At 58.1% G+C, this 56805-nt stretch carries 56 protein-coding genes (2 of these 56 running past the window's edge); 28 read left to right on the top strand and 28 right to left on the bottom strand.

Annotated features, from left to right (window positions below):
• From tnpA to BLU75_RS26460, 3 genes are all read right to left on the bottom strand, one after another.
• A protein-coding gene (gene tnpA / locus BLU75_RS26470; protein ID WP_003173944.1) for an IS66-like element accessory protein TnpA crosses the window boundary here: on the bottom strand, nt 1-116 show its 5' end (the start). Its footprint begins 217 nt before the window's first position; only the first 116 of its 333 coding nucleotides appear in the window; the start codon lies at nt 114-116; its stop codon lies beyond the left edge, outside the window.
• 74 nt (nt 117-190) lie between these two features.
• Complete coding sequence (locus BLU75_RS26465) at nt 191-934, bottom strand: low temperature requirement protein A (RefSeq protein WP_090221596.1); 744 nt, start codon at nt 932-934, stop codon at nt 191-193.
• A gap of 47 nt (nt 935-981) precedes the next feature.
• Entirely contained in the window at nt 982-2040 is a 1059-nt protein-coding gene (locus BLU75_RS26460) for an AraC family transcriptional regulator (RefSeq protein ID WP_231982595.1), read from the bottom strand.
• Nucleotides 2041-2516: 476 nt separating this feature from the next.
• On the opposite strand from BLU75_RS26460, the gene BLU75_RS26455 reads away from it, so the two are divergent.
• From BLU75_RS26455 to BLU75_RS26430, 6 genes are all read left to right on the top strand, one after another.
• Entirely contained in the window at nt 2517-3134 is a 618-nt protein-coding gene (locus BLU75_RS26455) for a hypothetical protein (protein ID WP_084379797.1), read from the top strand.
• Nucleotides 3135-3278: 144 nt separating this feature from the next.
• The gene (locus BLU75_RS26450; protein ID WP_084379796.1) at nt 3279-3737 is read left to right on the top strand and encodes a (2Fe-2S)-binding protein; all 459 of its coding nucleotides are present in this window, start codon (nt 3279-3281) and stop codon (nt 3735-3737) included.
• 17 nt (nt 3738-3754) lie between these two features.
• Nucleotides 3755-5932, top strand: a complete 2178-nt coding sequence (locus BLU75_RS26445) for a xanthine dehydrogenase family protein molybdopterin-binding subunit (protein WP_084379795.1) — start codon at nt 3755-3757, stop codon at nt 5930-5932.
• 2 nt (nt 5933-5934) lie between these two features.
• On the top strand, nt 5935-6918 hold the full coding sequence (locus BLU75_RS26440) for an XdhC family protein (protein ID WP_084379794.1): 984 nt from the start codon (nt 5935-5937) through the stop codon (nt 6916-6918).
• Complete coding sequence (locus BLU75_RS26435; protein ID WP_084379793.1) at nt 6908-7888, top strand: GTP 3',8-cyclase MoaA; 981 nt, start codon at nt 6908-6910, stop codon at nt 7886-7888. Before BLU75_RS26440 ends, BLU75_RS26435 begins: the two co-directional genes overlap by 11 nt.
• A 6-nt stretch (nt 7889-7894) precedes the next feature.
• A complete protein-coding gene (locus tag BLU75_RS26430) occupies nt 7895-8287 on the top strand; it encodes an NTP transferase domain-containing protein (protein ID WP_111770004.1) in 393 nt (130 codons plus the stop codon).
• A 187-nt stretch (nt 8288-8474) separates the two neighbouring features.
• Here the strand turns inward: BLU75_RS26430 and BLU75_RS26425 are convergent, their stop codons facing one another.
• Together BLU75_RS26425 and BLU75_RS26420 are read right to left on the bottom strand one after the other, a co-directional pair.
• On the bottom strand, nt 8475-9476 hold the full coding sequence (locus BLU75_RS26425; protein ID WP_084379791.1) for an aldo/keto reductase: 1002 nt from the start codon (nt 9474-9476) through the stop codon (nt 8475-8477).
• Nucleotides 9477-9555: 79 nt separating this feature from the next.
• Nucleotides 9556-10386, bottom strand: coding sequence for an oxidoreductase (locus BLU75_RS26420; protein WP_084379790.1), 831 nt, complete (start codon nt 10384-10386; stop codon nt 9556-9558).
• A gap of 130 nt (nt 10387-10516) precedes the next feature.
• Here BLU75_RS26420 and BLU75_RS26415 point away from each other — a divergent pair, with 130 nt between their 5' ends.
• The 4 genes from BLU75_RS26415 (at nt 10517) to BLU75_RS26400 (ending at nt 17320) form a co-directional block, all read left to right on the top strand.
• Nucleotides 10517-11422 (top strand): LysR family transcriptional regulator, encoded by a 906-nt coding sequence (locus tag BLU75_RS26415; protein ID WP_084379789.1) that lies wholly within the window; start codon nt 10517-10519, stop codon nt 11420-11422.
• Between the two features lie 481 nt (nt 11423-11903).
• Nucleotides 11904-12854: an abortive infection family protein gene (locus BLU75_RS26410; protein WP_231982594.1), complete on the top strand. Its 951-nt coding sequence runs from the start codon at nt 11904-11906 to the stop codon at nt 12852-12854.
• Between the two features lie 29 nt (nt 12855-12883).
• On the top strand, nt 12884-14596 hold the full coding sequence (locus tag BLU75_RS26405; RefSeq protein WP_084379788.1) for a hypothetical protein: 1713 nt from the start codon (nt 12884-12886) through the stop codon (nt 14594-14596).
• Nucleotides 14597-14704: 108 nt separating this feature from the next.
• The gene (locus tag BLU75_RS26400) at nt 14705-17320 is read left to right on the top strand and encodes an AAA family ATPase (protein ID WP_084379787.1); all 2616 of its coding nucleotides are present in this window, start codon (nt 14705-14707) and stop codon (nt 17318-17320) included.
• Between the two features lie 485 nt (nt 17321-17805).
• On the opposite strand, the gene BLU75_RS26395 is transcribed toward BLU75_RS26400, so the two are convergent.
• The 8 genes from BLU75_RS26395 to ehuR all read right to left on the bottom strand — a co-directional run bounded on the left by BLU75_RS26395 (nt 17806) and on the right by ehuR (nt 27042).
• Entirely contained in the window at nt 17806-19191 is a 1386-nt protein-coding gene (locus BLU75_RS26395; protein WP_090221595.1) for an aspartate aminotransferase family protein, read from the bottom strand.
• Nucleotides 19192-19202: 11 nt separating this feature from the next.
• Entirely contained in the window at nt 19203-20675 is a 1473-nt protein-coding gene (locus tag BLU75_RS26390) for an NAD-dependent succinate-semialdehyde dehydrogenase (protein ID WP_084379786.1), read from the bottom strand.
• A 133-nt stretch (nt 20676-20808) separates the two neighbouring features.
• Nucleotides 20809-21288 (bottom strand): Lrp/AsnC family transcriptional regulator, encoded by a 480-nt coding sequence (locus BLU75_RS26385; protein ID WP_084379785.1) that lies wholly within the window; start codon nt 21286-21288, stop codon nt 20809-20811.
• A 29-nt stretch (nt 21289-21317) separates the two neighbouring features.
• Nucleotides 21318-22319, bottom strand: a complete 1002-nt coding sequence (doeB, locus tag BLU75_RS26380; RefSeq protein WP_084379784.1) for a N(2)-acetyl-L-2,4-diaminobutanoate deacetylase DoeB — start codon at nt 22317-22319, stop codon at nt 21318-21320.
• Between the two features lie 3 nt (nt 22320-22322).
• Entirely contained in the window at nt 22323-23513 is a 1191-nt protein-coding gene (gene doeA, locus BLU75_RS26375; RefSeq protein ID WP_084379783.1) for an ectoine hydrolase DoeA, read from the bottom strand.
• Between the two features lie 39 nt (nt 23514-23552).
• Nucleotides 23553-24545, bottom strand: coding sequence for a cyclodeaminase (locus tag BLU75_RS26370; RefSeq protein WP_084379782.1), 993 nt, complete (start codon nt 24543-24545; stop codon nt 23553-23555).
• A gap of 33 nt (nt 24546-24578) precedes the next feature.
• A complete protein-coding gene (gene eutB, locus BLU75_RS26365) occupies nt 24579-25550 on the bottom strand; it encodes a hydroxyectoine utilization dehydratase EutB (RefSeq protein ID WP_090221594.1) in 972 nt (323 codons plus the stop codon).
• Nucleotides 25551-25647: 97 nt separating this feature from the next.
• Nucleotides 25648-27042, bottom strand: coding sequence for a MocR-like ectoine utilization transcription factor EhuR (gene ehuR, locus BLU75_RS26360; protein ID WP_084379780.1), 1395 nt, complete (start codon nt 27040-27042; stop codon nt 25648-25650).
• A 341-nt stretch (nt 27043-27383) separates the two neighbouring features.
• On the opposite strand from ehuR, the gene ehuB reads away from it, so the two are divergent.
• The 9 genes from ehuB to BLU75_RS26315 all read left to right on the top strand — a co-directional run bounded on the left by ehuB (nt 27384) and on the right by BLU75_RS26315 (nt 36719).
• The gene (gene ehuB, locus BLU75_RS26355; RefSeq protein WP_231982695.1) at nt 27384-28181 is read left to right on the top strand and encodes an ectoine/hydroxyectoine ABC transporter substrate-binding protein EhuB; all 798 of its coding nucleotides are present in this window, start codon (nt 27384-27386) and stop codon (nt 28179-28181) included.
• A 68-nt stretch (nt 28182-28249) separates the two neighbouring features.
• A complete protein-coding gene (ehuC, locus tag BLU75_RS26350; RefSeq protein WP_084379778.1) occupies nt 28250-28909 on the top strand; it encodes an ectoine/hydroxyectoine ABC transporter permease subunit EhuC in 660 nt (219 codons plus the stop codon).
• Nucleotides 28906-29562 (top strand): ectoine/hydroxyectoine ABC transporter permease subunit EhuD, encoded by a 657-nt coding sequence (ehuD, locus tag BLU75_RS26345; RefSeq protein WP_084379777.1) that lies wholly within the window; start codon nt 28906-28908, stop codon nt 29560-29562. Before ehuC ends, ehuD begins: the two co-directional genes overlap by 4 nt.
• An 83-nt stretch (nt 29563-29645) precedes the next feature.
• A complete protein-coding gene (gene ehuA, locus BLU75_RS26340) occupies nt 29646-30440 on the top strand; it encodes an ectoine/hydroxyectoine ABC transporter ATP-binding protein EhuA (RefSeq protein ID WP_084379799.1) in 795 nt (264 codons plus the stop codon).
• A 155-nt stretch (nt 30441-30595) separates the two neighbouring features.
• A complete protein-coding gene (gene ycaC / locus BLU75_RS26335; protein ID WP_084379776.1) occupies nt 30596-31228 on the top strand; it encodes an isochorismate family cysteine hydrolase YcaC in 633 nt (210 codons plus the stop codon).
• A 314-nt stretch (nt 31229-31542) separates the two neighbouring features.
• Nucleotides 31543-31785, top strand: a complete 243-nt coding sequence (locus BLU75_RS26330; RefSeq protein ID WP_084379775.1) for an exodeoxyribonuclease VII small subunit — start codon at nt 31543-31545, stop codon at nt 31783-31785.
• Entirely contained in the window at nt 31782-32669 is an 888-nt protein-coding gene (ispA, locus tag BLU75_RS26325) for a (2E,6E)-farnesyl diphosphate synthase (protein ID WP_084379774.1), read from the top strand. The genes BLU75_RS26330 and ispA overlap by 4 nt, the downstream gene beginning before the upstream one ends.
• Before the next feature lie 110 nt (nt 32670-32779).
• Nucleotides 32780-34678: a 1-deoxy-D-xylulose-5-phosphate synthase gene (dxs, locus tag BLU75_RS26320; RefSeq protein ID WP_084379773.1), complete on the top strand. Its 1899-nt coding sequence runs from the start codon at nt 32780-32782 to the stop codon at nt 34676-34678.
• Between the two features lie 154 nt (nt 34679-34832).
• The gene (locus tag BLU75_RS26315; RefSeq protein ID WP_084379772.1) at nt 34833-36719 is read left to right on the top strand and encodes a TonB-dependent receptor domain-containing protein; all 1887 of its coding nucleotides are present in this window, start codon (nt 34833-34835) and stop codon (nt 36717-36719) included.
• 159 nt (nt 36720-36878) lie between these two features.
• On the opposite strand, the gene BLU75_RS26310 is transcribed toward BLU75_RS26315, so the two are convergent.
• From BLU75_RS26310 to nrdR, 11 genes are all read right to left on the bottom strand, one after another.
• On the bottom strand, nt 36879-37679 hold the full coding sequence (locus BLU75_RS26310) for a cobalamin-binding protein (protein ID WP_167413912.1): 801 nt from the start codon (nt 37677-37679) through the stop codon (nt 36879-36881).
• The gene (locus BLU75_RS26305; RefSeq protein WP_084379770.1) at nt 37676-38095 is read right to left on the bottom strand and encodes an MFS transporter; all 420 of its coding nucleotides are present in this window, start codon (nt 38093-38095) and stop codon (nt 37676-37678) included. The genes BLU75_RS26310 and BLU75_RS26305 overlap by 4 nt, the downstream gene beginning before the upstream one ends.
• Complete coding sequence (ribA, locus tag BLU75_RS26300) at nt 38092-38709, bottom strand: GTP cyclohydrolase II (protein WP_084379769.1); 618 nt, start codon at nt 38707-38709, stop codon at nt 38092-38094. The genes BLU75_RS26305 and ribA overlap by 4 nt, the downstream gene beginning before the upstream one ends.
• Before the next feature lie 129 nt (nt 38710-38838).
• Complete coding sequence (locus BLU75_RS26295) at nt 38839-39567, bottom strand: substrate-binding periplasmic protein (protein ID WP_084379768.1); 729 nt, start codon at nt 39565-39567, stop codon at nt 38839-38841.
• Nucleotides 39568-39605: 38 nt separating this feature from the next.
• Nucleotides 39606-40571, bottom strand: a complete 966-nt coding sequence (gene thiL, locus BLU75_RS26290) for a thiamine-phosphate kinase (protein ID WP_084379767.1) — start codon at nt 40569-40571, stop codon at nt 39606-39608.
• Nucleotides 40572-40589: 18 nt separating this feature from the next.
• Complete coding sequence (gene nusB / locus BLU75_RS26285) at nt 40590-41090, bottom strand: transcription antitermination factor NusB (RefSeq protein WP_084379766.1); 501 nt, start codon at nt 41088-41090, stop codon at nt 40590-40592.
• Nucleotides 41087-41563, bottom strand: a complete 477-nt coding sequence (gene ribH, locus BLU75_RS26280) for a 6,7-dimethyl-8-ribityllumazine synthase (protein WP_003194576.1) — start codon at nt 41561-41563, stop codon at nt 41087-41089. The genes nusB and ribH overlap by 4 nt, the downstream gene beginning before the upstream one ends.
• A gap of 90 nt (nt 41564-41653) precedes the next feature.
• Nucleotides 41654-42745: a bifunctional 3,4-dihydroxy-2-butanone-4-phosphate synthase/GTP cyclohydrolase II gene (gene ribBA / locus BLU75_RS26275; RefSeq protein ID WP_084379765.1), complete on the bottom strand. Its 1092-nt coding sequence runs from the start codon at nt 42743-42745 to the stop codon at nt 41654-41656.
• Between the two features lie 15 nt (nt 42746-42760).
• Nucleotides 42761-43435, bottom strand: a complete 675-nt coding sequence (locus BLU75_RS26270) for a riboflavin synthase (RefSeq protein WP_084379764.1) — start codon at nt 43433-43435, stop codon at nt 42761-42763.
• A gap of 34 nt (nt 43436-43469) precedes the next feature.
• A complete protein-coding gene (ribD, locus tag BLU75_RS26265; protein ID WP_084379763.1) occupies nt 43470-44606 on the bottom strand; it encodes a bifunctional diaminohydroxyphosphoribosylaminopyrimidine deaminase/5-amino-6-(5-phosphoribosylamino)uracil reductase RibD in 1137 nt (378 codons plus the stop codon).
• On the bottom strand, nt 44603-45067 hold the full coding sequence (gene nrdR / locus BLU75_RS26260; protein WP_165447488.1) for a transcriptional regulator NrdR: 465 nt from the start codon (nt 45065-45067) through the stop codon (nt 44603-44605). Before nrdR ends, ribD begins: the two co-directional genes overlap by 4 nt.
• Before the next feature lie 138 nt (nt 45068-45205).
• Between nrdR and BLU75_RS26255 the strand changes: the two genes are divergently transcribed.
• The 3 genes from BLU75_RS26255 to trxA are packed head-to-tail and all read left to right on the top strand — an operon-like array spanning nt 45206 to nt 47243.
• Complete coding sequence (locus BLU75_RS26255; RefSeq protein WP_084379762.1) at nt 45206-45661, top strand: YbaY family lipoprotein; 456 nt, start codon at nt 45206-45208, stop codon at nt 45659-45661.
• The gene (locus BLU75_RS26250; RefSeq protein ID WP_084379761.1) at nt 45658-46338 is read left to right on the top strand and encodes a class I SAM-dependent methyltransferase; all 681 of its coding nucleotides are present in this window, start codon (nt 45658-45660) and stop codon (nt 46336-46338) included. Before BLU75_RS26255 ends, BLU75_RS26250 begins: the two co-directional genes overlap by 4 nt.
• A gap of 32 nt (nt 46339-46370) precedes the next feature.
• Nucleotides 46371-47243, top strand: a complete 873-nt coding sequence (gene trxA, locus BLU75_RS26245; protein ID WP_084379760.1) for a thioredoxin — start codon at nt 46371-46373, stop codon at nt 47241-47243.
• Between the two features lie 148 nt (nt 47244-47391).
• On the opposite strand, the gene BLU75_RS26240 is transcribed toward trxA, so the two are convergent.
• Nucleotides 47392-47748, bottom strand: a complete 357-nt coding sequence (locus BLU75_RS26240) for a hypothetical protein (RefSeq protein ID WP_084379759.1) — start codon at nt 47746-47748, stop codon at nt 47392-47394.
• Nucleotides 47749-47883: 135 nt separating this feature from the next.
• Between BLU75_RS26240 and BLU75_RS26235 the strand changes: the two genes are divergently transcribed.
• From BLU75_RS26235 to BLU75_RS26215, 5 genes are all read left to right on the top strand, one after another.
• On the top strand, nt 47884-48501 hold the full coding sequence (locus tag BLU75_RS26235) for a DUF2796 domain-containing protein (RefSeq protein WP_084379758.1): 618 nt from the start codon (nt 47884-47886) through the stop codon (nt 48499-48501).
• A 6-nt stretch (nt 48502-48507) separates the two neighbouring features.
• Nucleotides 48508-49218 carry an ABC transporter ATP-binding protein gene (locus BLU75_RS26230; RefSeq protein ID WP_084379757.1) on the top strand — a complete coding sequence of 237 codons (711 nt, stop codon included), beginning with the start codon at nt 48508-48510 and terminating at the stop codon, nt 49216-49218.
• A gap of 1 nt (nt 49219) precedes the next feature.
• Nucleotides 49220-50485: an ABC transporter permease gene (locus BLU75_RS26225; protein WP_084379756.1), complete on the top strand. Its 1266-nt coding sequence runs from the start codon at nt 49220-49222 to the stop codon at nt 50483-50485.
• Between the two features lie 11 nt (nt 50486-50496).
• Entirely contained in the window at nt 50497-51015 is a 519-nt protein-coding gene (locus BLU75_RS26220; RefSeq protein WP_084379755.1) for a DUF3299 domain-containing protein, read from the top strand.
• Between the two features lie 116 nt (nt 51016-51131).
• Entirely contained in the window at nt 51132-51830 is a 699-nt protein-coding gene (locus BLU75_RS26215; protein ID WP_084379754.1) for an OmpW/AlkL family protein, read from the top strand.
• Nucleotides 51831-52062: 232 nt separating this feature from the next.
• Here BLU75_RS26215 and BLU75_RS26210 read toward each other — a convergent pair whose 3' ends face one another.
• Complete coding sequence (locus BLU75_RS26210) at nt 52063-53070, bottom strand: alpha-xenorhabdolysin family binary toxin subunit B (RefSeq protein ID WP_084379753.1); 1008 nt, start codon at nt 53068-53070, stop codon at nt 52063-52065.
• Between the two features lie 43 nt (nt 53071-53113).
• Nucleotides 53114-54160 (bottom strand): alpha-xenorhabdolysin family binary toxin subunit A, encoded by a 1047-nt coding sequence (locus BLU75_RS26205; protein WP_090221593.1) that lies wholly within the window; start codon nt 54158-54160, stop codon nt 53114-53116.
• A 414-nt stretch (nt 54161-54574) separates the two neighbouring features.
• Between BLU75_RS26205 and BLU75_RS26200 the strand changes: the two genes are divergently transcribed.
• Nucleotides 54575-55684 carry a hypothetical protein gene (locus tag BLU75_RS26200; RefSeq protein WP_084379751.1) on the top strand — a complete coding sequence of 370 codons (1110 nt, stop codon included), beginning with the start codon at nt 54575-54577 and terminating at the stop codon, nt 55682-55684.
• 129 nt (nt 55685-55813) lie between these two features.
• Here the strand turns inward: BLU75_RS26200 and BLU75_RS26195 are convergent, their stop codons facing one another.
• A protein-coding gene (locus tag BLU75_RS26195; RefSeq protein ID WP_084379750.1) for a hypothetical protein crosses the window boundary here: on the bottom strand, nt 55814-56805 show its 3' portion. 142 nt of this gene lie beyond the right edge of the window; only the last 992 of its 1134 coding nucleotides appear in the window; its start codon lies off the right edge, out of view; the stop codon is at nt 55814-55816.

The raw sequence follows: 56805 nt of genomic DNA, 5'->3' as shown, positions 1-56805 counted from the left end.
TTTGCATTGAGGTTGTGGGTCAAGGCGACATTGGCAATTGAAGTGTCAGGATGGGCGCACTCAGTAATGACCTGGGCCTTGAAGGACTTGGAATAGGAACGGCGTTCTTGTGGCATGGGCGTCCGCTTAAAAAGGCTAAAAATGGTGTCCACTTAAATTTAGGTGGACACCATCGCCTTAACCGATGGCATCAGGAAGATGTGTTGCTCGGACGGTTACTTTCCAACGTCCAGCCCACATGCTCCATCTCGGCAGATAGGGCTGCCACTGTCCCCACCAATCCTTCGCCCAGCGCAATAATTGCGAACAGACTGTAGCGTTCTGAAATGTGCTCTGCGTGCCAGGGCGTACCACCGTCCCTGCGTTCCGCGAATATCGGACCGGCAAATTCGACTAGAAACCACAAAAAAAACAGCGTGATAGTGACGTCGATTGAAAGAGGAAAAAAGAAAAGTGCAATCCAGCCGAGTTGCGCAACCGCGATCGAGACAGCATAAGTGATGCAAGCGCGGCGTCTTGAAGGGTCCTGCTTCGCCGCGCGCAACCACTGAAATATCATCGCAACGCGCATGATCACGTAGCCCAGCACCATGACTGAGGCGTCCAAATGCTGGCCCTGCTCTAACGAAGAGAACAGTCGAGGTAAACCGATCGCAAGTACCAGCACACCAGCCATTTGCACCATAGTCGCGATGCGGAAAATCCAATCATCAGTATCGTAGGCTGATGCAAACCACGAGAAATTGGTCCATGCCCAACAGATGCAAAAGCTCGCGAACCCGAATCCGATTAATGCGGTGGAGTAGTGGCCCGCGGCTAAAGCATGTGCAAGCTGGGTAGCCGCGAACGCAAAGCAGGTCGCAAAGGTCAGGTCGAACAACAATTCGAGAGACGAAGCAACACGGTGTGTTTCCTGCGGATCGCGACCGGACATACGTCGTAGGTGATGTTGAAGAGCCTTAGTAACAGACGCCGATGTGCTCATACGTGATCCCTCGTTGGCAAGCGCCATGTATCAAAGGTGGTTTCAAAATTTATGTTCTCAGCGACCCACATAAGTGTTTTCGTTTCCCGCGTATAACGCCACCAATAGGTTGGTATGAGAAATCCTTTACTCAGCCCCACCCGTCTCAAGACGCATTCGACGAATATCACGTGAAGGGGGGGGGCACCAAACAGTCGCTTATATTCACGGCTGAATTGGGAGGCGCTTTCGTAACCGACAAGATTACTGGCTTCGCCAGCGTCGAAAGCTTGGTTTAGCATCAATTGCCGAGCCTCTTGCAAGCGCATTTGCTTTTGGAACTGCAGAGGACTCATACCTGTGATGTCGCGAAAGTGCTGTCGAAACGTCGACGGCGTCATGTGCGCGTGTGCGGCCAGGTCATCTAGATTCAAGGCTTGTTTAAAATTCTTCCTAAGCCAGGAGAGCGTTTGGGCCATTCGCTGGCGCGGAGTGCCATCGGCAATGATGTGGCGAAGTTGGGTTCCTTGGGGGCCAGCTAACAAACGGACGACGATTTCTTGCTGAATCAGTGGTGCAAGTTGGCTTACCAATTGCGGCTCGTCCAGTAGCCGTACTAATCGCAAAAACGCATCGAGTAAAGCAGGCTCCAGCTTGTGGACAGAGATCGGCTCATAGGCGGTCTCGGGCGAAGATGGCAGCTCCATCTCATATGCCACTTGCGCAACCTGGCGAATGTCCAGCTTCAGCATCATACCCAGCAGTGGTTCGCTGCGAGATGCCCGCGTGACATGGGCGGTCACTGGCATGTCGAAGGTCGATAGCATCAATTGGCCTGGCCCGTAATTATGCAACTTGTCGCCGACCATGATGTGCTTGTAGCCCTGGGTAATGAGACCTATCCCTAGGTTATAGATGCAAGGCATCGGCTCGCTAACGCCATGACGGCGATGCATCGTCAGTGCGGGAAGCGCTGTAGTGAAATCGCCGTCAGTGTTGGCAAAGCGTTGAATCGCGGCCGACAACTCTGCTGCTTGAGGGACATATGCGTTTTTAGATCCCTGATCGCCCTGCATTTGGTGATTTCCTGAGATATCCAAACGGCAAATGGTAGCAGCAGGCGCAACTGGAAGTTGCAGCCCGCTGAAATTTCCATCTTTTTAGGTAAAAAAATCTAAGAATCAGGCAAGAGCGGCACGGTTGTAGTGCAGCCCACAAGATGCAAGCCATGCCGCGACCAGAGCTGCCTGGACGTCCAGCGTCGCTAGATCATTCACCTCCCTCGTCCAAATTTGCTGAATCTGTTTAATCGGGCAAGTAATCATAACTTTTGTGCAAACGGTCGAGACCTTGCTCACCTAATCTGAAGCATCTGTTTGGACAACAAAGTGGTGACTGCGCGATCAGAAATCGCGGCGTGGGTTATCCATTGCTGTCTCAGATCAATCGCAAGCGGCGCAAAGATGCCGCCTGAATAACCAGGCATGTTCTGGAGAAAGCATCCACCAAGCCGTCTGTCCAACACCGTGAGTTCGCCTGAAGGGCCTTTACAATGAAAATAGGACTGATCGCATTACTACTGGCATTGCCCATTTCGGGCACGGCACTGGCTGACAGCGCAGGCAGTTCCATGCCTCCGGCAGGTAGTGTCAGTAAAGCCGAGGGGTTAAAGGCTTGGCAGCGGATTGAAGCCGTGGTGACTCACCCGCGCTGCGCCAACTGTCACGTTGGTCCCAACAATATTCCGATGTGGACCATCTCCGGTGAAAACAAGACCCGCCCGCACGGCATGAATATCCACGCCGGAGACTCGCGTATAGGCGCTGAAACAGTGTCTTGCGTGGCTTGTCACGCAAGTTCGGATACACCAAACGTAGCCCCCCATATGCCGCCACACGTAGGGCTTCCGTGGCAGCTCGCCCCAGTAGCTTTTGAGTGGTTCGAAAAGACCGGCGCCGAAATTTGCACGCAGTTGCGCGACCCCAAGCGTAATGGGGGCCGTGATGCCGCTGGCCTAGTTGAGCACCTGCATCATGATGCCAAGATAAAAGGTTTTATTCCCTGGGCCTGGGTTCCCGGACCAGGGCGCTCTACACCGCCTGGTAGTTTCGATACGCACGTGCAGGACATGACCGTGTGGGGTGCTGCTGGTCAGCCTTGTCCCGAATGATGGCCTTATTGATGTTCTGCCAAACGTTTTTTGGCGAGCGGTCTGCGAGCGCTTGGCGTTCGTCCTTTAAACAGCCTTCGGGTAAACGCTTCGCAAGGTTGGCCTGGCGCCAGCCAATAGATCATCTACGGGTCGGAGGATTTCATGATCACGCTTAATATCAATAACAAGGACCTGCGTGTCGACGTTGCCCCCGATACGCCTTTGCTGTGGGTGCTACGCGATAGTTTGCAGCTTACTGGTACCAAGTTCGGCTGCGGCATGTCGCTGTGTGGGGCCTGCACTGTTCACCTTAATGGCCAGCCCGTGCGCTCTTGCGTCACCCCTGTGTCGGCTGCAGTCGAGGCCAAGATCGTCACTATCGAAGGTGTCGGCGAAACCCCTACAGGTAAGGTGGTCCAGGAAGCCTGGCAACGGCTTGACGTAGTGCAGTGCGGTTACTGCCAGTCAGGTCAGATCATGAGTGCGGTGGCGTTGCTACAAGCCAATCGTTCGCCTTCAGATACCGACATTGATCGAACAATGGGTGGCAACGTCTGTCGCTGCGCAACCTATGTACGCATTCGCGCGGCCATCCATGATGCTGCCAAGTCCCTGGCTTGAGCACCGAGGTAATAAATATGATCCGGTCTATCGAGAACGAAAGTCGCCGCCGTTTCCTCCAGGGTACGGCAGGCCTAACTTTGGCCGTCTATTTGCCTTGGTCGCTGGCTGAGGGCACCGCGCGCGCAGGTAAGGAGGGAACGTTCGAGCCCAACGCATTCCTGCGCATCGGCGAAGACAATGTCGTCACCGTTATCTCTAAACACTTGGAGATGGGACAAGGTGCTTACACTGGTCTGGCCACTCTGGTCGCAGAGGAGTTGGATGCGGACTGGGCGCAAGTTCGTGTTGAAAGCGCCCCAGCAGAGTCGCGCTACAACAATTCGCTACTGGGTATTCAGGGCACCGGTGGCAGTAGCTCCATCGCCAACTCCTGGGAACAGCTGCGCAAGGCCGGCGCTACTGCTCGTGCCATGCTGGTGTCGGCGGCCGCTTGGCTGTGGAAGGTGCCGGCGCAGGAAATCGAAGTGGTAGATGGCGTACTGCGACATGCTGCGTCAGGTAAGCAGGCGACATTCGGTCAACTGGCCAAGCTAGCCTCCGAGCAGCCGGTGCCGGCCGAAGTCAAGCTCAAGGATCCTAGTGCATTCAAACTGATCGGCCGGCAGCAGTTGGCGCGTAAAGACTCGGCTGACAAGGTCAATGGCAAGGCGATCTACACCCAGGACATTCACTTGCCCGGGATGCTTACGGCTGTGGTTGCTCATCCGCCGCGCATTGGCGCCAAGGTGAAATCCTTTGATGCCAAGGCGGCGCTGGCCATGCCCGGAGTGGTGCATGTGGTGCAGATCCCCAGCGGCGTGGCTGTTGTGGCGAAAGATACCTGGAGCGCAAAGAAGGGGCGTGACGCAGTAACGATCCAGTGGGACGAGAGCAGCGCCTTCAAGCAGAGTACGGAGCAGTTGTTCCAACGCTACCGCGAGTTAGCCAAAACTGAGGGCACGGTTGTCCGCAACGACGGTGATGTCAAAACCGGTCTTGCGAGTGCCACACGTACGCTGGAAGCGGAGTACGACTTTCCCTTTCTTGCCCATTCGGCCATGGAACCGATGAACTGCGTGGTCGCTTTGACTAAGTACGGTTGCGAAACCTGGCATGGCGCGCAGATGCAGTCACAAGTCCAGTCCGTATTGGCAGACCTGTTCGGTCTGGAGCCGGAGCAGGTTCGGGTCCACACGCTATACGCTGGCGGCAGTTTCGGCCGGCGGGCGAGTAAAGATGCTGATTACGTTCTGGAAAATGCCCATATCGTCAAAGCTATCGGTGGAAAAGCCCCGGTAAAACTGGTGTGGTTGCGCGAAGACGACATGCAGGCCGGCCACTACAGACCTATGTACCATCATCGCCTGACTGCGGGGCTGGATGACCAAGGCAAACTGGTCGCCTGGCAGCACCGATTGGTTGGTCAATCCGTGTTCGCGGGATCACCATTTGCTGCCTTCATCAAGGATGGTATCGATTCCACCTCAGTGGAGGGAGGGTCGACGCTTCCTTACCGAATCCCCAATCTGCGCGTTGATCTGCATACCCCTAGCGATATCCCGGTACCCATACAGTGGTGGCGGGTAGTGGGGCACTCCCATAACGCCTTTTCCACTGAGTGTTTCTTCGACGAGCTAGCGCAGATGGCTGGGCAGGATCCGGTGGCCTGGCGGCTTGCAATGCTTGAAGGGCATTCACGTCATATAGAAACCCTTAAGTTGGTGGCGCAGAAGGCGGGGTGGGACAAGCCGTTGGCAGCAGGCAAGCAGGGTGAGCGCCGAGGTCGCGGAGTGGCTCTACACGAAGCCTTTGGTTCGGTGGTAGCACAAGTGGCCGAAGTCACGGTGCAAAGCGATGGTCAATTCAAAGTGGACCGTGTGGTCTGCTCGGTGGAGTGCGGCATTGCAGTCAATCCGGATGTAATCCGTGCTCAGGTCGAGGGTTCGATTGGTTTTGCTCTCTCAGCCGCCATGCACGAAGCAATCACCTTGACCGACGGAAAGATTGATCAATCCAACTTCCACAACAACGAGCCGTTGCGCATCTATAACATGCCTAAGGTAGAGGTACATATTGTGCCTTCGGCAAACCCACCAACTGGTATCGGTGAGCCGCCTGTAGCGCCACTCGCTCCGGCGTTGGTGAACGCACTGGCAGCGGCAACCGGCAAGCGTATCCGACGCCTGCCTATCAGCAATCAATTGTCGGTTTGACCATGCAACACTTGGATTTGCAGGTCATTGAGCAAGCACTGACCTGGTCCCGGAATGGGGAAACTGTTTGGCTGTGCACAGTGCTCGCCACGTTCGGATCATCGCCGCGGGGGCCCGGCTCCTGGCTGGCTGCCCGCAGCGACGGACGCCATGTCGGTTCGCTGTCCGGTGGCTGCGTCGAGGAGAACTTCCTCGAACGCCTGCAGGACGGCCAATTCGAGGACCGTATTCAGATCGTGCGTTACGGCGATGCGCAGGACGGGCCACAAGATTCGCGAATCACGCTGCCTTGCGGTGGCATATTGAAAGTGCTGATCGAGCGTCTGCCGGCCAACTCGACGACACTGGATCAGCTGGAGATCATGCAATCGACATTGCGTGGGCAGCGCCATTTACTGCGATGCGTCAACCTGAGCAGCGGTGAAGCCCGCTTCGAGGTCGATGATGGCCTAGGTCCTCGGGTGGTCGAGTTGACTGAGCGTGAAATCGTACAACTGCGGATCGGTCCGGCTGCACGCCTGATCATCGCAGGCATGTCGCCGGTATCGGTGGCATGCGCAGAATTTGCCCGCACACTTGGTTTCGAAGTCGTCCTCTGCGACCCCAGGGAGGAAGTCTTTGAGGGTGTTGAGCTACCAGGTATAGAGGTTAAACCTATTTTGCCGTCGTTGTTCATCAGTGCTGGCGGATGTCATGCAGCCACCGCCGTTGTCGCCCTTACTCATGATCCGCGTATCGACGACTTGGCAATGATGGAGGCTGTATGCACTTCGGCCTTTTACATCGGCGTCATGGGTTCGTTGCAAACCTCTAAACTGCGCGCGGAGCGTCTGCGCCGTATCGGGGGATTAAGCGACGAGCAAATTGCTCGACTGCACATGCCGATAGGTCTGTCCTTGGGCAGCAAGACGCCTGCTGAGATCGCTCTGGCAGTGATGGCAGATATTATCCGAGTCCAGCGTGGGCGGTCGCGCGATGCCCTCTGAATCGATCGTTGATGCGCAGGGACGTCGTCTGGGCAACTTACGCGTTAGCCTGACCAGTGCATGCAACTACGCTTGCATCTATTGCGTGGCTGATGGCAAACGTCTGCAGGCTCGCGACGACAGCTTGCCGCTAGACAAGTTATTACTGGCAGTGGAATACCTGAAAACGGTAAACCCACTAGAGCGTCTAAGGATTACCGGTGGCGAGCCTCTGATCAGCCCTCTGTTCGATGGTTTCATGAAGGCAGTACGACGGCTCGGCTTCGAAGATGTATCGCTGACCAGCAACGGGCAATTGCTGTCGCGCAAGCTCCCACTATTACTGGAGGCCGGCGTCAAGCGTATCAACATTTCACTCGACACCTTGGATGCTGAGGCTTTCCAGCGCATCGCCCGCGGCGGGGATTTAGCCACGGTTCTCGAAGGTATTGACCGGGCCTTGGCGGCCGGTTTGCAGGTGAAAATCAACATGGTGCCGCTTCGTGGGCACAATCATGATCAGATCCTGCCCCTGCTTGAATACTGTCTGGCGCGGGGGATGGAATTGCGCTTCATCGAATTGATGCGCATGGGGCACCTGGCGCGTGATGATGAAACTTTCCGCCAGCAGTTTTATGGTTTGGCCGAGATTCTTGAGCTTATCGGTCAGCATCATTCGTTCGGTGCAGCACCGAGTGCACACAGCTCTACGGCATTGCGATTCGATATAGCGGGACGAGGTTACTTCGGCGTGATCGCCAACGCTAGCGCACCCTTCTGCGGCAGCTGTAACCGCGTGCGCCTGAGTGCCAGCGGGTGGCTGCATGGGTGTCTTTCCTCCAGCCAAAGCCACTATTTGGGCGATATCCTCGAACTTCCGCGCGACCTCGCGTTGACGCGTATTCGCGAATTGTCGAGACGTGCCCTAATAGACAAACAAACGACTCATTTCACGGGTGACGTCATGATCATGAAAGTCATCGGTGGGTAAAACGTCATGATTCCTGAAACCGAACCACCACCTCGAATAAGGGTGATACGTCATATCGCTCCTGCACGGGAAATAGGTCCTGTCTTGGCAGGCAGCATACGGGCGATCGAGCATGCGGAGGCGGCGTCAACTGCGATCTTTCTCGATGACATGCCCTGGATCAGCGGCGACAGTCTGCACCATCTACTGGGTGTGATCTCGCCTGAGCGCGTCGTCGTGCCGACCTTCGGAGGTGTGCGAGGGGCTCGCTTCGCATTCAAGAGCCAGTTCTGGCGGACGTTAAATTTGCTGATAGAGGGCGGTGATGAAAAAAAAGCACCGCAGGCGCATCCACACTCAATAGATCTTCCAGAATTAAATGATACCGATAACCAGCGATACACCAGCAACGAGTGCTGAAGCCGCGGCCCAATCCGTTTTCGTAGCCTTGGATGCGCCTGTCCCGAAGGCGATCTGAGCGATACGCACCAAGCAGCATTCATCTCTGAGGCTTTTTTGTGAGCTCCTTTGGAAAGAGATGAACTTTTAGCGCCCCTCAGGGCGCTTTTTTTGTCCGGTCGCTGAAGTCGAGTTTCTGAAGCCCGTGTCAGGAGAATCCAGTCACTACATGGGGTACATATGGGGATTCGAGGCGCTTGACTTCCTCTTCGCTCAATAACAACTCCAGCGCAGCGATTGCGTCGTCAAGTTGGGGCGCCTTAGAAGCGCCAACGATAGGTGCTGAGACGCCACGCTTGGCTAACACCCATGCCAACGCAACCTGCGCCATAGGCACACCTCGTTCCCCAGCAATCTGCTCTACAACGTCAATCACCCGGCCGTCTTCGACTTCAGTAGCCTGGTAAAACGACTGCCCTGAGACATCGGTTTTGGTGCGCTCAGTCTGTTGGCCGTATGGCCTGGTCAGCCTGCCGCGTGCCATTGGGCTCCATGGCATCAACCCCACGCCCTGATCGAGGCAGAGTGGGATCATTTCCCGCTCCTCTTCTCGATACACCAGGTTCAGATAGTTCTGCATGGACACAAACTTGCTCCATCCGTTTGCCACGGCGACCTGCTGTGCTTTAGCGAACTGCCATGCATACATGGATGAGGCGCCGATGTACCTGGCTTTGCCTGCTTTGACTATGTCATGCAGGGCTTCCATCGTTTCCTCGATAGGCGTGTCGTAGTCCCAACGATGGATCTGGTACAGGTCGATGTAGTCAGTGCCCAAGCGAGTCAGGCTCGCATCAACGCTGTCCATGATGGCTTTACGAGAAAGACCTTTCTCGTTTGGCTTTGCTGAGCCTTCCCATCCCCGCATATTTGCCGGGAAAAATACCTTCGTGGCGATCACGGTCTCTTCTCGACGTGTGAACTCCTTCAGTAGCTTCCCAACGATGATTTCCGACGTTCCCGCGGAGTAGCTGTTCGCCGTATCAAAAAAGTTGATCCCCTGCTCCACTGCGTGCTTGATGATAGGCCGGCTTGCTTCCTCGCCCAATGTCCAGGGGTGCATGCCAGCATCAGGATCACCGAATGTCATGCAGCCAAGACACAGCCTGGAAACATCCAGACCCGTACTGCCAAGTTTCACGTACTTCATAAACTCTCCCGCAGATCGTTAATTGGGTAGTCAAGATACGCAAAAACCGAGCAAGCCCGGTTTCCATGTCATTGCATGTTTAGACTTTAAAATCGGTCGAGATAGACAGCTCTTTCCATTCAGCCAATTCAGCGTCCACAAAACGATTCTTCTCGCCAACCACGGCCACCGTGTCACTGCCCATCGCTAAACGCTGAGGAGGGTTCGGTGCATTGACCAGCGCGAACATTGCCTCGGCAAACTTCAGAGGATCACCGGGCTGCGCATGATTAGCGCCCTCAGCAAACTCTCGCATCTTACCGACAGTATCGTCGTAGTCAGACAGCTCCAGCTCAGTCTTGATCAACGACTGCTCATCAAGAAAGTCGGTGCGGAAGAAACCAGGTTCGACGACCGTCACCCGGATTCCCAGCGGTGCTAATTCCTGATGCAGCGCTTCGGAGATGCCTTCCACGGCAAACTTGGTAGAGCAGTAAACTCCCCAACCAATAAATGCCTGATATCCGCCAACGGAGGAAATGTTGACGATGTGGCCGCTACGCTGACGACGAAGGTGCGGCAGTACTGCGCGCGTAACATTCAGCACGCCGAAGACGTTTGTGGCGAACAGGCGCTCCGTCTCTTTTGCACTGGTCTCCTCAACGGCGCCCAAGACACCAAAACCAGCGTTATTGACGACTACATCAATCTGGCCAAATCGCTTGATACCCTCTGCAACGGCCTGATGTGCTTCTTCTTCGCTGGTTACGTCCAGCCGCACAGCAAGCAGATTCGGGTGATCGCCCAAGCGATCAGTGATGTCTTGAGGCTTTCGGGCGGTCGCGATGACTGCATCGCCGGCCCGCAGGGCTTGTTCTGCGATGAGTGTGCCAAAACCTCGGGAGGCTCCTGTGATGAACCAAGTACGCATATCAACTCCTCCTGCCAGCGACCCCTGCGGCATTGCCGGGCCGTACTGATAAGTTGACGCAACTTTAAATGTGCATTAGTGATGTGTTAATACCAATAATTTTGCATTCCCTTGTGAATACGGCTCATATATGAAAACCCCTTCGCCTGCTGATTTGTCGGTCTTTTTGAGCATCGCTCAGCATCTGAACTTGAGTAGAGCGGCAGTAGATCTTGGCCTCACACCCTCAGCCTTGAGCCATTCCTTGCGCATATTGGAGAACCGCCTCGGCGTGCGCCTATTCAATCGTACGACTCGCAGCGTGGCCCTGACTGAGGCAGGGGAGCGGTTATATCTCCGTTTGCGACCCGCGTTCCGAGATATCGAAGATGCCCTTGAAGATCTCAACAGCTTTCGTGACAAGCCCTCTGGTAGTTTGCGTATCACAGCGGGCCGCCAGGCTTGTGAACTGGTTCTGCTGCCAATCATCAGCCAGTTTCTTCAGCTCTATCCGGATATCAGGCTAGAGCTCGTCGAAAGCGATGCTTTTGTAGACGTAGTAGCGGGAGGGTTTGACGCTGGGGTGCGTTTCGGTAATCGCCTAGAAGCGGACATGGTATCTCTGGCTATTGGGCCGAACATGCGATCTGTCGTCGTAGGAGCACCTTCGCTTTTCGAACGCCACGCTGTGCCTCAGAAACCCGAGGATCTACATGGCATCCCCTGCATTCGCCACCGATTTCCCAGTGGCTCGATTTATCACTGGGAATTCGAGCGTGGGGCAATTGCTCAAGAAATTGAAGTGAGCGGCCCACTTACCCTGGGCGATGTCAGCCTAATGCTCGGGCCAGCCATAGAAGGGCTGGGATTGGCTTATGTCTTCGAAGACATGGTGACGGGATATTTGGCGGATGGACGTTTGAAACAAGTCTTGGCGGATTGGTGCCCCTACTATCCGGGATTGCACTTGTACTATCCAGGCCGGAGGCATCCTCCTACTGCGCTAAAAGCATTCATCGAATTCGCTCGTTCCGCCCGCCAGATGAGAGCGCCATAGTGCTTCCCCGATGGATGCCGGCACAATAAGTTTGGGAACCAGTTAACACGCTGCATTGACCACGGCCGAGAAGCCGCTGGCGAAACAGGCAAACCGGTATACCGGGTCTACTTGCTAGCTGGCCTCTGTCGCCAACAATATCTGACTACTGGTTTAAAAGGGTGTCTGACGTCGCCTAGCTCGTGAAAGGCTCCTCATAAGCGATTGGTGCCATTTCGGCTGGCAGCTTTCGGCGCAGAGCGTGTAAAAAAGCTTAGCCAAAATTTAAGTCCGCGAATCTACGTTAGATCTGAAATTTATCGGCACCTCAACAGATATAAATTTCGTATAGAAACGCGATATTCATTCCAGTTTTGAGTGCCTATCGAGCAAAAAACCGTTTTTACACAGCCTCGGCCAAAAGCAGACGCTTTCCGCTTACTGCCTGTTAAGCTGGAAAAGGATCCGGCGATGAATAGGTGATGGCCATACGACAGCCGTCATGACTATGATGCCACCCTCTGAACGGCTTCAAGGTGTCGTAGTGATAGGGAATATTTTCAACGTCTTTTCGCGACGAAGGGAAAATCAGAATACGCCGAAAAAGCAGCTCACTCAGCAGTTCCGGCAAAGGACGTTCATGCTCATTCGGGATGTAGGGCCGGGCATGGTCGAAACCCTAGAGTTTCTTCACGACCGGCTTTCCTACCTTCTCGGGAACCAAAAGCTCTCTGTAAAAAACAATCTTTCCTACGCTGATGACGCGTTCGAGTTTTTACATACCTGCAGTGATCCCCACTTCCTTGATGCAATTGAATATCTTATTCACTGCGATGGGTGGCGCTACTTACGCGGTCAGCATGAACTCGTAATTGATCGATTGAACGAGTTTTTAAACGTTGATGATCTTCCCTACTTCGTCACCAAACCGGTATGGGAAACCCGGGAAGAAATTTATCGAGGCGCCCCTACTCAGTTCACTGGAATACGTGAGCAGGCGAAGGTCATTCCGAAGGAAAGCCAAGCTATCCACGACACGGCTATCGAGCCCGCTCTGAAGCTACTGCGTCAACCTGCATTCCTCAATGCGAACTCCGAATTCATGGCAGCTCTGGAAGACTTTCGGCACGGAAAATTCGGCGACTGCGTCACCAAGTGCAACAGCAGCTACGAGAGCGTCATGAAGGTGATCTGCGGTCAGAAGGGCTTCGGGTATGCCCAAGGAGACACAACCTCCAAGCTCATACGGACCATCATGCAGAAAACCGAGATGGATACCTTCTGGGAGCAGCCACTGATGACTGTCGGCACGCTTCGCAACAAACTGAGCAGCTCGCATGGTGCGGGCGAGGTGCAGAAAGTAGTGCCAGAGCACGTGGCGAAGTACACGCTTAATATGACGGCCTCTGCGATCATCTTTTTGCACGATCAGGCCTACCGGGCCAACCTATGAAATCTTCAATTAGGCTTGTGGGAGTGGAAATGCGTCGTTTCGATACCAAACCTCTGATTGCGTTGGCGGCGGCTCCAGAGGATCAGGATGATCCTTGGTACAAAGATGCCGAGCAGGCTGTGCAGTACATGAAAGCAAACTCGGAATCAGACGAGATTGTGATTTACGCTAGCGCCCCTTTCTTTCTAATCGTCGGAGCACTCGCTCCAACCGATAATGTCACTCCCCCCGATGGGGAAGCGCTTCAAAACCTCTCACTGTCTACCGATGTTACTTGGCGCATCCAGAAGTCCTGGTGTTCCGATGAAGGACATCGCGTCTACATTGAGGCCCCCTTTCCAGAGGAAAGCGGGTCTGCTTTAGCAGAGGGTGAACCTCTGGTCATTCGGCGTCGTCTTGAGGGGGTTCATACCGGGTCAACTCCGATCGAAATTAGTCAAAAACTTATACATTGCCTCGACATTCATTACGTGGATGAGCGAAAAGCGTATTGCCGCCTAAATGACAATGGCGACATCGAAGATGTCATCAGAATTCTGAAGCTTCAAATTCCCGACCAGATGGAGGGACGGGAAGTGGTCACGATCCTTCGTAAGGACCTGGACAATTACATGGCCCTAGCGGAAATGGCGCTGGTCATGAAATTTGATTTTACCCGTTACGTAGCGGGTAGCTTCAACGGCTGGCAAGGCGCCGATCGATACAACCGAGACGAGCCAGATCTGTTCTACCATGGAGGATCGACCAGCAAGGCAAGCTTCGCGCATGGAGCCATGGTGGTCAGGCCAATAGCCAGCGTCGAAGAACAAGAAGAGGCGTGGCGCAAAGACCTCGATGGTGATCCGGATCGTGAGTATGCGGTCTTCAAAATCTACGACCGTAAGCATGACCGCCAGGTCGAGACCTCTTGCAGCCCCGAGCACATCGTCAGCTATTTTGAGGAGAGCGATCTTCCCTGGCAGATATCTCCCGCTTTTTTCAGGTCAGAGGTTCTTAATCGCTTCAAGGGCGACCCTGAGAAGTACACGCTCGAGGACCGAAGCATTTCTTGCAGAGGAGCTTGGCACCTTAAATCTTACGACATCAATGAGGCCGGTCAGGTTCATGCGTACATCTGGGACCTATCGAAGCTCCCTTACGATGAACAACTTTATTGGAAGGCCTTCAACGAATGGCCTAAGGCTCCCATCTCCGAGCGCGCGCATCGAACGGACATCGAAGGCAGCTGGTACACCGAATATCATCCACTGGATTCACTCAAGCGTAAGATCCGAACGCTCGACAAAAGAAAACCTGCCTGGTGGAACCCTCGAGGTGAGGAGCTGATCGATAGCGTGCTTGCTCCAGCCACAGACTCGCCTAAGGAATGGGGTGATGAAATCATGGCTCTCGATCAATGTCTGGTAGAAGGATTTCTCGACAAGCCACTGCGCAAGGTGGCTGAAGCAAAAGGCCGAGCCCTGGAGCCAACATGGCGCTCGCTCAAGTTGTTGTACGAAATTCTCGTTGGAAGCTCAATCAACGCAGAGGACGCTAAGCAGATCTTGGCGCCGATGAGAAAGCTCCATGAGCTTCGTAATGAGATCCGGGGACATGCTACCAACGAAAAGAAAGCTGTCGCTATCCGGGAAGCTCGTACCACCCATGGAAATTTCCGTACGCACTTCTTCCACCTGGCCGAAGGCTGTGATCATGCCCTTGTCGCAGTGTTGAGAGCTCTCGAAATTGATATCGACGAGTGATCAACGGTATAGCCTCAACAGCTCGCGATAGCGAGCTGTTGAGGGAGGTCACTAACAATCCGCTACGCTGTTCGTTTAGGCAACCTCAAGGACATGGAGAGGTAAGGCATGGCTATATACGAGGAAGTACTGGCTTGGTCGGAAAGGCTGCCGGCGTGGCGCAGCGACGCCTTGCGCCGTTTGTGTGTCCAGGGCGAATGGACTGCTCAGGATCTTGTCGAAATTCTTGATCTCGCTAAGCAACACCATGGGATGCGAAGCGCATTTCTGCCAGTTCTTCAGCCTGTCCTTTTCGCCGCAGACCATTTTCCCGCCGAGCCGAATCGGGAGCACACCGTCGTATTGCAGTCCCTGCATTCACTTACTAATGTGGGGAAGATCCCGAACAGTGAGGTTCTGAACTTCCAACCGCATGGTCTCACCATCGTGTACGGCGGAAACGGCACGGGGAAGTCCGGTTACGCACGGGTGCTGAAGCAGGCGTGCCGTGCCCGGAGCCCTGGTGCTGTCTACGCCAATGCTTACGCTGCGGATTACCAGCAGCTCATACCAAGCGCTGCTATTGACTTCGCGCTGGACGGCGCCGCCCAACAGACGACCTGGAGAAGTGATCCCGATAACGTAGCGCAGCCAGAACTCCGGGGCATTTCCGTTTTTGATGGCGACTGCGCTCGGCATTACCTCCAGTCACGAGAGGCTGCCAACTTTCAGCCATCTGCTCTGACTTATCTCCAGCAGTTGGCGAATGGACTCAATCAGGCTCTGCGACCCGCGCTACAGGCTGAGATCACGGGCCTTGCAACAGACACGACACCGTTCAGTGTCATTCCGTCCGATACCGATGCTGGACGGGCGGTCCATCCGATTTCCCCGACCACTGATCTGACGCGAGCGCGTGAATTGGCTGCGCTCGCCGATGATGAGCTGGCGGAGCGTGTACGACTTCCGCAGGAAATCAGCGAAGCGGACCCAACTGCCCGGGCGTCGCTACTTGACCATGCTGCAACGCGAGTCGATGAATTGGCCAGCCTCATCGCTGTGGTGACCGGCGTAGTGTCTGATGAGGTTATCGATGCCAAACACCAGGCACATCGAGCCGTCCTTGAGGCTGAGACAGCTGAACGTGCGGCGTCCGCCATGTTGCAAGCAGGAGATGCGACACATCTACTTCCTGGAACGGGACAAGGCTCTTGGGCGTTGCTATTCAACGCTGCTCGTGAATATTCGTCCAGCACTGCATATCCAGGAGAGGCCTTCCCGGTCACCAATGACGACGCAGTCTGTGTACTTTGCCAGCAAGAGCTCAGTCCTGAAGCGCAGAACCGCTTGCAGCGATTCGATCATTACATTCGAGACCGGACAGCGGAGACTGCTCAGGCTGCACGCAACGCATGGCAGCAGATCGTTCGAGAAGTCGATCCAGCCAATGTCGACTTCACAGTTGCCCCTAACATGCTGGAGAGCCTGAGGGCTCGTGTGCCAGCGCTTCCGGACGATATTCAGACCTTTCAGGCTGACTTGGTCGCCCGACTTCAGTGGCTCAAAACAGCGGTGGCTACTGGGGTATGGCAGGACTGTCCTGGGTATCGTGGAGCGAACCCGGGGGCGTCTATCGCTCAGGCTGCGGAAGTACTTCGCGAAGAGGCGGGCCGCCTGCGCGCAAACATGAACGCAGAGGCCTTAGCGGCCAAAAAGCTACGGCTGAAAGAGCTGGAAGCGCGACAGCTACTTTCCGACCATATCGAAGGCATAGCACGGGTGATTGATAACCTGGCCCACAGGGTTCGGCTCCAGAATTGCCTAAATGACATCGCAGCTACACGGCCGATTAGCGTGCTGGCTGGCCAACTGACTCGGACATACATCAGTGAGGCTCTGGCTGGACGCATGAACGAGGAGCTCACTAGACTAGAACTCAGGCACGTTGAAGCTGGAGTCAGCTCAGCCGGTGACGCCGGGGCAGTTCGCCTGGGAATTCAGCTGTTAGACTGCCAGCTTGCCCCGCACCAAGTGTTGAGCGAAGCAGAGCAGCGTATGTGTGCGCTTGCCTACTTCTTCGCTGAGCTTCATCAGTCAGGATCGACTTCCGGAATCGTTTTCGACGACCCTGTCTCAAGCCTCGACCACAGCCATCGAACCGCCGTCGCGCAAAGAATTGTCAAAGAGTCGGCCAACCGGCAAGTCATTGTATTCACCCACGACGCTGTATTCTTCGGTGAACTGATAACGCTCTGCCAAGATGCGGGTCTCGCACCTGAAGTTAGGTCGATCAGCTACCGGGCGGAAGGCCCTGGCTACGTCGATGCCGGTTTGCCGTATGACATGCGCCGGCACCGCGAGCGCATCGCGCAACACCGTCGTGACCAGCAGCAAATTGCAGCAACCTTCAACACCCCTCCCGGAGACACTGAGCGGTATGCGATCCGTAATGCATATAGTGATCTTCGCGTGACGATTGAAATCGGTATCGAGGACACGATACTCAACGAAACCGTAGTCCGTTTCCGCGACGGAATCTCAGTAGGCCGGCTTAACGGCGTGATGGCTGTGCAGGAGCAGGAATTCCGTGAAGTGCAACGCTTGCACGACCGATGCTGCCGCAATGTGAGCGCGCATTCACATGCGGCCGGCCAGCAGCGTCCCGTAACACATCCAGACGAGTTGCATGGGGATATTGAGGCCGTGAACACGTTGTTTACCCGTATCCGAAGCCGAAGGGGCTGAGTCGGCTGTTACGTGAGCATCTTTGCAGCGCCTGGCAACCTCTCGCGTGAGGCTACTTAGGACCCGAAGATGCCTTTCGTGAGGGGCCACTAACGACCTAGGCTGTGTAAAAACGTTTTCGAGCGCCACGGCTACTCACCGATCAATGGCCGGTATTGGCGCACCAGCCGAATCGAAAACCAGCCGGGCAAGGCGAGATCTACATCCCCTTCAAAAACTAAGCTTTGCATAAGCACCCAATGAAGAACTCGATACTAGAGTAGAGTCAGCGGGCGAGCTCCCTCTACGAACATTCCGGATGGGGGGACAAATGGGGGGATAAAATTTTCCAACTCACACAAGCCCAGCAAAATAAGGCAAAAATCAAACAATAAAGCCGCCCACAAGCCGGCTTTTTAATGCCCGTCAAAAACCGCCCTCCCAACATCGCGATGAGTCAGCCAACACTTCTGGCAACTGACCCACCGCCACTCCGCGTTTTTGCTTTAGCCCAACACCTCACTCGCCACCTGATCAATCGCGCTTTTTGTAATATCGACGATCAGGTCCGCTTCCGCCTCGGTCAGGATCAGCGGCGGGGCGAAGCCGAGGATGTCGCCGTGGGGCATTGCGCGGGCGATCATGCCGCGTTCCAGGCAGGCGGCAGATACTTTAGGGCCGACTTTGAGTGCGGCGTCGAACGGGGTTCGCTGTTCGCGGTTGGCCATGAATTCGACGGCGGCGAGCATGCCGTCGCCGCGAACTTCGCCGACCAGTGGGTGGCCTTCGAGGGTTTCGCGCAGGCGACGGTTGAGGTAGTTGCCGACTTGGTCGGCATTGGCGGTGAGGTTTTCGCGCTCGAGGATGTCGAGGTTGGCCAGGGCCGCGGCGGCGCAGATCGGGTGGCCGGAATAGGTCCAGCCGTGGCCCATGGCGCCTTCGGCGGTGGAGGCTGTTTCGATCACGCTCCAGACTTTTTCGCCAATGATCACTGCGGATAACGGTGCGTAAGCGCTGGTCAGGCCTTTGGCGGTGGTGATCAGGTCGGGGCGCATGCCGTAGCGTTGGCTGCCCATTTTCGAGCCAAGACGACCGAAGGCGCAGACCACTTCGTCGGCGATCAGCAGCACGTCGTATTTGTTCAGCACCGCTTGTATCGCCGCCCAATAACCGGCGGGAGGGACGATGATGCCGCCGGTGCCCATCAGCGGTTCGCCGATGAAGGCGGCGACGGTGTCGGGGCCTTCGGCAAGGATCATTTTTTCCAGTTCGTCGGCGCAGTGGCGCACGAATGTCGCTTCATCCATGCCGGCCGGGGCCTTGCGGTACCAATGTGGGCAAACCGTGTGTTTAATGCCTTGCTCCGGCAGGTCGAAGTGCTGGTGGAACGCCGCAAGGCCGGTGAGGCTGCCGGTCATGATGCCTGAGCCGTGGTAGCCGCGATCACGGGAGATGATTTTCTTTTTCTGCGGCCGGCCGAGGACGTTGTTGTAGTAACGCACCAGTTTGATCTGGGTTTCGTTGGCGTCGGAGCCGGACAGGCCGTAGTAGACCTTTTTCATGCCTTCGGGCGCCCACTCCATGATGCGGCTGGACAGTTCGATGATGGCCTCGCTCGAGTGGCCGACGTAGGTGTGATAGTAAGCCAGCTCCTTGGCCTGTTTGTAGATGGCATCGGCGACTTCGGTGCGGCCGTAGCCGATGTTGACGCAGTACAGGCCGGCGAAGGCATCGATGAATTCGCGACCTTCGTGATCGCGGATGCGAATGCCGGAAGCGCTTTTGATGATGCGCCCCTTGAGGGTGCCACTGGCGTGGTCATGGGCGTGGGTCGACGGGTGCATGAAGTGCGCGCGGTCTTGTTCGAACAGCGTTTCGAGGTCGTGGCTCATGGCGGGTCTCCTTAGAACTGGCCTTGGTGATGCAGGCAAAAGTATTTGGTTTCGACAAAGGCTTCGAAGCCCTCGGTGCCGCCTTCACGGCCCAGGCCCGAGGCTTTCATGCCGCCGAACGGAATTGGATGACCGGTAAACTTGACGCCATTGACGGCCACCATCGCGTGGTCGAGACGGCGAATCAGCGGATAGATCAGGTCCAGGCGGTTGGAACAAATATAGGCAGCCAGACCGTATTCGGTGTCGTTGGCCAGTGCGATGGCTTGCTCGATGCTGTCGAACGGCATCACGCCGGCGATGGGCGCGAAGTTTTCTTCACGGTAGATACGCATCTGCGGGGTGACGTCGGCGAGCACCGTGGGCTGGTAGAACAAACCGCCCAAGGCGTGTGCTTCGCCGCCCACCAGGCGTCGAGCACCCAGGCGCAAGGCGTCGGCCACGCGCTCGGCGGTTACCTCGAAGGAGGCCTGATGCATCAACGGCCCGACCTCGACATCTTGCTCCTGCTCCCCGAGCAGCGCCGGGCCGACCCGCAGTTCGCGCACGGCGGCGGCAAAACGGCTGAGAAACGCCGGATAAATCGAGCGCTCGACCATGATCCGGTTGGCGGCGCAGCAATCCTGCCCGGAGGTCTGGAACTTGGCTTGCACGGCGACGTTCACCGCGAGCTCCAGATCGGCATCGGCGCAGACAATAAAAGGCGCATTGCCGCCCAGTTCCAGGGCGACCTTCTTCACGTCCTGGGCCGCCGCCTGCAGCACCAACTTGCCGACCCGGGTCGAGCCGGTGAAGCTGACGGCACGCACGCGGCTGTCCTGCACCAGGGTTTGCATGGCCATCTGCGGCTCACCCAACACCACGTTGAATACGCCCGCCGGGAAGCCTGCCTCTTCAGCCAGTTGCGCCAGCGCCAACGCTGAATAAGGGGTTTCATGGGCCGGCTTGATCACCACCGTGCAACCGGCCGCCAACGCCGCGGCGGCTTTGCGGGTGATCATGGCGGAAGGGAAATTCCAGGGCGTCAGCAAGGCACAGACGCCGACCGGTTCCTTCAACGTACCCAACTGCGCACCGGCAATATGACTGGGAATGTGCTGGCCGTAGAGGCGCCGTGCTTCTTCGGCGAACCACGGGATAAAGCTCGCGGCATAGGCAATTTCGCCACGAGACTCGGCGAGGGGTTTACCTTGTTCCTGGCTGAGAATGCGCGCCAGGTCTTCCTGGTGCTCAAGGATCAGACTTGCCCAACGTCGCAGGATGATGGCGCGGGCCTCAAGGCTCTGTTGGCGCCAGCTGGCAAAGGCACGGTGCGCGGCGTCCACGGCGGCGGTGATTTGCAGCGGGTCGAGCATGGGAACATGGCCGATCAGTTGCTGATTGCCCGGGTTGTGCACCGCGACGCTGTGGCCGCTGTGACTGTGGACCCATTGGCCGTCGACATAGCACAGGGCCTTGAATAGCAACGGGTGTTTGTATGTCATGGGGTTCGCTCCAAACCTTTGGCGTGGAACCATGCTAGGGCAGCCGCGCCGTGGGGATCTGACGTTTGACCGGGGCGTGGCCGGTGGTTTTTCCTGAATGGACACCGCTAAACAGTGGCTTTTGCGGTGACCCCTAGAGCGCCTGCGCCAGCTCGGCGGGCAACGCCCCCGAGGTCTTGATGGTCTTGGTGACGATGTAGGTGAAGTAGCGCTCGATACCCAGGTCATCGAGCAATAGCTGGTCGATGAAACGTTGGTAGTGGTCAATGTCCGGGGCTTGGATCATCGCCATGTAGTCGACACCGCCGCCGGTGGCGTAACAGAAGGCCACTTCGCTGGCGTCGTGCATCCGTTGCTCGAAGCGTCGCATGTCCTGAGCGGTGTGGCGGGCCAGGGTGATTTCCACCAGCACTTGCTGGCTTTTGAACACAGCGTTCCAGTCGATCCGGGCACGGTAGCCCTTGATCAGGCCCAACGCCTCCAGTTTGCGCACCCGCTCCCAGGCCGGGGTGACCGACAGGTTGATGGCCTCCGCCAGGCTCGACTTGGTAATGCGCGCGTCCTCGGCGAGGATGCGCAGGATTTTCAGGTCATAGCGGTCGAGTTTGTGCATGGGCCGCGGGTCTCCACAACGATCGAGTTTCAGCTCAGCACGTCGGCGATCACCGCCACCGTGTCTCCGCACTGCACCAACCCCGGAAAATGCCGCGCCGCCAGCAAGCCACTGCGCGCCGCGCGGTATTCCACCGCAGCAACGCCGCTGCGGGTGGCGTCGTACACGCGGGCGATCACATCGCCCTGGCGCACCGTGTCGCCCAGGTCCCGGCACATTTCCAGCAGGCCGTCATGCTCGCTGGCGATAAAGCAGTCGGCAGCCGGCATATCGAGCAGCTTGGACTCCCGGTACTCGATTTCGCCCTGGAGAATTCCGGCATGCACCAGCAGGTTGCGTACCCCGCGCTCGGCGATTGCCACACTGCGCGCCGTGGACGAACCGCCGCCACCCAGTTCGGTGGTGACAAAGACTTTGCCCTGGCTTTCGGCAGCGGTGTCGTACATCGCCCCGGCGTCCAACTCCAGCATGCGCATGCTGTAGGGCGCGTTGAACGCGCGCATCCCGGCTTCGCATTGGGCCTGCTGCTGTTTGTCGGCCAGCACATGACAGGCGGCGAATGGCAGAAAGTCCAGGGTGCGACCACCGGAATGGATATCCAGCACGATATCGGCCAGCGGCAGTAGCGTGCGGGTGAAGTAGTCGGCGATTTTCTCGGTCACGCTGCCGTCCGGTTTGCCGGGAAAGCTGCGATTGAGATTGCCTTGGTCGACGGGTGAAGTACGTCGGCCGGCGCGAAAGGCCGGCGTGTTCATGAACGGCACAATGATCAATCGGCCACTGACGTCAGCCGCGCTCAGGCCCTGGGCCAATTTGCTCAGGGCCACCGGACCTTCGTATTCGTCACCATGATTGCCGCCCGTAAGCAACGCGGTCGGCCCCCGCCCATGCTGGATCACGGTGAGTGGAATCATCACCGCGCCCCAGGCCGAGTCGTCGCGGGAATAAGGCAGCTTGAGAAAGCCGTGCTGCACGCCGTCACGGGTGAAATCCACGGTGGTGCTGATGGGGTTTTCAGGCAAATCGCTCATGGTTCAATCCTTGACGAACAGTTGGCGTGGCACATTGCACAGCGTCTCGACCCCGGTGTCGGTGATCAGAATGCTTTCGGTGATTTCCAGGCCCCAGTCGTCCATCCACAATCCCGGCATAAAGTGGAAGGTCATGCCCGGCTGCAACACACTCGTATCGCCAGGGCGCAAGCTCATGGTGCGCTCGCCCCAATCCGGTGGATAACTGATACCGATCGGGTAACCACAGCGGCTGTCTTTGTGGATGCCGAATTTTTCCAGCACCTTGAAAAACGCCACGGCGATATCACCGGTGGTATTGCCGGGTTTTGCAGCTTCGAGGCCGGCGGCAATGCCCTCGACCACCGCTTTTTCACCCTCGATAAAGTGCTGCGGCGGTTTGCCCAGGTAGATCGTGCGGGATAACGGGCAGTGGTAACGCTTGTAGCACCCGGCAATTTCAAAGAAGGTCCCGGCGCCGTTCTCGAACGGCGTATCGTCCCAGGTCAGGTGCGGTGCACTGGCGTCGGCGCCGGTGGGCAACAGCGGCACGATGGCCGGATAATCACCGCCATGCCCGTCGGCACCAAGGATCCCGCTACTGTAAATCTCGGCCACCAGTTCGTTTTTGCGCAGCCCCGGCTCGATGCGTTCGAAGATGCGTTCGTGCATGTTCTCGACAATGCGCGCGGCGATACGCATGTAGGCGATTTCCTGCGGCGACTTGATCGCCCGCTGCCAGTTCACCAGCCCCGCTGCGTCGATGAAGGTGGCGTTCGGCAAGTGTTTTTGCAGCGACAGATAAGCCGCGGCGCTGAAGTAATAATTGTCCATTTCCACGCCGATATTCAGCGTGTCCCAACCCCGGGCGCTGATGACTTCCCGCGACAGGTAGTCCATCGGATGACGTTCCCGGGACTGCACGTAGATGTCCGGGTAACCGACGATGTTCTGGTGCTGCATGAACACCGTGCGCTTGGCGCCGTTGGCATCCTGGCCACGACCGAACCAGACCGGCTCGCCGTCCAGGGCCACCAGCACACATTGGTGCACATAGAACGACCAGCCATCGTAGCCCGTCAGCCAGGCCATGTTGGAAGGGTCGGTGACCAGCAGCAGCTCAATGCCCTGCCCTTGCATGGCCTCACGGACCTTGGTCAGGCGCTGGGCGTATTCCGCTCGTGCGAACGGCAGGTTGACGACTATCTGAGACATGCACATGCCCTCTGATAAATGACGCAGGAATGAAATGAATTAACTGGAAAACTGCACACCCTTGCCGGCCGCACGCGCACGTTCGAACGCCAGATTAGCCATGGCCGTGTCCTGAGCACCGGTGCCCGTCAGGTCGCACAAGGTAATTTGCGCCGCATCGGTGCGACCGGGCAGCTGGCCTGCCAGGACTTGCCCCAGCTCCGCCAGGCGCGACTCGTCGAGCCTGATCCCGGCCGCCAGGGCATGGTGCAGTTCGCCGAGGATTCGGGTCTGGCTCAAGCGATCGGCCACATAGCGATCGACCCTGGCCAGAACCTGGGGCGCAATTTCGTTTTTGTGTTCGGCGTCGGACCCCATGGCGGTGATGTGCAGACCGGGACGCAAATGGTGCGCCTGGATCAAGGGTTCACGGCTAGGGGTACAGGTGATGGCTATGTCCGCGTCGGCCAGCGCCTCCTCGATGCTGGCGCAGGCGACCACCATCAGCTCGCTACTGCGTGACAGCCCGGCGCAGAAATCCTGCGCCTTGGCGCCGTCCCGTGCCCAGACGCGCACCTGTTCAATCGGTCGCACCAGACGCAACGCTTGCAACTGCAATGCCGCCTGCTCGCCGCTGCCAATCAGTGCCACGCTGCGACTCTCAGGCCGCGACAAACAGCGCGCCGCCACCGCGCCGGCGGCGGCCGTACGCACCGCTGTCAGGTAGCCGTTGTCCAGCAACAACGCGTCCAATAACCCGGTGCGCGCCGACAACAGCATCATCATGCCGTTGAGGCTTGGCAGGCCGAGTCCCGGGTTGTCGAAAAAACCGGGACTGACCTTGATCGCGAACCGCTCCAGGCCCGGCAGATACGCAGTCTTCACGTCCACTTCGCCATTGTGTTCCGGGATGTCCAGACGCAGGATCGGTGGCATGGCGACGGCCGCCGTGGCGAGCAGCACGAACGCCTGCTCAATGGCCTCGACACTGGACAAATCCAGGTCGACGCAGGCACGCAGATCGGCTTCGCTTAACAGGCTGACTTGACTCATCGACAGGGTGCTCCCGTTGGTTATTGTGGTGATTTATGCGTCAAGACCATTGAGCACGCGCAGGTGCTGATCGCTGTCGACGTTACGCCCGCTGACCACCACCACAATCGGCCCACGCGACTCGATCAGCCCCTCGAGCAACGCCGCAATGCCAACCACTGCCGCGCCTTCCAGCACCAGCCGCTCGTGGCGATAGGCGTGGCGCAGAGCATTGGCGATGGCGGTTTCGCTGAGCAGGTGCAGGTGATCGCAAAGGTCGCGGGTCATCTCGAAGGTGTAGCGATTGTTCAGGCCGATGCCGCCGCCCAGAGAGTCGGCGAGGGTCGACAACTCTTCGACTTCCAGTGGATGGCCTGCCGCGAGGCTGGCGTGCATGGCCGCGCCGCGCTGCATGCTGATGCCGTGGGTGACAATCCGCGGATTGGCGCTTTTGATCGCCAGCGCAACACCGGCGAACAACCCACCGCCGGACAACGGCACGAGGATTTGCGCCACGTCGGGCAGTTGTTCGAGAATTTCCAGGCCCAGGGTGCCCTGGCCGGCGATGATCGCGGGATGATCGAACGGCGGCAGCAAAGTCGCGCCCTGCTCGCTGGCAATGCGCTCGGCTTCACGCTGGGCATCGTCCTGGGAGTGGCCGACGATACACACTTCGGCGCCCAGCCCGCGAATCGCCTCGACTTTGTTTTCCGGCACCAGGTGCGACAAGCAAATGCTGGCCTTGACCCCTTGCCGGGACGCTGCGTAAGCCAGGGCGCGACCGTGGTTGCCGGTCGATGCCGTCACCACGCCACGCGCCTTTTGCTCGGCATCGAGTTGCGCCACGGCATTGCTCGCACCGCGCAACTTGAAGCTGCCGGTGATCTGCTGGGATTCAAGCTTGAGGCACACCGCCACGCCCATCCGTTGTGACAAACTCGGCGAATACTCCATGGCGGTACGCCGCACCTGCGATTCGATCCGCTGGCGAGCGAGGTAAATATCGTTTAGCTGCAACGCTGACATGACCGCCTCCCACAGGGGTAGTGGACGCAGTCTAAGAGCGCTGGATTGTCGTGATGAATGTACTAGGGCAATTTAACCGACAAACTTTTCGGCGCGCTCAAAAGTCATGAATCTGCGGGTATTGGTTGAATATTTCGCGCATGCCGATTAACGCCTCGCGCATTTCTTCATCACTGCATTCGGCGCCGACACACAGCCGCACAGCTCGCGGTCGCGGGGTGCCGCGCACAGTGAACGGGTCGGGCGAAGTGACCGCAATGTGTTTATGACGCAGCGCCCGCACCAGGCTATCGACCTCCCAATGAGCGGGTATCCCGACCCACGCATTCAACGCGTACGGATGCTGGCCCAGCAGGTAATCATCCAGGTATTCGCTGACCATCGCCTGGCGCCCGGCCAACAGCTTGCGTTGCAGACTGACCAAGGTCTCGGCGCGCCCGTCGCGAATCCAGCGCGCCGCAATCTCCGAAACCATCGGCGTCGCCATCCAACTGTTGACCCGCAAGATACTTTCAGTGCGCAACGCCAGGCGCTTGGGCACCACCAGATAGCCGATGCGCAGGCCGGTGAGCACCGACTTGGTCATGCTGGTGCAATAGAACGACAGTTCCGGCAGGTAATGACTGATCGGCGGCGCGCGCTTTTCGTCCAGCAGCGGACCGTAGACGTCGTCCTCGATGATATGCACGCCGAAACGCCGGGCGATGTCGGCGATCTCGCGGCGCCGGCTGTCGGGCATCAAGCTGGTGGTCGGGTTGTTCAGGTTCGGGGTACAGACCAGCGCGGTGACCCGCTCATTGCTGCACATGTCTTCGAAATGCTCCGGGTCGATGCCATGCCGGTCGGTCTCCAGCCCTTTGAGGGTAAAGCCGAGCACCTGGGAGTTGCCGATCACGCCATGATCGGTGAGCCCTTCACACAGCACCACATCATCGGGGCCGGCCAGGGACGCCAGGGCCAGGAAAATCCCGTGGGCGGCGCCATTGGTGATCAGGATGGCATCGCGCTCCACCCGCAGCCCCTGACGGCCGATCCAGTGCATGGCGGCGTCTCGGTGAGCCTCGAAACCGGCAATCGGACGAAAGGCATGAATCCACGGCTGGTCGTCTTCAGTGCTGAGCTCACGGCAGGTCTCGCGCCAGGCCTGATCGTGCTCGCGGGTGTGCAAGATACGCGTGATGGAGAAGTCCACCAGGGCCCGCTCGGGGCTGTCGAGGATATAGGTCGCGACCCGGTCGCTCATACGCCGCGAGACAAAGCTGCCGCGGCCGACCTCGCAGCGCACCAGGCCTTGGCGCTCCAGTTCCTTGTAGGCATTGGTCACGGTTTGCACGCTGATGCCCATGGCATCGGCCACGTGGCGTTGCGGCGGCAGGCGCTGATCGTTGACCAGCACGCCCTGCTCGATGTCATCGGCGATTGCCTGCACCAGTATCTTGTATTTTGACTCGCCGCTACGGGCGATCTGCAGTGCTGCTTTCCAGGTGTCCATCGGCGCTAAAACCCGCGTAGGTGCCAGTGCGCACAGCATCCCGCGAGAATCCGCACAACGCAATTGTCCTAGTGCAATGCCATGATGGCCGGGGCTTTTGTATGCTCGGTCCAAGGTCGATGCAGGGGTCGCTCGTCAGGCCCCCATAACAACACCAATCGCCCTGTACCGGTGCGCTGCGTCGCTCATGCAATCAGCCCTTGTACGCTTTGCTCTTGTAACACTGCCTCCTACCACAGAGCCGTCGACGACGGGTCCACAAGAAACAGGAGATTTTACCGATGAGCAATTCCACCTCCCGTACTTCCCATGCGTTGCGTTGCCTGTTCGTGGCTGGCGCGATGCTCGGCGTGGCCATCAATGCCCAGGCCGCCACCACCCTGGAAACCATTCAGAAAAACAGCAGCATCCGCATCGGCTATGCCAATGAAACACCGTTTGCGTTTACCGAGACCGACGGCCGGGTGACCGGTGAATCGCCGGAAATCGCCAAAGCGATCTTCGCCCAGATGGGCATCAAGCAGGTCAATGGTGTGTTGACCGAATGGGGCGCGTTGATCCCGGGCCTGCGCGCCGGGCGTTTCGATGTGATTGCCGCGGGCATGTACATCACCCCGGCACGCTGCAAGCAGGTGCTGTTCACCGACCCGCAGTATCAACTGCCGGACGCCCTGCTCACCGCCAAGGGTAACCCGCATAACCTGCACAGTTATGAAGACATCGCCAACAACCCCGAGGTGAAACTGGCGATCATGGCGGGCACGGTGAACCTGGCTTATGCGCGGGACTCGGGGGTCAAGGACGCGCAGATCCTGCAAGTGCCGGACACCACCGCGCAATTGCAAGCGGTGCGCGCCGGGCGTGCCGATGCCGCCGTGGGCACTCAACTGACCATGAAAAACCTGGCCGCCAAAGGTGGCGAAAAGGTCGAGGCGATCACCGAATTCAAGGACGACCCTTCGCACATTGGCTACGGCGCCCTCGCCTTCCGCCCGGAAGACAAGGCGTTGCGGGATGCGGTGAATGCCGAGCTGAAAAAATGGCTGGGCTCCGAAGCACATCTCAAGGCGGTTGCACCTTTTGGCTTCGACAAATCCAACGTGACCAGCAAAACCGCTGCTGAGCTCTGCGCTCAATAGTCGAAACAGGCATGGCGCCACGGCGCGGTGCCTATTTTTCTGCTTAATCCGACTGGCCAGGTTGAACCATGGGTGAATTACTTCCGCTGTTGATACAAGGCGCCTGGGTAACGCTGCAGGTGACATTCCTCGGTTCGCTGCTGGCGATTGTCACGGCGATTCTTGCGGCGCTGGGGCGCATGTCGCCCTGGCGACTACTGCGCTGGTTTTCCATTGCCTACATCGAAGTGTTTCGCGGCACCTCGTTGCTGGTGCAGTTGTTCTGGTTGTTTTTCGTGCTGCCATTACCCCCGTTCAACATCGCGCTGAGCCCCTACAGCGTGGCCGTCGTCGGTCTCGGCTTGCACATCGGCGCTTACGGCGCGGAAGTCATGCGCGGAGCAATCAGCTCGGTAGCCAAGGGTCAGTACGAAGCCTCCACGGCGTTGAATTTCAGCCGCTACACGCGCTTTCGCCGGATCATCCTGCCCCAGGCCTTATTGGCGGCGATCCTGCCAGGGACCAACCTGCTGATCGAACTGCTGAAAAACACCTCACTGGTGTCACTGATCACCTTGTCCGACCTCAGTTTTCGCGCCCGGCAGTTGGATCAGGCCACCTTCCAGACCCTGGAAATCTTCAGCCTGGCGCTGCTGATGTATTTCATCCTGGCCCAGGCCATCAATTTTGGCATGCGCCATATTGAACGGCGCCTGGCCCGCGGGCGGATGCGTGGAGGCCTGTCATGACCTTGTTCGACTGGAGCTATGCCTGGCAAATCCTTCCCGACTTGCTGCGTGCCTCGCTCAACACCATCGGTATCACCCTGATCGGTTTTCTGATCGCCATTGTGCTCGGCCTGTTCCTCGCGATCGGTCGACGCAGCCGACGACTCTGGCTGTCTTGGCCGGCCACCGCAGTCATTGAGTTCATTCGCAGCACACCGCTGCTGATCCAGGTGTATTTCCTGTACTACGTGCTGCCCAACTACGGCGTCAGCATGAGCGCCATGCAGGTCGGCATCCTGGGCATCGGCCTGCATTACGCCTGCTACATCGCCGAGGTTTATCGCGGCGGTCTCGATGCGGTGCCGCGCGCCCAATGGGAAGCGGTGACGGCGCTGAACATCACCCCGTACAGCGCCTACCGCAACATCATTCTGCCGCAGGCTTTGCGGCCGATCCTGCCGCCACTGGGTAACTACCTGGTAGCGATGCTCAAGGATACGCCAGTGCTGTCGGCGATTACCGTGGTGGAAATCATGCAACAGGCCAAGAACATCGGTTCCGAGAACTTCCGTTACCTGGAACCGGTCAGCATGGTTGGCCTGTTTTTCCTGATCCTGAGCATCGGCTTGGCTTATCTGGTACGGCGCCTTGAAGCGCGCCTGGAGCTACGCTAATGACTTCCCGAATTTCTTCGACACCCAGCGACCTTTTCCAGCATTACGCCCCGTCACCGTTGCAGCCGCAGGAGGCCCCGGCCATGCAGGCACTCGAATCCGTCAAACCGATCGTCAGCTTCCAGAACGTTACCAAGCGCTATGGCAACTTTACCGTCCTCGACCGCTTGAACCTGAACGTCAGCCCCGGAGAGAAGGTCGCGATCATCGGCCCCAGCGGCTCAGGCAAATCCACATTGCTGCGGGTATTGATGACCCTGGAAGGCATCGATGACGGCTCGATCAGCATCGAGGATGACCTGCTGACCCACATGCCTAACCGCAACGGCGTGCTGGTGCCGGCCAACGACCGGCATATCCGTCGCGTACGCGGCAAGATCGGCATGGTATTCCAGAGCTTCAACCTGTTCCCGCACATGACGGCGCTGCAAAACGTCATCGAGGCGCCGGTGCAAGTGCTCGGCATGAAAACCGCAGAAGCCCGCGAACGTGCGGCGGACCTGCTCGAACTGGTGGGCCTGGGCAGCAAGCTGGAACATTATCCGTCGCAACTCTCCGGCGGCCAGCAACAACGCGTGGCGATTGCCCGTGCGCTAGCAATGCGGCCCAAGGTCATGCTGTTCGACGAAGTGACCTCGGCGCTCGACCCGGAACTGTGTGGCGAAGTGCTCAACGTCATTCGCCAGCTCGGCAGCGAACACAACCTGACCATGCTGATGGTCACGCATCAGATGGGCTTCGCCCGGGAGTTCGCGGACAGGGTGTGTTTTTTCTACAAGGGACAGATTCACGAACAGGGCACGCCGACGCAGATTTTCGAACAGCCGCAACAAGAGCGTACCTGCGCGTTTCTGAGTGCGGTGAAGGAAGCGAATTAATCAGCAGCCCGCTGAAGCCAATGGCTCGCCTCAACTGTCTCGTTTTAGTTGACAGTGTTACCTGTTTCGCTCCATTTATCCCTCATCGTCCACCGATTAATCTGTGCCCATGTTGAACGCAACGCCCTACCACTTAAACAAAAAAGGATTCAACCATGAGCACTCCAACTTACAACCGCTTGAACAAAGACGACGCCATCGTGCTGCTGGTTGATCACCAGACCGGGCTGATTTCGCTGGTACAGGACTTCTCGCCCAACGAGTTCAAGAACAACGTGCTGGCCCTGGCTGACCTGGCCAAGTTCTTCGAACTGCCGACCATCCTCACCACCAGTTTCGAACAAGGCCCCAACGGCCCGCTGGTACCGGAGCTGAAAGAAATGTTCCCGGACGCGCCGTACATCGCTCGCCCAGGCCAGATCAACGCCTGGGATAACGAAGACTTCGTCAAGGCGATCAAGGCCACCGGGCGCAAGCAGATCATCATTGCCGGCGTGGTGACCGACGTGTGCGTGGCGTTCCCGACACTGTCGGCGCTGGCGGAAGGGTTTGACGTGTTTGTAGTGACCGATGCTTCGGGCACCTTCAACACCACGGTGCAGCAAGCCGCCTGGAGCCGCATGACACAAGCGGGCGCGCAGATGATGAACTGGTTCTCGGTAGCCTGTGAGCTACACCGCGACTGGCGCAACGACATCGAAGGCCTGGGCAACCTGTTGTCCCAGCGCATCCCCAACTACCGCAACCTGATGAACGGCTACGCGGCGCTGACTGCACGTCAGAACTAAGCCTGCCACCTTGACGAAAGCTTGCACAGCCGCCAGTGGCGAGTGGGCTTGCCCCGCGCTGGGCTGCGAGCAGCCCCAAAAACCAGCCGCTACGGAGTTTCTGATACACTGCATTCGGCTTACTGGGGCTGCTTCGCAGCCCAACGCGGGGCAAGCCCGCTCGCCACAACAGCCCTAACTGAACGGCATTGGAGCTCGCCGGAGCCCCCACCGTCGAATCACTGGCGAGAGCGACTGAACCTTGTCGCTCATTTGCCCCTCCACCCCCTATCTGCTAGTGTCGCGCCCGTTTACCGTCAACCGGAATAGCCGCCATGGCCCGCAAAAAAGTTGCACTCGATTTCGAACAATCCCTCGCTGACCTGCAAACCCTGGTCGAGCGTCTGGAGAACGGAGAGTTGTCGCTGGAAGACTCGTTGACGGCATTCGAGCAAGGCATCGGCCTGACCCGCGACTGCCAGAGCGCGCTGGCGCAGGCCGAGCAGAAGGTTCAGGTGTTGCTGGAGCGTGATGGGGAGTTGGCCGAAGAACCTTTCGACGCGGAACACGCTGAATGATCGACGTCTATCAAGCCCACAGCCAGGCCCGTGTCAACGCGGCGCTGGAGCCGCTGTTTGTGGCGCCAAGCCCCGAACTGCAGCGTCTGTATGAGGCGATGCGCTACAGCGTGATGAACGGTGGCAAGCGCATCCGGCCGTTACTCGCCTACGCGGCCTGCGAAGCCCTCGGCGCGGCGGCGGAGCAAGCCAACGGCGCGGCCTGCGCGGTGGAGTTGATTCACGCCTATTCCCTGGTGCATGACGATTTACCGGCGATGGACGATGACGACCTGCGCCGCGGCCAGCCCACCACCCACAAGGCGTTTGACGAAGCCTGTGCGATTTTGGCCGGTGACGGCCTGCAAAGCCTGGCGTTCAGCGCACTGCTCGACCCGCGCTTGAGCGACGTCAATGCCGAGATCCGTTTGCGCATGGTCACCGCGCTGGCAACGGCCGCCGGCCCTGCGGGCATGGTCGGCGGGCAGGCGATTGATTTGGGTTCTGTCGGCCTCAAGCTGGATCAGCACGCCCTGGAATACATGCACCGCCACAAGACCGGCGCGCTGATCGAGGCTGCCGTGCAGCTCGGCGCCCTGGCCAGCGGCCGTGCCGACGCGGCGCAACTGGCCGCCTTGCAGTGCTACGCCCACGCCATTGGCCTGGCGTTCCAGGTGCAGGACGACATTCTCGACGTGGAAAGCGATACCGCGACCCTCGGCAAACGCCAAGGCGCCGATATCGCCCGCGACAAGCCGACTTATCCGTCGCTGCTCGGCCTGGAAGCGGCCAAAGCCTACGCCATCGAGCTGCGTGATTTGGCACTCGATGCCCTGCGACCTTTCGACGCGGCGGCCACGCCGTTGCGTGACCTGGCGCGGTATATCGTCGAGCGTCGCCACTGACTGCTGCGCTCATCTGGGCTGCATATCGGCCAAGTTCGGCGCTCCGCGTGGGCAGTTTGCGATGCTTGAGGTAAACTGCCGCCTCTTCTATACCTATAACGATTCGCCTGATGCCCACGACGTTTCAAGAGATTCCCCGCAAACGCCCGTCCACGCCCCTGCTCGACCGTGCTGCCACGCCGGACGGCCTGCGTCGTCTGGGTGAAGCCGAGCTGGAAACCCTGGCCGATGAACTGCGCCTGGAATTGCTCTACACGGTCGGTCAGACCGGTGGGCATTTCGGTGCCGGCCTTGGCGTCATCGAGCTGACCATCGCCTTGCATTACGTCTTCGACACCCCGGACGACCGGCTGGTGTGGGACGTCGGTCATCAGGCCTATCCGCACAAAATCCTCACCGGACGCCGCGAGCGCATGGCCAGCCTGCGCCAGAAAGACGGGATCGCCGCCTTCCCGCGTCGCTCCGAGAGCGAATACGACACCTTTGGCGTCGGCCACTCCAGCACCTCGATCAGCGCAGCGCTGGGCATGGCGATTGCCGCCCGCCTGCAAAACAGTGATCGCAAGGCGATTGCCGTGATCGGTGACGGCGCGCTGACCGCCGGCATGGCGTTCGAAGCGCTGAACCATGCGCCCGAGGTGGATGCCAACATGTTGGTGATCCTCAACGACAACGACATGTCGATCTCGCGCAATGTCGGCGGCCTGTCCAACTACCTGGCGAAGATTCTGTCCAGCCGCACCTACGCCAGCATGCGCGAAGGCAGCAAAAAGGTGCTGTCGCGTCTGCCCGGCGCCTGGGAAATCGCCCGCCGTACCGAAGAATATGCCAAGGGCATGTTGGTCCCCGGCACATTGTTCGAGGAGCTGGGCTGGAATTACATCGGCCCTATCGACGGCCATGATCTGCCGACGCTGATTGCCACCTTGCGCAACATGCGTGACCTCAAGGGTCCGCAGTTCCTGCATGTGGTCACCAAAAAAGGTAAAGGTTTCGCCCCGGCGGAAGTCGACCCGATCGGTTACCACGCCATCACCAAGCTCGATCCGCTGGACGCGCCGGCCGCGGCGCCGAAGCAAGCCAGCGGACCGAAGTACTCCGGTGTGTTTGGCGAATGGCTGTGCGACATGGCCGCCGCCGACGCACGCCTGGTGGGCATCACCCCGGCGATGAAGGAAGGCTCCGATCTGGTGGCGTTCAGCGAGCGTTTTCCGCTGCGCTATTTCGATGTGGCGATTGCCGAGCAACACGCCGTGACCTTTGCCGCCGGCATGGCCTGTGAAGGCGCCAAGCCGGTGGTGGCGATCTATTCCACGTTTCTGCAGCGCGGCTATGACCAGCTGGTGCATGACGTGGCGGTGCAGAACCTCGACGTGCTGTTCGCCATCGACCGTGCTGGCCTGGTGGGTGAAGACGGCCCGACCCATGCCGGTAGTTTCGACTTGTCCTACTTGCGCTGCATTCCCGGCATGCTGGTGATGACCCCGAGTGACGAGAACGAACTGCGCAAGATGCTCAGCACCGGCCATCTGTACAACGGCCCGGCCGCCGTGCGCTACCCGCGCGGCAACGGTCCGAATGCACTGATTGAAAAGGATCTGGAACCGATCGAAATCGGCAAGGGTATCGTCCGTCGCCAAGGCCAGCGTGTCGCCTTGCTGGCCTTCGGCGTGCAACTGGCCGAAGCCCTGAAAGTCGCCGGGAAGATCGACGCGACCGTGGTGGATATGCGTTTCGTCAAGCCGTTGGACGAAGCCCTGGTGCGTGAGCTCGCCGCCGGACATGAGTTGCTGGTAACCCTCGAAGAAAACGCCATCATGGGCGGCGCAGGCGCGGCGGTCAGCGAGTTCCTGGCACGCGAGAATATCCTCAAGTCGGTGCTGCACCTGGGCTTGCCGGACAGTTACGTCGAACACGCCAAGCCGGCGCAAATGCTCGCCGAGTGCGGGCTGGATGAAGCCGGTATCGAGGCAGCCGTGCGTGAGCGTATGGCCTTGCTCGGCCTGTAATCCTGCCCTCGGTAGAACCCGGATCAAATAGTGGGAGCGGGCTTGCTCGCGATAGCGGTCTATCAGACACATCGGTGCTGAATGTGCCACCGCGATCGCAGGCAAGCCAGCTCCCACCTTTGTTTGGTATTGCTTCGAAAGCCATGGATAGCCCATGAAATATCTTCGCGTTGCCGTCCCACTTCTGTTGTTGCCCGCCCCGCTCCTGTTTGCCGATACCCGCGACGCGGCCCTGAAGCTGCCCGACGTGGTGATCAGCGCCAACCGTCAGGTCCAGGCGCGCAATGACAGTAGTGCCGCCAATACGGTGTTTACCCGGGCCGACATCGAGCGCCTGCAACCCTCCAGCGTCAGCGACCTGCTCAGGCGGGTGCCGGGTGTGCAGGTCTCACAGGCTGGCGGTCGCGGGAGCCTCGCCAGTATCTACATTCGAGGCACCAAATCGGCACAAAGCCTGGTGCTGGTGGATGGGCAACGCATCGGCAACTCGACCTCCGGCGACAGCAACCTGCAACACCTGAACATTCAGCAGATCGAGCGCGTGGAAGTACTGCGCGGGTCGCGCTCGGTGATCTACGGTAGCGATGCAATTGGCGGAGTGATTCAGATTTTCACCCGCCGCAGCAGCGAATCCGGCCTGCAACCACGCCTGCACGTAGGATTTGGCAGCCACCAGAGCTGGGAACGCAGCCTGGGTTTGTCCGGTGGTAACGAGCAAACCCGCTTCAACCTCGGTGCGAGCCTGGATGACACCCACGGGATCAATCGCACCCATACGTCGTATCCCAGCGATGGCGACCATGATGCCTATCGCAATCAGTCGATCAGTTTCAGCCTGAGCCATGCCTTCAATGACGACATCGAGGCGGGGCTGAATGTGCTGGATAACCGCGGCAAAAGCGAGTTCGACAATCCGTTCGGACGCTACGACGCCAATTATCAGGTTTTCCAGCAAACGCCCTACAGCAAGTTCACCGTAAGCGGCGTCAGCAGCTATGTCGATGCGCGCATCAACGATGCGTGGACGTCCCGGATAGAGTTGGGCCACAGTGAAAACCGTGAAAAAACCCTCGACAAACTCAGTGACGACCGTGGCGTGTTCAACACCTATCGCAACTCGCTGAACTGGCAGAACGACCTGAGGCTCAACCCACAGAACAGCCTGATTCTGGGCGGCGACTGGTACGAAGACCAGGTCAACAGCAACACAGCGCTGGCCGAAGACAGCCGCTGGAACCGTGCAGCGTTTATCCAGCACCGCTTTGAAGGGCAGCTTTTTTCCACCGAGCTGGGCCTGCGCCGCGACCAGAACCAGCAATTCGGCGGCCAGAACAGTTGGAGCGGCACGCTCACCCTCCCCCTCAACCCGGACAATGACCTTTTGTTGAGCTACAGCGAGGGCTTTCGCGCGCCAACCTTCAACGACCTCTACTACCCGAACAACTATGGCGTGAACAGCAACCCCGACCTGAAACCCGAGACCTCGAAAAGCTATGAAGTGCAGTGGCGCAGCCAACTCAGCGACACCCGCCGATTGGAAGCCTCGCTGTACCGAACCGATATCAAGGATGCCATCGTGTTCGTCGGTAGCGACGGCCCGCAAAACGTTGCGTCAGCGCGTATCAATGGTTTCGAAGCAGCACTCAAGCAAGAGCTGCTGGGTTGGCAGAGCAGCCTTGGACTGGCAATCATCGACCCTCGCGACCGCGACAGCGGTAACACCCTGACGCGTCGCGCCCGACGCACGCTGAGCCTGGACCTTGATCGCCAGTTCGAGCAATTCGCCGTCGGCGCCAGTTGGCAAGCCGTCAGCGGCAGCTATGTCGACGTAAAGAATCAGCAGCGACTGGGCGGTTACGGGCTATTGGGATTGCGCGGCAGTTGGGCAGTCAATCCCGAGATCAAGCTGGACCTGAAGCTCGATAACCTGCTCGACAAAGATTACAGCCAGGCGCTGTATCAGCACCAAGGCACGCAGTATGGCTACCGGGAAGAAGGTCGTGCGCTGATGCTCGGTGTGACCTGGACGCCGCAAATCTAAGCCTCAACCGCCTAGGCATCTACCCAACTGTCAGAAACTGACAAATTTCCCTGGTTTTGGGGCCGCTTCGCAGCCCAACGCGGGGCAAGCCCGCTCGCCACAACAGCTCTACCTGCCAGGAGTTAAGCGTTGAGGCAAAATTGTGTAGATACCTATGCCTCAACGGCCAGGGTCAAGCACTTCGCACAACCTGGCCACCGCCTCCACCATCTGCCCGCTGGGCCGTTCCAGCCCCTTATCCGGGATGATCAGCAAGCGCCCTTGCTCCACGGCCGCGACCTGGGGCCAGGCGCTCCAGGCATTCAACTGCATTTGGTCAGTCGCCAGAATCACCTCGGGATTGCGCTGCAGCACCGACTCGATACTGATCTGCGGCGCCGGCAGCTTCAGGTCGTCGAATACATTGCGCGCCCCGCAGACGCTCAGCGCATCACTGATGATCTGCGCGCCGCCCACGGTATACAACGGCGGACTCCAGACTTGATAGAACACGCGCAATGGCTCGGCCCGCTGATATTGGCGGCGCAGCCCGGCAATGCGCTGGCGCAACTGCGCAGCCAATTGTTGGCCCGCCTCGGCACGCCCCAATTGCCGGGCGATGGCTTCGACCTGGCTGGTCAGCTGTTCCAGGCTATGCGGTTCGGCGACGTAGACCGGGATGTTCAGGCGTTGCAATTGCTCGCGCTGCGCACGCCCGACGCTACCGGGCCAGAGCAATACCAGATCGGGCTTGAGGCTGAGCAGTTGCTCCATGTTCAACTGCCCGTAGCGACCCACCGATTGCACGTTCGCCAGCGCCGCGGGCCGCTCGCCGCCGTCGAGGACACCCACCAGCAGCTCGGCGGCCCCCAGTTCAACGACGATTTCAGATAAGGACGGGGCGAGGCTGACCACCCGCTCAAACGCCGTTGCCGACGCGCTTGCGGCCAGCAACAGCAGCGCCAGCCAGACGCGCATCATCCCAGCTGACGCGGGATGCGGTACAGGTAGAACAACACCAGGGTCGATAGCGCCAACAGGAACAGCGGCACCGCTTCCAGGCCGACAAAGACCGCCAACGCACCGATCCAGGCGGGGAACGCCGCCACCAGCAACGCCGCGCGACGACGGGCAGCCAACGCGATCCAGGCGGCGGGCTCCTCGGCGGTGTCGAGGGCTTTGCCAGTGGCGATCAACGCGTGTTTATAAGGGTGAAAGTAGCGCAGGCTGGCGAACATAGACGCGGCGCCGGCGATAAAAAACGGCATCGCCAGCATCGGCAACAACGGCTCGCTCTTGCCAAACAGCATATTGATCACGAACAACGGCAGCAGCGCCAGCGCCAGGTACTGCCACCAACTGACCGACAAGCGCCGTTTGACCTGGCCGCGCGTCACGCCCGGTCGACCTCGCTCTGGTGCTCGTTACCCATCATATGATCGAGCTTGCTGGCCTTGGTCGCCAGATAGAGCTTGTTGTGCGGATTGTGACCGGTGTGCAACGGCACACGTTCGGCGACGGTGATGCCCATGTCGGTCAAGGCGTTGACCTTGCGCGGGTTGTTGGTCATCAAGCGCAGGGATTGCACGCCCAGATGCTCAAGCATCGGCAGGCAGATGGCGTAGTCGCGCTGATCAGCGGCGAACCCCAGGCGCTCGTTGGCTTCCACGGTATCGGCGCCACCGTCTTGCAGCTCGTAGGCGCGAATCTTGTTCAGCAGACCAATGCCACGGCCCTCCTGACGCAAATACAGCAACACGCCACGACCTTCACGGGCGATGGCCTGCAAGGCGGCTTCCAGTTGCGAACCGCAGTCGCAGCGCTGGCTGAACAACGCGTCACCGGTCAGGCATTCGGAATGCAAGCGCCCCAGAACCGGGGCACCGTCGGCGATATCGCCCAGGCTCAGCACGACATGTTCGCGGCCGGTGGCTTCTTCAAGAAAGCCATGCATGGTGAACGTGGCAAAAGGGGTAGGCAACTTGGAAGCGGCGACGAAAACGACGGGCACCGTGTGCTCCTGATTTCAGATTTCACAGAGGCGAGCATTGTAACAGCAGGTTCCTACAGACGCTTACGCTGAATTATCGCTGATAAAGATCAATCGGTTCGATTGGCCTTTGTCCTGGATCTATGGGCGTCAGAATGGATACGGCTGCTCCCATTGCTCGAAGATCGGTTTTAACTCGCCGCTTTTCACCAGCGCGCCCATTCGGGCGTCAAACAATGCCATCAGCGCCCGCCCCCGCGGATTGTCGGTAAAGCCGAGGAACAACGGTAACTCGGTCACCCGCGTGAGCGTGAAGGCAGACGGGTCCGGGGCCTGGCTCAGGATATATTGCGCTTCCTCCAGGGCTTCAATGTAGAAATCTGCCCGGTGATGCTGGAGCATCGACAAGATGCCACTGCGCCGCTCGATCTGGTTGAAACGCCGAATGTTCGGCAAGTATTTCTCGTACCGGTAGCCGCGCACCCAGGCCAGACGGTAATCGCCCAGGGTCGCCAGGGTCGGCGTCGGGCCGCTCGCCAGCCCCACTGCGTAGACGGCGTCGAAATCAAAGTGCCAGCGCGGATACAGCACGCCCTCGACTTCATTACGGTAGGCACCGACCCAGGCGTCGACTTCGCCGCGCCGGGCCAGGCCGACCGAACGGGTATAGGGCATGGTCTGGATGGCCACCTTGACCCCGGCCGGCTCGAACACTCTGCGCAACACATCCCAGGCCAGACCGCTGCCATCGGCGTTGGTGTAGTCAGCCCAGATTTCACTGGCGAGGCGAATATCGCCAGGCACCGCGCGGACTTCATCGGCCCGTACCGAGCAGCTGAATACACAGAGCAATATCAATAAACAGTGACGAACAACCATAACCACGACCTCAGGTAGAACACGGCAAGATGGAGGTGTCAGTGCGTTTCGCGAAAATGCTGGTAGCCGCGCATTACCGGGGTAATGTCCAGTCCGACGGAATCCACCAGAGCCACCCCTTGACCTTGCTCCACCCGTCCGACCACCTTGACCGGCCAGCCGCTGTCCAACAATGGAGCCAGCTCGGTCGGGGGCAGCGTGAACAGCAGCACATAATCGTCACCCCCGCTCAAGGCCGCGGACCGGGACTCCTCCTCGCCGAGAAACGCCAGCAGCTCCAAGGATAAGGGTAGTCGTTGTTGCTCAATCACCAAGCGTAGCGCTGAAGCCTTGGCGATATGCCCACAATCGGCCAACAAGCCGTCAGAGATGTCCATGGCTGATGTAGCCTTGCCCCGCAGCGCCAAACCCAGGGCCAACTGCGGTTGTGGCGACCAGTAATGGGCCAGCAGCGGCTCGGCAATCGCTGGCGGCGCGGTGCGCTGGTTCAGGACCAGCGGCAAGGCGCCGGCGGCGTTGCCCAGGTCCCCGCCGACACACAGCAAATCCCCCGGCTGCGCGCCACCGCGGGTCAAGGCCAGGCCGCTCGGGACGCGACCAAACACCGTGACGGTCAGGCTCAGCGGCCCACGCGTGGTGTCACCCCCCACCAGGCCTATGCCACAGCGCTGAGCCATGGCGTTCAAGCCCTGGGCATAGCGTTGCAGCCAATCGGCCGAAACCGTGGGCGTGGTGAGTGCGAGGGTAAAGGCCAACGGATTGGCGCCCATGGCCGCCAAGTCGCTGACCGCCACGGCCAGCGAGCGCTGGCCGAGCAGGAAAGGATCGCACGGGTCGGCAAAATGCACGCCAGCCACCAAGGTATCGGTGGAAACCGCCAACTGCTCCCCGGCAGGGAGCGCCAGCAAGGCGCAGTCATCACCGATCCCCAGGGCAATGCCTTCGCCGCCTTGCGCACAGGGCGCGGCGGCAAAGTACTTACGGATCAGCTCAAACTCGCCCATCGGGGACCCAAGCGCGAATCAGCGCTTGTAGGCCTTCACTTCGGCCTCACGCAGGCGTGGAGCGAGCTTGTCGAGCACACCGTTGACGAACTTGTGACCGTCGGTCGAACCGTAGACTTTCGCCAGTTCGATGCCTTCGTTGATCACCACGCGATACGGTACGTCGACGCGCTTGAGCAGTTCCCAGGTAGACAGACGCATGACGCACAGCTCGACCGGGTCCAGCTCTTCGATGGTCAGGTCCAGGCAGGGCGTCAGCGCGGCATCGATCTCGCTCAGGTTGGCGTGCACACCGTGCAGGATGTCGTGGAAGTAGCTCTGGTCGGCGAAGGTAAAGTCATTGTCGACGCGAAACTGGGCTTCGATTTCGTTCAACGAAGCACCCGCCAGGTGACGCTGGTACAGCGCCTGGGTCGCCAACTGACGAGCAGCGCGACGCTTTTCCTGCTTGGAAGGCTTGCCGGCGTCCGCAGAGCGTGGCTCGCGCGGGTTGAAACGATCGCTTTCGTCGCTAATCACTTGGCCTCCAACTGCGACAGCAGGCTGACCATTTCCAGGGCGGACAAAGCAGCTTCAGCGCCTTTGTTGCCGGCCTTGGTGCCGGAACGCTCGATGGCTTGCTCGATGGAGTCAACGGTCAGCACGCCAAAGGCTACCGGTACGCCGAATTCCATGGACACCTGGGCCAGGCCCTTGGTGCATTCGCCGGCCACGTATTCGAAGTGCGGGGTACCGCCACGAATGACCGCGCCCAGGGCGATGATCGCCGCATACTCACCCTGCTGGGCAACTTTCTGCGCAACCAGTGGAATTTCGAAGGCGCCAGGGGCGCGGATCAGGGTGATATCGCTTTCGCTCACACCGTGGCGAACCAGGGCGTCCACGGCACCGCTTACCAGGCTTTCAACCACGAAGCTGTTAAAGCGGCCAACCACCAGGGCATAGCGGCCCTTGGGGGCGATGAAGGTACCTTCGATGGTCTTCAGGGTCATTCGACAAATCTCTTAAAGAGCCGGGACGCGTTCATTACGCGTCCCTTAGTGATATTTGAACCGCGAACAAGGGGCTGAAATCGCCGGCCTTTATTCGGAGGGCACGTATTCTACAACTTCCAGGTCGAAACCGGATATCGCATTAAATTTCATCGGCGCGCTCATCAGGCGCATTTTGCGCACGCCGAGGTCGCGAAGGATCTGCGAACCGGCGCCGACGATGCTGTAGGTGGTCGGTTTTTTCACCGGTACCTGGTCAGCGGTTTCGCGGATATGCGCCAGCAATACGTCACCATCCACCGGGTTGCCCAACAGCAGCACCACACCGCTGCCCGCCTCGGAAACCGCGGCCATGGCGGCGCGCAGGCTCCAGCGCCCCGGTTGCTTGACCATCAACAGGTCGCGCAACGGGTCCATGTTGTGCACGCGCACCAGGGTCGGCTCTTCCGCGCTGATGATGCCCAGGGTCAGCGCCATGTGCACGTCGCCTTCCACCGAATCACGGTAGGCCACCAGGTTGAATTGTCCCAGTTCGCTGTCCAGCGGCTGCTCGGCAATCCGCTGAACGGTACGTTCGTGGATCATCCGGTAGTGAATCAGGTCGGCGATGGTGCCGATCTTGATGCTGTGTTCAGCGGCAAAGGCTTCCAGCTCTGTGCGACGGGCCATGGTGCCGTCGTCATTCATCACTTCGCAGATCACTCCGCTCGGCTCGAAACCGGCCATGCGCGCCAGGTCGCAGGCCGCTTCGGTGTGACCGGCGCGGGCCAGCGTGCCGCCAGGCTGGGCCATCAGCGGAAAAATATGGCCCGGGCTGACGATGTCTTCGGCCTTGGCGTCTTTCGCGGCAGCCGCTTGCACGGTGCGGGCGCGGTCGGCGGCGGAGATACCGGTGGTCACGCCAGCGGTGGCTTCGATCGATACGGTGAACTTGGTGCCAAACCCCGAGCCATTGCGCGGTGCCATCAGCGGCAGCTTGAGCAGCTCGCAGCGCTCGCGGCTCATGGGCATGCAGATCAGGCCCCGTGCGTGCTTGGCCATAAAGTTGATGTGTTCAGGCTGGCACAGCTCGGCGGCCATGATCAGGTCGCCTTCGTTTTCACGGTCTTCGTCATCCATGAGAATGACCATCTTGCCTTGGCGGATGTCTTCAACCAGTTCTTCGATGCTATTGAGCGCCACGCGGCACCCCCTTGGTCAGGATTTCAGGTAGCCGTTGGCGGCCAGAAAACTTTCGGTGATGTTACCAGGCCCTTGTAAAGAGTCAGGCTCTGCGGCCTTGTCGCCCATCAGCAGGCGCTCCAGGTAACGGGCAAGCAAGTCCACTTCCAGGTTCACCCGGCGTCCTGGCTGATAAGACGCCATGATGGTTTCGCTCAGGGTGTGGGGAATGATAGTCAGCTCAAACTCGGCGCCATTCACGGCGTTCACGGTCAGGCTGGTGCCGTCGACGGTGATCGAGCCTTTGTGGGCGATGTACTTGGCCAGTTCTTTCGGCGCACGAATGCGAAACTCCACGGCGCGCGCGTTTTCGCTGCGGGCCACCACTTCGCCTACGCCGTCGACATGACCGCTGACCAGATGCCCGCCGAGACGGGTGGTCGGGGTCAGGGCTTTTTCCAGGTTGACCGGGCTCCCGGCCTTGAGGTCGTTCATCGCCGTGCAGTCCAGGGTTTCGCGGCTGACATCGGCGGCAAAACCGTTGCCAGGCAACTCGATGACGGTCAGGCACACACCGCTGACGGCGATGCTGTCGCCCAGCTTGACATCGCCGAGGTCGAGCTTGCCGGTTTCAACCAGCAGGCGAACGTCGCCGCCTTTGGGGGTCATGGCGCGGATGCTGCCGATGGATTCGATAATGCCGGTGAACATGCAGTCCTCCTGGGGGCTCGGCGCAGGCCGGAAATTATACGTCCGCTGAGGGCGCGGGAATGGCAGTGACTCGCCAGTCATCGCCGACAGCGCGCATTTCAGTGATCTTGAGTTGGGGGCCGTCCGCGAGCTTCTCAAGCGGCCAATCCAGCAACGGCCGGGCAGCGGAGCCGAGGAACTTGCCAGCGACGAATATCACGTATTCATCCACCAGGCCTTGCTGGGCCAGCGCGCCGGCCAGGCTCGGACCGGCTTCCACCAGCACTTCGTTGACGCCCCGGCCAGCCAGCGCAACCAGCGCCGAGCGCAGATCCACTTGGCCTTCGACGCCGGGCACCACCAGACACTCCGGGCCCGTCGGGTATTGGTTGTCCGGCGTTACACAGGTGATCACCAGCGCCGGCCCGGCCTTGAAGAACGGCGCATTCAACGGTACGCGCAGGCGACCGTCAATCAATACGCGCAGCGGTGGCCGGGACATGGCCTGTGCGGTGGTCGCCTCATCCAGCCCCAGCTCGGCGGCGCGGACGGTCAAGCGCGCGCCATCGGCCAGCACCGTGTCGGCACCGGTCAGCACCACGCTGGCCTGGGCCCGTAGGCGCTGCACGTTGGCGCGTGCCGCCGGGCCGGTGATCCATTGGCTTTCGCCGCTGGCCATGGCCGTGCGACCGTCCAGGCTCATCGCCAATTTGACCCGTACAAACGGCAGGCCGTGTTCCATGCGCTTGATGAAACCTTGATTGAGCAGCCGCGCCTCAGGTTCAAGTACGCCACTCTGGACCGCGATTCCGGCCTGGGCCAGACGCTGTAAGCCACGTCCAGCGACTTCCGGATTGGGGTCCTGCATCGCCGCCACGACGCGGCCGACACCTGCGTTGATCAACGCATCGGCGCACGGCGGCGTGTGACCGTGATGACTGCAGGGTTCCAGCGTCACGTAGACCGTGGCGCCACGGGCCTGACCGCCAGCGGCGCGCAAGGCATGGACTTCGGCATGGGGTTCGCCGGTGCGCACGTGCCAGCCTTCACCGACCACCTGCCCGTCGCGCACGATCACGCAACCCACCCGCGGGTTCGGATGAGTGGTGTACACGCCCTTGCGCGCCAACTCCAGGGCGCGCGCCATGTAATGAGCATCGAGGATCACTTGCTCAGCAGACAGAACATTCATTCTTTAACCGGCTCACGAGCCAGGCGGTCGATTTCTTCACGGAACTCATTGAGGTCCTGAAAGCGTCGATACACCGAGGCAAAACGGATATAGGCGACTTCGTCGAGCTTTTGCAGCTCGGCCATCACCAGCTCTCCAACGACCAGGGATTTGACCTCGCGCTCGCCGGTCGCCCGCAGCTTGTGCTTGATATGCGCCAGCGCCGCTTCCAGCCGCTCGACACTCACCGGGCGTTTTTCCAGGGCGCGCTGCATACCGGCGCGCAGTTTGTCTTCGTCGAAGGGCTGACGGCTGCCGTCGGATTTGATCAGGCGCGGCAGCACCAGTTCGGCGGTTTCGAAGGTGGTGAAACGTTCACCGCAGGCCAGGCATTCACGCCGGCGACGCACTTGATCGCCCTCGGCGACCAGACGCGAGTCAATGACCTTGGTGTCGTTGGCACCGCAGAAGGGACAGTGCATGGTGGCAGGCAACAAAAAATGGGAGGGCCATGGTAGCGCATCCCCGTCGCAAGACAAGCCATAGCCTTTACGGTATATAGGCTGACTAGTATGTTTTTATCTTAAGATCACTGATTTTTCGCGTTTTTGGAGCCGTACATGCCGCTACGACCACTCGTTCTACTCACTGTGCTCAGCCTTATGGTCGCCTGCAGCAGCGAAGCGCCAAAACCCGCCGCGCCACAACCTGCGCCCCAACAGCAGAAAAAAATTCCCGGCCAGGAACCCCTCGGGCCGTTGCCCGCGTATCAGCGCGAAGTCAGTGGCACCCTCACTGGCGTGCCCGCCGGTGCCGAAGTCGAGTTGGCATTGTTGGTGATCGATGAACGCGATCGACCGCAAAAACTGCTGGCCAGCAGCGTGCTGATCGGCAACAACAAGCCCTTGGCGTTCCGCTTGCGCTTCAACCCCCAGGCATTTCCAACGGGCGGCCGCGTCGAACTGCGTGGTCGTGCCAGCCAGTCCGGCCAGTTGATCCTGCACCTGCCGGCGGTGCGTATCGTGCAAGCGATCACCCAGACCACCGGCCCCCTGCAACTCGTCCGCGCCCCATGACGCCACCGCTGGACCTGCAACGCGCCTTGAGTGAGTTGATCGGTGACGCACAGCTGGAGGCCTGTGCGTTACCCGATACCGAGTTGTCGCTGTGGCTGCTGGACGCCGATAACATGGACCGCGCCTTCAGCCCCGAAGAAACCCGGCGCATTCTGCATGAGCCGCCCTACTGGAGCTTTTGCTGGGCCAGCGGCCTGGCGCTGGCACGCTACCTGGCGGCCAATCCCGAGTGGGTGGCGGGCAAGCGGGTGCTGGACTTTGGCGCAGGTTCCGGGGTTGCCGGGATTGCCGCCGTTAAAGCCGGCGCCCTCGAAGTGGTGGCCTGTGACCTCGATCCCCTGGCGCTGGCAGCCTGCCGGGCGAACGCAGCGCTGAACGGCGTGGAGCTGGGTTATTCGGCCGATTTTTTCGCCGAAGCAGATCGCTTTGACCTGATTCTGGTAGCCGATGTGCTGTACGACCGGGCAAACCTGCCACTGCTGGATCAATTCCTCACACGCGGGCAGCAAGCGTTGGTCGCCGATTCGCGGGTGCGGGATTTTCAGCACCGCGATTATCAGCGTCTGGGAGTGCTCGATGCGCTGACCTTGCCGGACCTGGCCGAACCCTGGCAGTTTCGCAAGGTGAGTCTGTATCATTCGCGGCGCGCTTTCAGCCAACCCCGCCAGCCCTTATAGTTGCTCCATTCCCGCGTTCTTCGAGATACCCCATGAGTGAGCCAACGCCGTATATCTTTGATGCCACGACTGCCACCTTCGACCAGGCGGTGATCGAGAACTCCTTCCACAAGCCGGTGCTGGTGGATTTCTGGGCCGAATGGTGCGCGCCGTGCAAGGCGTTGATGCCGCTGCTGGCGCAGATCGCCGAGAGCTATCAGGGCGAGTTGCTGCTGGCCAAGGTCGATTGCGAGGCCGAACAGGACATCGTCGCGCGCTTTGGCATCCGCAGCCTGCCGACGGTGGTGCTGTTCAAGGATGGCCAGCCGGTGGACGGATTTGCCGGGGCGCAACCGGAATCGGCAGTACGGGCGATGCTCGAACCGCATGTGCAGATGCCCGCGCCAGCTGCAGCTGACCCGCTGGAGCAGGCCCAGGCGCTGTTCGCCGAGGGCCGTATCAGTGATGCCGAAGCCGTCCTGGTGACCTTGCTCGGGGAAGACAATAGCAACGCTGGCGCACTGATTCTCTACGCTCGCTGCCTCGCCGAGCGCGGCGAACTGGGCGAAGCGCAGAGCGTGCTCGATGCCGTCAAAAGCGACGAACACAAGGCCGCCCTTGCCGGTGCCAAGGCGCAGATCACCTTCTTGCGTCAAGCCGCTGACCTGCCCGACGCCGCCGAGCTGAAAAGCCGCCTGGCGCAAAACCCGCAGGATGATGAAGCGATGTATCAACTGGCGGTGCAGCAGTTGGCGCGCCAGCAATACGAAGCGGCGCTGGATGGCCTGCTCAAGCTGTTTATCCGCAACCGCAGCTACAACGAAGGCCTGCCCCACAAGACCTTGCTGCAGGTCTTCGAGTTGCTGGGCAATGATCACCCGCTGGTCACGGCGTATCGCCGCAAGTTGTTCGCAGCGTTGTATTGAGTGACAACCGCCTGCGACGAGGGGGCTTAAGGCTTTTTTGTAGGAGCGAGCTTGCTCGCGAAGAACCTCAACGATAACGCGTGCTTCCTGGATAAACGCGGCGCCTATGAGTTTTTCGCGAGCAAGCTCGCTCCTACATTGGGGGCGCTTAAGAAGCGGTGTCGATCCAGGTATAGAGCGGCGTATCACCACCGCTGGCCACTTTGACCTTGGCACTATGGCGCAGGCGCACTAACAAGCGCTTGCCCGCCGACGCGCTGCCCGTCAACTGTTCGAGTTGATCCGATAATTCCAGCCCGCTGAGCTGCCCGGCCTGGCGCAGCAGATCCTGGGCGGCCTGCCATTGGCCGTCACCCTGGTTGGCCGGCGGCGCTGCGGCGACAGGTTCGGCGCTTGCCGGTTGGATCGTCTGCAACTGCGCGCCCAGCCGGGCCCAATCGCCGTCATCCAGTTCCAGGGTCAAGTCCACGGGCAGTTCACCGATGGTTCCACGAATTCGCAACATTGCTCGGCCTCCAGGATTTTTTCTGACGAGCATGCTCCCATGTGCCTTGCGCAACGCCAAGCAGGCGGTCAAACTCTCGACTCTTTTGTTATAAGATCACATAACAAAAATTTCATTATTGCCTGGAGTTTTGCTATGCGCCGCCTGTTGCTCGCTTTGCCGTTTGCCCTGCTGCCCTTGGCCATCGCTCAAGCCGCTGACGCACATGACCACGACCACGACCACGATCATCAACACGCCAGCCTCGGTGCCCACGAACACGGTGTCGGACACCTCAACGCGGTGCTGGAGGGTCAGTCCCTGGAACTGGAGCTGGAAAGCCCGGCCATGAACCTGGTGGGTTTCGAACACCAGGCTACCACTGACGCCGACAAGGCCAAGGTCGTCGCCGCACGCAAGCAGCTGGAACAGCCGCTGGTGCTGTTCAGCCTGCCCCAGGCGGCCGGTTGCGTGATCAGCACCCAGGAACTCAACAGCCCGTTGTTTGGCGACAAGCCCGATGCGGATCATGACCATGACGATCACGCCACCGATGGCAAAGGCGCCGCGGCCGAAGAGCCTCATCACGATCACAGCGAAATCCACGCTCACTACCAGTTCACCTGCGCCACGCCGACCGCGCTGAAGAACCTCGACCTGGCGAACCTGTTCAAGACCTTCCCCGCCACCCGGAAAATTCAGGTACAACTGATCGGCCCGAGCGGCCAGCAAGGCGTTGAAGCGACGAGTGCCGCCACCACTCTCAAGTTCTGAGTTCACATGACCCAAGCACTGATCGAACTGTCCGACCTGGGCTTTAACTGGCCCGGTCATCCCCAGCTACTGGACATTCCGGCATTTCGCCTGGAGCCGGGGGAAACCCTGTTCCTCAAGGGTCCCAGCGGCAGTGGCAAGACCACGCTGCTGGGGCTTTTGGGGGGTGTGCAAAAGCCCACGGCGGGCAGCATCCGGCTGTTGGGCCAGGAGTTGACCGAGCTGTCGGCCGGTGCGCGGGATCGTTTTCGCGTGGACCATACCGGCTACATCTTCCAGCAGTTCAACCTGCTGCCGTTTCTCTCGGTACGCGAGAATGTCGAACTGCCGTGCCATTTCTCCAAGTTGCGGGCACAACGCGCGAGCCAGCGCCACGGCAGCGTCGATCAGGCCGCCGCGACCTTGCTCGCGCATCTGGGCCTCCAGGACCAGGATTTGCTGGAGCGCCGCGCCGACTCACTGTCCATCGGCCAGCAACAACGTGTTGCGGCCGCTCGCGCATTGATCGGCCAGCCGGAACTGGTGATCGCCGACGAACCCACTTCGGCCCTCGACTACGACGCACGCGAAGCGTTCATCCAATTGCTGTTCGCTGAATGCCGCGAAGCCGGCGCCAGCCTGTTGTTCGTCAGCCATGATCAGAGCCTGGCGCCGCTGTTCGACCGCAACCTGTCGCTGGCCGAACTCAATCGCGCCGCCACCCCGCTCGAGGCTTGAGATGTATTTGTTTCGACTAGCCATGGCCAGCCTGGCTAACCGCCGCTTTACCGCGATCCTCACCGCGTTCGCCATCGCCCTCTCGGTCTGCCTGCTGTTGGCGGTGGAGCGCGTGCGTACCGAAGCACGCGCCAGTTTTGCCAGCACCATCAGTGGTACCGACTTGATCGTCGGCGCCCGCTCAGGCTCGGTCAATCTGCTGCTGTACTCGGTATTTCGCATCGGCAACGCGACTAACAATATTCGCTGGGACAGCTTCGAGCACTTCGCCGCCAACCCGCGGGTGAAATGGGCGATTCCGATTTCCCTTGGCGATTCTCATCGCGGTTATCGCGTGATGGGCACCAACGCAGCTTATTTCGAACACTTCCAATACGGCCGCAAACAGCCTCTGGAATTAGCCAGCGGCCGCGCGTTTGCCAGCGATCCCTTCGAGGTGGTGCTCGGTGCCGAAGTGGCCGACGCGCTGCATTACAAACTCGGCGACAAGCTGGTGCTGGCCCACGGCGTGGCCGTGGTCAGCCTGGTCAAGCACGATGACAAGCCCTTCACCGTGGTCGGCATTCTCAAGCGCACCGGAACTCCGGTGGATCGCACGTTGCATATCAGCCTGGGTGGCATGGAAGCGATTCACATCGATTGGCATAACGGCGTCCCGGCCCAAGGCAAGGGCCGCATCAGTGTCGATCAGGCACGCAACATGGACCTCACACCCCAAGCGATCACCGCCTTCATGCTGGGTTTGAACAACAAGATTTCGACCTTTGCCCTGCAGCGCGAGATCAACGAATTTCGCGCGGAGCCGATGCTGGCGATCCTGCCGGGAGTGGCATTGCAAGAATTGTGGAGCATGATGGGCACCGCCGAAAAAGCGCTGTTCGTGATTTCGTTGTTTGTGGTGCTGACCGGTTTGATCGGCATGCTCACGGCGATTCTCACCAGCCTCAACGAGCGCCGCCGGGAAATGGCGATCCTGCGCTCGGTCGGCGCACGACCCTGGCATATTGCGAGCTTGCTGATTTTCGAAGCGTTCGCGCTGGCGTTGTCCGGCGTGGTGGCGGGCATCGCGCTGCTCTACGTGTGCATCGCCGCCTCCCGTGGTTACCTGCAAGCCAACTATGGCCTGGATCTGCCGCTGTCACCGCCAAGCCAATATGAATGGACGCTGTTGGGCGGTATCCTCGTCGCAGCCCTGCTGATGGGCAGCGTACCGGCATGGCGCGCCTACCGACAATCCTTGGCCGATGGGCTATCTGTGCGTTTATGAGGAAGTTTTTGATGCGCCGTTTGCTGTTCGCGCTGTTAGTGCTGGTGGCCCTGCCAACCTGGGCCGACGAGCCTCGGGCTTTGTCGTGGCAGGAAATGATTCCCGCGGATGCGCCGGCGGAAATCCCCAACATGCAGCCGCTGCACGACCTGTCGAACATGGCCGACGCCCTGTCCGCCGAAGCGGCCCCCGCGGCGAAACAGGATTTGCCCGACGCGCCGGTGGTGCCGCAACTGGATGGCCAACATATCCGCTTGCCCGGTTATATCGTGCCGCTGGAAGTCAGTGAGGAAGGTCGCACCACGGAATTTCTGCTGGTGCCGTATTTCGGTGCCTGCATCCACGTTCCACCGCCGCCGTCGAACCAGATCGTGCATGTCAAAAGCGAAATCGGCGTGAAGCTGGAGGAGCTGTACCAGCCGTACTGGATCGAAGGCCAGATGCAGGTCAAGCCGTCCACCAGCGAACTGGCGGATGCCGGCTATCAGATGGATGCCGAGAAAATTTATGCCTATGAGCTGCCGGAGTAAGACCCCGGCGGGCAAATTTGATTAGCTTGCTATTTCATTGAGCTGCGTCAAAAGCTCAAGCCCGGCGATCTTTACCATTGGACACAGCCAACTAAAAACGTCCTTTGGAGCCCCCCATGCACAAGTCACTGCTCAGCGCCTCCCTCTTCGCGCTTGCACTCGCCGCCCCACTCGCCCACGCCTTCGAGGCAGGCGACATTCTGGTTCGCGCCGGTGCGATCACGGTCAACCCGAAAGCCGACAGCGGCAGCGTCAAGGTTGACCAAGGCCCATTGGCCGGGACCAATCTGGGCGGCAAGGCGACCATGAGCAGCGACACTCAGCTGGGTCTGAACTTCGCCTACATGCTCACCAACCACATCGGTATCGAACTGCTGGCAGCCACGCCATTCGAGCATGACGTGAAAATCAAGAACACCGCCCTCGGCGCTGCCAACGGCAAGCTTGGCACCCTCAAGCACCTGCCACCGACCCTGAGCGTCGTGTACTACCCGCTGGACAGCAAGTCGGCGTTCCAACCTTATGTCGGTGCCGGCATCAACTACACCTGGATCTATGACGAGCACGTCGGCAGCCGCGCCGAACAAGCCGGTTTCAGCAACTTCAAGGCAGAAAACTCCTGGGGCTGGGCCGCGCAGATCGGTATGGACTACATGATCAACGACACATGGCTGATCAACGCCCAGGCGCGCTACATCGACATCAGCACCAAAGCCACCGTCGACAACAACGCCCTGGCCACCGGGACCCGCGCCAAGGTTAATGTGGATGTTGATCCGATGGTTTACATGGTGGGGATTGGTTACAAGTTCTAAGTGCTAAGCGCTTGGCGAACAGTTGACAGCTGCACGCTTCAAGTAAAAAGTTGCTCTTCGACAGATTGTGCAAAAAATCACGCTACTACCGTTAAAGCGCCAATGCCCCGACGTGTCGGGGCATTGGCTTTTTTGGTGCGCCATACCGGAAACAGTTCCCCTCCAATGTCAATATAAAACCTTGATATCAATGGATTTGGCAGCGTTACGCTAAATATTCAAAAACCAAACACTATCGCAACCACTTCAGATATACGTTCCTTGAGTAGGTAACAAGCTCAGGTGCATGCGTCACAAAGCCTCCAGCAATTTCTTGTGCCTTGTCCTTATCTTTTACGTCCGCAAAAACCATCTCAATGAATGAATCGAGTGCTGCAATGATTTTTTTTACTTCATCGAGATACTCTTTTTTTGGTTTGCGAAGGTCTTCAAAAGCCGTTATCCGCCGCGTTTCCTCAAAATTATCCTTAAGGCGTTGATCATATTCATTATTAATTTTATCTCTCTCCGCAAGCTTTTGAATCATTTGGATCCGTGCCTGTAGCATATCGTTGTGTTTTATCCCGTCATCAGCAGATTTTAGGATAAATTTGGCCGCTTCAATACCTTCTTTCACCAAATCTTTTTTAAATTCTGCTGGCCCGTTCAGTGCCGCATTTGCAAGGTGTTCAACCTGATCTAAAAGAGGCTTGGCCATATCATAAATTGACTTGGAATCATAAGCCTCAATGGCCACATCAAGCGCATGTTTTTTCTGCAGCAACCAGTCGTACTCTACTCCTACGTTCTCATTTTTTGCATTGAGTTTAATATTCTCTTTGGTAGCGGCAAGCTCTTTAAGCCTGAAAGTATTACTGGTAAAACTCATAGTATCCATATTGTACGTCGCGTCATCCAACGCTTGACGGAGATCAGTAAGTATTTTTTTCTTCTCCTCCAGTAGCTTGACAAGCTCCTTTTTGTAGTCAGCCAACGCATCCGGATCTGAGCTCATGTCTTGGATATCGTCCAGAAATGATGAGACGTCCGCAACATCCATGACGCTGCCCACCTTAAGCACGAGGTCATTGACGTCCTGATCTACCTCACTCACATACCGCGAAAGCGCAAGCGCATCTGTCCTCAACGATTCAATATCAATATCGCTCAGGTATATTTTTGCATAATAGTGAATAGCCTCTCGACAGTCCTTTACAGCCATCATATTCGGCGCATTCAATAAAACAGTAGAGTCGCTCATGTTTAAATACCTTATAAAAGTTAATATCCTGATTATTGAGCCGCTAGAGTCTGAAGGCATTCTGCAAGGTAGTGGAGTTATTTTCAATATGACTCCAATCTTGTAAAACCCGCTCCAACTTTATGACAAAGAGACCCAGGTATGCATAACTCGACTCACGTCTGAACTGTGCCAAGGAGTCCTCGATAAGTGCGAGAATATTTTCCCAATGGCCGTGAAGCTGTGCCACGGCTTTGATAGCGGGATCCACAACGTCGTATAAAGAGCCCATGCCAACATACAGAGTTTGAAGCATACCCCTGAGCTGGTTGTTTGACTCTAGCTTTTTCAAGGCATCTTCTCTACGCTTAATGTGCTGAGCCCTGACCGAATCGGACATTTCTTGATCGTTTAACGTGTTGGTTATATGTAAAGTGTTTGTGAGGTCCATCAGCAGCCCCCAATTGCTTTTCGGAGCGTTCATCTGAACAATATTATTCTTTATCTTAACGAGTTCGATGCGGCTCTCAGCTATCGCCGTATCCAGCGCATCTGGATTTGATACCTTAATCATTTGCCCAATCCAGGGCTCGATCTCATTGGTCAATGTATCTCTAAAGATGTTGAGACGTTCCAATGCACTACCGCTGTCGGCTTTTTTAGCCCGGATAGATTTTCTTATATAATCAACGGTCACCTCCACGCTCTCCATCTGGCGCTGCTCATCGCCATCAAATGATATTGAAGGTAGCTCTCGTATTTGGGCTTCAGTCATGCTATCGATTTTGTTTGTTCTATAACCCTTCATGTCTTTAATGACCTCAACTGCTTCATCACCATATTCATGAAGGTCTTTTGAAAATGCCACGAGCACCGCGCTTACAGTGATCATTGCGTCCTGAACGTCTTGCCATGATTGGGCATGAGTATTAATGGTTCTAAAATTCTGCATTATCTCTCGTGTCAGGGTGGCTGGCGCGTACTTACTATACTTCGCGTGTACATCATCTTCCGTCAGAGGGAGGATCTGTCCCTGCGCGACATAACGCTCAATAACACGTACATCATCGCGGGTCACAATGGGAATGGGGTACTCTGCACTGCGTTCCATAAGGCGCTTCCTTTACAGGTTGGGAATAGGACCATCACATATGCGTTATAAAAGTCAGGCATGAAACATCAAGTAAACTGCACCTCGCTTGAATAAAGTATGTGGAGACCTTATGAAACGCCGAAGGGCTTTAAAGGGATACTGTCAAATATAACAGGTTGCCATATCGCTTCGAAATTAAAAATCTAAAATATAGAGCCTTTATGAATATGAATACTTGGCGCTCCCCATAAATAAGTTAACTATCTCAACACCACGGAAGTGGCAGCACGGTTACCGACCTGCAGAAATGTCAACTGTCAATAATGACAGTCGACGCAGTGGAGATAAAACGCTATACCCCCAAAAGGGCACTCGCTGGGCGAGTGCTGGCAGGAAATAATATTCGTATTTCTCACTCTCGAGGCAATAATCATGACAACTCAGGATCCCATTTTTAAAGCCGACGAAATTAAAGTCATCAGAGACTATTTGAGGCTTGCAATCCGGCTTCGACCAGATTTAGAAGACATCAAAAAGAGCCAGGTATTCTCGACACTGCGGGAGGAGTTTAGATTTGATTCATCTGTGAATTCGGCGATCAACGAAGAACAGTTCAACCTTATGATTAACAACATCATTGAACATACCGAAGAATGGCCGGAAATTGAAAAAGGGGTCATGGAGTTATGCCAGGAAATCTTCACCTTTTCAGATACGTTTAGTGAGCAAAGCGCAGCAGTAATCGAAAGAATAAAATCCATGCCCGAATACGACAACGCATCAAAGCGACTCGCTGCGTTACCTGAAGGCGAATGGGAGGGCATCTCGATCCCCTTGGGAGTATCTGATCAGGAAATGATTCCCTCACTCAAAACTACAATAAATACGATGGCTAATGAAATAGGCCAGGTATCCGTCGCAGGAGGTAATATTAAGACGGCTATTTTAGATTTCAAAAAGGAGCTTATGAATAATATTCTGCCGGGCCTGCGCAGAATAGCGTCATCAGACACCCTGTACGCGCTGGAAGAGGAACTGGAAAGGCTGGAATTGAACCAGGACGATCTGACGACCGTCAGAGGGCATATGCAAAATGTAACCACCGCCTTTTCTGCGGCCGTGAGTGCATCATACTTGCGGGAGCGTAGAGTGCCCAATATGGACATTCTTAAATACCATCTAGATAATTACAATCAAATCCTCGATACGTTATCAGCAGAGAAAAGAGCCGATCTAGAAGATATTATCTTAAGAGCCAGCAGTAGCGCCTTATTATCCCAGCATGTAGCGGCTTTTCAGGATATCGCAAAAATCATGGAAAAGCCTCTGGAGTCTGCCGACAAAGGTGTTGGGCAGCTTAGAACCTTTTGGACAGTGACGGTACAAGACGTAAAGGGTGCTCAGCAAAAAATCCAAAATATTAATTCATTTTCTAAACTTAAACGTATTGAATTCTTTTTGAATTCATCGACTGAGAGATGGCGGGAAGTACGCAATAATGCGGAACTGCTAGAGAATGTATTGAAAAGCGCAGATGTATAGTCCATGACTGCTGCGCCCACGGAAGTTTAAGCATTGAAACAACTCCGGATTTAATGACAGTCATAACGATCATTAAATCCGGAAAAACCTCGCTACTCAAGTAAAATCCTTCAATTTTCCACCTTCGCCTTAGACAATATCATTAAAATAAGAACTGTCCGGAATGTGTCCTACCGAAAGCCCTTTTTCTGGGGAAAAACGAGGCCCGGAAACAGAGGAAAATTTAGCGTCACCATTAAAGTGTACCTTTCGCTCTCCATCGATCTCGCTATATACTCGAGCAGTATAGGTTGTACTGCGCATCACCGTGTATACGTTATACGATTTTTTGATCGTAGCGAGTCGTTGATCCAATTGCGGCGCTGTAAGGCTGAGCATTTTGTCTAACGAAACACCCCAACGGGTCAGGCATACCTCAGCATAATGACGAACGATATCACCCGGTTCAAAAAGTACCTTGGTACCCTTTGCTCCGTTCGCCGCCGCGTTACCCACGAGCGTTGCATGTCGTCCTGCCATCGGATAGATCGATACCTTCGTGCTTACATCTGTATTAGGTATGACACACATAAAACCTGTCGATCGTTCATCTCTTGCGTACATGGCCACGTATTCTCTAACATTCTCGCCGAGCTGGACTCGATGGCTGTCAAAATTAGTTGCCCCAGGCACAGGGTCCACAGCAAAAATATTAACATGAATACCTTTTAACTCAGGGTCGTTAAGCATAAGGTTTGCCAACATGACGCAACTGACCCCTCCCCGACTCCAACCGACCAAATTAACCTGCTCTGGAAGAGTTTCTTCTTTACGAAACATTTTGATGATTTGCTCTTGCAATAGTTGCGGCGTAACTTGGCGATCTCCATACTCATAGTGTCGCCATAACCAGCAGCCCGTCGCATTAACATCCTCAATCGGAACACCGGCCGCCTGCAGTTGTTTATAATTCTCTGCGGTCAACTTCTCTCGCTGCCAATCAAACTTTCCTTTTATAATCTGTGCTGCATGCTTTACATTTTCTTCCCAGCCGCTACCTCTTGCTATTCCACTCAATTTGTAATAACCGCCGGGCTTGGTGAATAACTCATCCTCTTGTAAATTGCCACTGCCTGGCCCAT

This window comes from Pseudomonas mucidolens, assembly GCF_900106045.1.
Taxonomy (GTDB): Bacteria; Pseudomonadota; Gammaproteobacteria; order Pseudomonadales; family Pseudomonadaceae; genus Aquipseudomonas; species Aquipseudomonas mucidolens.
Note: the sequence above shows the minus strand (reverse complement) of the source record. Positions and strands in the feature narration are given on the sequence as shown.

Excerpts from the sequence above, each read along its gene's own strand:
- BLU75_RS26465 (WP_090221596.1), bottom strand. The coding sequence starts at position 934 with ATGTCCGGTCGCGATCCGCAGGAAACACACCGTGTTGCTTCGTCTCTC.
- ycaC (WP_084379776.1), top strand. The coding sequence starts at position 30,596 with ATGAGCACTCCAACTTACAACCGCTTGAACAAAGACGACGCCATCGTG.
- BLU75_RS26225 (WP_084379756.1), top strand. The coding sequence starts at position 49,220 with ATGTATTTGTTTCGACTAGCCATGGCCAGCCTGGCTAACCGCCGCTTT.
- BLU75_RS26250 (WP_084379761.1), top strand. The coding sequence starts at position 45,658 with ATGACGCCACCGCTGGACCTGCAACGCGCCTTGAGTGAGTTGATCGGT.
- BLU75_RS26435 (WP_084379793.1), top strand. The coding sequence starts at position 6,908 with ATGCCCTCTGAATCGATCGTTGATGCGCAGGGACGTCGTCTGGGCAAC.
- BLU75_RS26230 (WP_084379757.1), top strand. The coding sequence starts at position 48,508 with ATGACCCAAGCACTGATCGAACTGTCCGACCTGGGCTTTAACTGGCCC.
- ehuD (WP_084379777.1), top strand. The coding sequence starts at position 28,906 with ATGACCTTGTTCGACTGGAGCTATGCCTGGCAAATCCTTCCCGACTTG.
- BLU75_RS26385 (WP_084379785.1), bottom strand. The coding sequence starts at position 21,288 with ATGCACAAACTCGACCGCTATGACCTGAAAATCCTGCGCATCCTCGCC.
- BLU75_RS26255 (WP_084379762.1), top strand. The coding sequence starts at position 45,206 with ATGCCGCTACGACCACTCGTTCTACTCACTGTGCTCAGCCTTATGGTC.
- BLU75_RS26215 (WP_084379754.1), top strand. The coding sequence starts at position 51,132 with ATGCACAAGTCACTGCTCAGCGCCTCCCTCTTCGCGCTTGCACTCGCC.
- ehuR (WP_084379780.1), bottom strand. The coding sequence starts at position 27,042 with ATGGACACCTGGAAAGCAGCACTGCAGATCGCCCGTAGCGGCGAGTCA.
- thiL (WP_084379767.1), bottom strand. The coding sequence starts at position 40,571 with ATGGGCGAGTTTGAGCTGATCCGTAAGTACTTTGCCGCCGCGCCCTGT.
- BLU75_RS26330 (WP_084379775.1), top strand. The coding sequence starts at position 31,543 with ATGGCCCGCAAAAAAGTTGCACTCGATTTCGAACAATCCCTCGCTGAC.
- ispA (WP_084379774.1), top strand. The coding sequence starts at position 31,782 with ATGATCGACGTCTATCAAGCCCACAGCCAGGCCCGTGTCAACGCGGCG.
- BLU75_RS26315 (WP_084379772.1), top strand. The coding sequence starts at position 34,833 with ATGAAATATCTTCGCGTTGCCGTCCCACTTCTGTTGTTGCCCGCCCCG.
- BLU75_RS26390 (WP_084379786.1), bottom strand. The coding sequence starts at position 20,675 with ATGACATACAAACACCCGTTGCTATTCAAGGCCCTGTGCTATGTCGAC.
- dxs (WP_084379773.1), top strand. The coding sequence starts at position 32,780 with ATGCCCACGACGTTTCAAGAGATTCCCCGCAAACGCCCGTCCACGCCC.
- BLU75_RS26400 (WP_084379787.1), top strand. The coding sequence starts at position 14,705 with ATGGCTATATACGAGGAAGTACTGGCTTGGTCGGAAAGGCTGCCGGCG.
- BLU75_RS26270 (WP_084379764.1), bottom strand. The coding sequence starts at position 43,435 with ATGTTCACCGGCATTATCGAATCCATCGGCAGCATCCGCGCCATGACC.
- ribD (WP_084379763.1), bottom strand. The coding sequence starts at position 44,606 with ATGAATGTTCTGTCTGCTGAGCAAGTGATCCTCGATGCTCATTACATG.
- ehuA (WP_084379799.1), top strand. The coding sequence starts at position 29,646 with ATGCAGGCACTCGAATCCGTCAAACCGATCGTCAGCTTCCAGAACGTT.
- ehuB (WP_231982695.1), top strand. The coding sequence starts at position 27,384 with ATGCTCGGCGTGGCCATCAATGCCCAGGCCGCCACCACCCTGGAAACC.
- BLU75_RS26395 (WP_090221595.1), bottom strand. The coding sequence starts at position 19,191 with ATGAGCCACGACCTCGAAACGCTGTTCGAACAAGACCGCGCGCACTTC.
- doeB (WP_084379784.1), bottom strand. The coding sequence starts at position 22,319 with ATGAGCGATTTGCCTGAAAACCCCATCAGCACCACCGTGGATTTCACC.
- BLU75_RS26310 (WP_167413912.1), bottom strand. The coding sequence starts at position 37,679 with ATGATGCGCGTCTGGCTGGCGCTGCTGTTGCTGGCCGCAAGCGCGTCG.
- BLU75_RS26220 (WP_084379755.1), top strand. The coding sequence starts at position 50,497 with ATGCGCCGTTTGCTGTTCGCGCTGTTAGTGCTGGTGGCCCTGCCAACC.
- nrdR (WP_165447488.1), bottom strand. The coding sequence starts at position 45,067 with ATGCACTGTCCCTTCTGCGGTGCCAACGACACCAAGGTCATTGACTCG.
- BLU75_RS26440 (WP_084379794.1), top strand. The coding sequence starts at position 5,935 with ATGCAACACTTGGATTTGCAGGTCATTGAGCAAGCACTGACCTGGTCC.
- BLU75_RS26240 (WP_084379759.1), bottom strand. The coding sequence starts at position 47,748 with ATGTTGCGAATTCGTGGAACCATCGGTGAACTGCCCGTGGACTTGACC.
- BLU75_RS26460 (WP_231982595.1), bottom strand. The coding sequence starts at position 2,040 with ATGCAGGGCGATCAGGGATCTAAAAACGCATATGTCCCTCAAGCAGCA.
- BLU75_RS26200 (WP_084379751.1), top strand. The coding sequence starts at position 54,575 with ATGACAACTCAGGATCCCATTTTTAAAGCCGACGAAATTAAAGTCATC.
- BLU75_RS26405 (WP_084379788.1), top strand. The coding sequence starts at position 12,884 with ATGCGTCGTTTCGATACCAAACCTCTGATTGCGTTGGCGGCGGCTCCA.
- BLU75_RS26370 (WP_084379782.1), bottom strand. The coding sequence starts at position 24,545 with ATGAGTCAAGTCAGCCTGTTAAGCGAAGCCGATCTGCGTGCCTGCGTC.
- BLU75_RS26235 (WP_084379758.1), top strand. The coding sequence starts at position 47,884 with ATGCGCCGCCTGTTGCTCGCTTTGCCGTTTGCCCTGCTGCCCTTGGCC.
- BLU75_RS26430 (WP_111770004.1), top strand. The coding sequence starts at position 7,895 with ATGATTCCTGAAACCGAACCACCACCTCGAATAAGGGTGATACGTCAT.
- BLU75_RS26425 (WP_084379791.1), bottom strand. The coding sequence starts at position 9,476 with ATGAAGTACGTGAAACTTGGCAGTACGGGTCTGGATGTTTCCAGGCTG.
- BLU75_RS26420 (WP_084379790.1), bottom strand. The coding sequence starts at position 10,386 with ATGCGTACTTGGTTCATCACAGGAGCCTCCCGAGGTTTTGGCACACTC.
- BLU75_RS26205 (WP_090221593.1), bottom strand. The coding sequence starts at position 54,160 with ATGGAACGCAGTGCAGAGTACCCCATTCCCATTGTGACCCGCGATGAT.
- ribH (WP_003194576.1), bottom strand. The coding sequence starts at position 41,563 with ATGACCCTGAAGACCATCGAAGGTACCTTCATCGCCCCCAAGGGCCGC.
- BLU75_RS26455 (WP_084379797.1), top strand. The coding sequence starts at position 2,517 with ATGAAAATAGGACTGATCGCATTACTACTGGCATTGCCCATTTCGGGC.
- BLU75_RS26415 (WP_084379789.1), top strand. The coding sequence starts at position 10,517 with ATGAAAACCCCTTCGCCTGCTGATTTGTCGGTCTTTTTGAGCATCGCT.
- BLU75_RS26295 (WP_084379768.1), bottom strand. The coding sequence starts at position 39,567 with ATGGTTGTTCGTCACTGTTTATTGATATTGCTCTGTGTATTCAGCTGC.
- trxA (WP_084379760.1), top strand. The coding sequence starts at position 46,371 with ATGAGTGAGCCAACGCCGTATATCTTTGATGCCACGACTGCCACCTTC.
- doeA (WP_084379783.1), bottom strand. The coding sequence starts at position 23,513 with ATGTCTCAGATAGTCGTCAACCTGCCGTTCGCACGAGCGGAATACGCC.
- BLU75_RS26445 (WP_084379795.1), top strand. The coding sequence starts at position 3,755 with ATGATCCGGTCTATCGAGAACGAAAGTCGCCGCCGTTTCCTCCAGGGT.
- ehuC (WP_084379778.1), top strand. The coding sequence starts at position 28,250 with ATGGGTGAATTACTTCCGCTGTTGATACAAGGCGCCTGGGTAACGCTG.
- BLU75_RS26210 (WP_084379753.1), bottom strand. The coding sequence starts at position 53,070 with ATGAGCGACTCTACTGTTTTATTGAATGCGCCGAATATGATGGCTGTA.
- BLU75_RS26450 (WP_084379796.1), top strand. The coding sequence starts at position 3,279 with ATGATCACGCTTAATATCAATAACAAGGACCTGCGTGTCGACGTTGCC.
- BLU75_RS26410 (WP_231982594.1), top strand. The coding sequence starts at position 11,904 with ATGACTATGATGCCACCCTCTGAACGGCTTCAAGGTGTCGTAGTGATA.
- eutB (WP_090221594.1), bottom strand. The coding sequence starts at position 25,550 with ATGTCAGCGTTGCAGCTAAACGATATTTACCTCGCTCGCCAGCGGATC.